53 protein-coding genes and 2 pseudogenes (1 of these 55 cut by a window edge) are annotated in these 56356 nt (G+C 66.5%); 32 read left to right on the top strand and 23 right to left on the bottom strand.

From position 1 onward, the window contains the following. The 11 genes from P1K30_RS20055 to P1K30_RS20005 form a co-directional block, all read left to right on the top strand. Positions 1–651, top strand: the end of a protein-coding gene (locus P1K30_RS20055; protein ID WP_275634562.1) for an ABC transporter substrate-binding protein. 852 nt of this gene lie to the left of the window's left edge; the window shows 651 of its 1503 coding nt (coding positions 853–1503); its start codon lies off the left edge, out of view; the stop codon is at positions 649–651. A 107-nt stretch (positions 652–758) separates the two neighbouring features. Continuing rightward, a complete protein-coding gene (locus P1K30_RS20050; RefSeq protein WP_275634561.1) occupies positions 759–1673 on the top strand; it encodes an ABC transporter permease in 915 nt (304 codons plus the stop codon). 10 nt (positions 1674–1683) lie between these two features. Beyond that, entirely contained in the window at positions 1684–2619 is a 936-nt protein-coding gene (locus tag P1K30_RS20045) for an ABC transporter permease (RefSeq protein WP_275634560.1), read from the top strand. Beyond that, on the top strand, positions 2616–4238 hold the full coding sequence (locus P1K30_RS20040; protein WP_275634559.1) for an ABC transporter ATP-binding protein: 1623 nt from the start codon (positions 2616–2618) through the stop codon (positions 4236–4238). The genes P1K30_RS20045 and P1K30_RS20040 overlap by 4 nt, the downstream gene beginning before the upstream one ends. Further along, positions 4235–5203 carry a 2-hydroxyacid dehydrogenase gene (locus tag P1K30_RS20035; protein ID WP_275634558.1) on the top strand — a complete coding sequence of 323 codons (969 nt, stop codon included), beginning with the start codon at positions 4235–4237 and terminating at the stop codon, positions 5201–5203. Before P1K30_RS20040 ends, P1K30_RS20035 begins: the two co-directional genes overlap by 4 nt. Before the next feature lie 55 nt (positions 5204–5258). Further along, positions 5259–6218, top strand: a complete 960-nt coding sequence (locus P1K30_RS20030) for an NAD(P)-dependent oxidoreductase (protein WP_275634557.1) — start codon at positions 5259–5261, stop codon at positions 6216–6218. After that, positions 6215–7264: an Ldh family oxidoreductase gene (locus tag P1K30_RS20025; RefSeq protein ID WP_275634556.1), complete on the top strand. Its 1050-nt coding sequence runs from the start codon at positions 6215–6217 to the stop codon at positions 7262–7264. Before P1K30_RS20030 ends, P1K30_RS20025 begins: the two co-directional genes overlap by 4 nt. Before the next feature lie 140 nt (positions 7265–7404). Next, complete coding sequence (gene yghU, locus P1K30_RS20020; protein WP_275634555.1) at positions 7405–8271, top strand: glutathione-dependent disulfide-bond oxidoreductase; 867 nt, start codon at positions 7405–7407, stop codon at positions 8269–8271. Between the two features lie 103 nt (positions 8272–8374). Continuing rightward, positions 8375–8737, top strand: coding sequence for a VOC family protein (locus P1K30_RS20015; protein ID WP_275634554.1), 363 nt, complete (start codon positions 8375–8377; stop codon positions 8735–8737). Positions 8738–8797: 60 nt separating this feature from the next. After that, the gene (locus P1K30_RS20010; RefSeq protein WP_275634553.1) at positions 8798–9274 is read left to right on the top strand and encodes a methylated-DNA--[protein]-cysteine S-methyltransferase; all 477 of its coding nucleotides are present in this window, start codon (positions 8798–8800) and stop codon (positions 9272–9274) included. A gap of 78 nt (positions 9275–9352) precedes the next feature. Continuing rightward, entirely contained in the window at positions 9353–10372 is a 1020-nt protein-coding gene (locus P1K30_RS20005) for a Hint domain-containing protein (RefSeq protein WP_275634552.1), read from the top strand. Between the two features lie 35 nt (positions 10373–10407). Here P1K30_RS20005 and P1K30_RS20000 read toward each other — a convergent pair whose 3' ends face one another. The 16 genes and pseudogenes from P1K30_RS20000 to P1K30_RS19925 all read right to left on the bottom strand — a co-directional run bounded on the left by P1K30_RS20000 (position 10408) and on the right by P1K30_RS19925 (position 30630). After that, positions 10408–11100 carry a CDP-alcohol phosphatidyltransferase family protein gene (locus P1K30_RS20000; RefSeq protein WP_275634551.1) on the bottom strand — a complete coding sequence of 231 codons (693 nt, stop codon included), beginning with the start codon at positions 11098–11100 and terminating at the stop codon, positions 10408–10410. Positions 11101–11139: 39 nt separating this feature from the next. After that, a complete protein-coding gene (locus P1K30_RS19995) occupies positions 11140–11682 on the bottom strand; it encodes a GNAT family N-acetyltransferase (protein WP_275634550.1) in 543 nt (180 codons plus the stop codon). Positions 11683–11724: 42 nt separating this feature from the next. Further along, on the bottom strand, positions 11725–12669 hold the full coding sequence (locus P1K30_RS19990) for a tyrosine recombinase XerC (RefSeq protein ID WP_275634549.1): 945 nt from the start codon (positions 12667–12669) through the stop codon (positions 11725–11727). Next, on the bottom strand, positions 12666–13376 hold the full coding sequence (locus P1K30_RS19985) for a DUF484 family protein (protein WP_275634548.1): 711 nt from the start codon (positions 13374–13376) through the stop codon (positions 12666–12668). The genes P1K30_RS19990 and P1K30_RS19985 overlap by 4 nt, the downstream gene beginning before the upstream one ends. 269 nt (positions 13377–13645) lie before the next feature. Further along, positions 13646–14611 carry a glycosyl transferase family protein gene (locus tag P1K30_RS19980; RefSeq protein ID WP_275634547.1) on the bottom strand — a complete coding sequence of 322 codons (966 nt, stop codon included), beginning with the start codon at positions 14609–14611 and terminating at the stop codon, positions 13646–13648. A 19-nt stretch (positions 14612–14630) separates the two neighbouring features. Then, positions 14631–17243: pseudogene (locus tag P1K30_RS19975) on the bottom strand (molybdopterin-dependent oxidoreductase); the annotation flags it as partial. Positions 17244–17458: 215 nt separating this feature from the next. Further along, positions 17459–17785: a nitrite reductase small subunit NirD gene (gene nirD / locus P1K30_RS19970; RefSeq protein WP_275634546.1), complete on the bottom strand. Its 327-nt coding sequence runs from the start codon at positions 17783–17785 to the stop codon at positions 17459–17461. 34 nt (positions 17786–17819) lie between these two features. Next, positions 17820–20249: a nitrite reductase large subunit NirB gene (gene nirB, locus P1K30_RS19965; protein WP_275634545.1), complete on the bottom strand. Its 2430-nt coding sequence runs from the start codon at positions 20247–20249 to the stop codon at positions 17820–17822. 13 nt (positions 20250–20262) lie between these two features. Further along, complete coding sequence (locus P1K30_RS19960) at positions 20263–21204, bottom strand: GAF domain-containing protein (protein ID WP_275634544.1); 942 nt, start codon at positions 21202–21204, stop codon at positions 20263–20265. Then, on the bottom strand, positions 21204–22901 hold the full coding sequence (locus P1K30_RS19955) for an ABC transporter ATP-binding protein (protein ID WP_275634543.1): 1698 nt from the start codon (positions 22899–22901) through the stop codon (positions 21204–21206). The genes P1K30_RS19960 and P1K30_RS19955 overlap by 1 nt, the downstream gene beginning before the upstream one ends. A gap of 20 nt (positions 22902–22921) precedes the next feature. Beyond that, positions 22922–24004, bottom strand: a complete 1083-nt coding sequence (locus P1K30_RS19950; RefSeq protein WP_275634542.1) for an ABC transporter permease — start codon at positions 24002–24004, stop codon at positions 22922–22924. Between the two features lie 174 nt (positions 24005–24178). After that, the gene (locus tag P1K30_RS19945; protein WP_275634541.1) at positions 24179–25546 is read right to left on the bottom strand and encodes a CmpA/NrtA family ABC transporter substrate-binding protein; all 1368 of its coding nucleotides are present in this window, start codon (positions 25544–25546) and stop codon (positions 24179–24181) included. A gap of 273 nt (positions 25547–25819) precedes the next feature. Beyond that, a complete protein-coding gene (locus P1K30_RS19940) occupies positions 25820–26995 on the bottom strand; it encodes a CmpA/NrtA family ABC transporter substrate-binding protein (protein WP_275634540.1) in 1176 nt (391 codons plus the stop codon). Then, the gene (locus P1K30_RS19935; protein WP_275634539.1) at positions 26992–27597 is read right to left on the bottom strand and encodes an ANTAR domain-containing response regulator; all 606 of its coding nucleotides are present in this window, start codon (positions 27595–27597) and stop codon (positions 26992–26994) included. Before P1K30_RS19935 ends, P1K30_RS19940 begins: the two co-directional genes overlap by 4 nt. A gap of 86 nt (positions 27598–27683) precedes the next feature. After that, entirely contained in the window at positions 27684–28724 is a 1041-nt protein-coding gene (locus P1K30_RS19930) for a hypothetical protein (protein ID WP_275634538.1), read from the bottom strand. 73 nt (positions 28725–28797) lie between these two features. After that, positions 28798–30630 carry a feruloyl-CoA synthase gene (locus tag P1K30_RS19925; RefSeq protein ID WP_275634537.1) on the bottom strand — a complete coding sequence of 611 codons (1833 nt, stop codon included), beginning with the start codon at positions 30628–30630 and terminating at the stop codon, positions 28798–28800. Between the two features lie 136 nt (positions 30631–30766). Between P1K30_RS19925 and P1K30_RS19920 the strand changes: the two genes are divergently transcribed. The 7 genes from P1K30_RS19920 (at position 30767) to P1K30_RS19890 (ending at position 37521) form a co-directional block, all read left to right on the top strand. Continuing rightward, positions 30767–31546, top strand: coding sequence for a crotonase/enoyl-CoA hydratase family protein (locus tag P1K30_RS19920; protein WP_275634536.1), 780 nt, complete (start codon positions 30767–30769; stop codon positions 31544–31546). Next, positions 31543–32013, top strand: coding sequence for a MarR family winged helix-turn-helix transcriptional regulator (locus P1K30_RS19915; protein WP_275634535.1), 471 nt, complete (start codon positions 31543–31545; stop codon positions 32011–32013). The genes P1K30_RS19920 and P1K30_RS19915 overlap by 4 nt, the downstream gene beginning before the upstream one ends. A gap of 25 nt (positions 32014–32038) precedes the next feature. Next, positions 32039–32917, top strand: a complete 879-nt coding sequence (locus P1K30_RS19910; protein WP_275634534.1) for an amidohydrolase family protein — start codon at positions 32039–32041, stop codon at positions 32915–32917. A 46-nt stretch (positions 32918–32963) separates the two neighbouring features. Continuing rightward, complete coding sequence (locus P1K30_RS19905; protein WP_275634533.1) at positions 32964–34091, top strand: C4-dicarboxylate TRAP transporter substrate-binding protein; 1128 nt, start codon at positions 32964–32966, stop codon at positions 34089–34091. 66 nt (positions 34092–34157) lie between these two features. Continuing rightward, positions 34158–34661, top strand: a complete 504-nt coding sequence (locus P1K30_RS19900; protein ID WP_275634532.1) for a TRAP transporter small permease — start codon at positions 34158–34160, stop codon at positions 34659–34661. Further along, complete coding sequence (locus P1K30_RS19895; protein ID WP_275634531.1) at positions 34658–35959, top strand: TRAP transporter large permease; 1302 nt, start codon at positions 34658–34660, stop codon at positions 35957–35959. Before P1K30_RS19900 ends, P1K30_RS19895 begins: the two co-directional genes overlap by 4 nt. Next, positions 35956–37521, top strand: coding sequence for an acyl-CoA dehydrogenase family protein (locus P1K30_RS19890; protein WP_275634530.1), 1566 nt, complete (start codon positions 35956–35958; stop codon positions 37519–37521). Before P1K30_RS19895 ends, P1K30_RS19890 begins: the two co-directional genes overlap by 4 nt. A gap of 37 nt (positions 37522–37558) precedes the next feature. Here P1K30_RS19890 and P1K30_RS19885 read toward each other — a convergent pair whose 3' ends face one another. Both P1K30_RS19885 and P1K30_RS19880 read right to left on the bottom strand, forming a co-directional pair. Further along, positions 37559–38812, bottom strand: a complete 1254-nt coding sequence (locus P1K30_RS19885) for a glycosyltransferase family 87 protein (protein WP_275634529.1) — start codon at positions 38810–38812, stop codon at positions 37559–37561. Positions 38813–38921: 109 nt separating this feature from the next. Beyond that, positions 38922–39608 (bottom strand): hypothetical protein, encoded by a 687-nt coding sequence (locus P1K30_RS19880; RefSeq protein WP_275634528.1) that lies wholly within the window; start codon positions 39606–39608, stop codon positions 38922–38924. A 227-nt stretch (positions 39609–39835) separates the two neighbouring features. On the opposite strand from P1K30_RS19880, the pseudogene P1K30_RS19875 reads away from it, so the two are divergent. Continuing rightward, positions 39836–40365 (top strand): annotated as a pseudogene (locus tag P1K30_RS19875) (REP-associated tyrosine transposase). A 455-nt stretch (positions 40366–40820) separates the two neighbouring features. Here P1K30_RS19875 and lepA read toward each other — a convergent pair. Further along, entirely contained in the window at positions 40821–42620 is a 1800-nt protein-coding gene (gene lepA / locus P1K30_RS19870; RefSeq protein WP_275634527.1) for a translation elongation factor 4, read from the bottom strand. Between the two features lie 97 nt (positions 42621–42717). Here lepA and P1K30_RS19865 point away from each other — a divergent pair, with 97 nt between their 5' ends. Beyond that, positions 42718–42867 (top strand): hypothetical protein, encoded by a 150-nt coding sequence (locus P1K30_RS19865; RefSeq protein WP_275634526.1) that lies wholly within the window; start codon positions 42718–42720, stop codon positions 42865–42867. A 109-nt stretch (positions 42868–42976) separates the two neighbouring features. Here P1K30_RS19865 and P1K30_RS19860 read toward each other — a convergent pair whose 3' ends face one another. Then, positions 42977–43513, bottom strand: coding sequence for a glutathione peroxidase (locus P1K30_RS19860; RefSeq protein WP_275634525.1), 537 nt, complete (start codon positions 43511–43513; stop codon positions 42977–42979). A 79-nt stretch (positions 43514–43592) separates the two neighbouring features. Between P1K30_RS19860 and P1K30_RS19855 the strand changes: the two genes are divergently transcribed. The 5 genes from P1K30_RS19855 to P1K30_RS19835 all read left to right on the top strand — a co-directional run bounded on the left by P1K30_RS19855 (position 43593) and on the right by P1K30_RS19835 (position 46030). Further along, positions 43593–43862 (top strand): DksA/TraR family C4-type zinc finger protein, encoded by a 270-nt coding sequence (locus P1K30_RS19855; protein WP_275634524.1) that lies wholly within the window; start codon positions 43593–43595, stop codon positions 43860–43862. Positions 43863–43932: 70 nt separating this feature from the next. Beyond that, entirely contained in the window at positions 43933–44484 is a 552-nt protein-coding gene (locus P1K30_RS19850) for a hypothetical protein (RefSeq protein ID WP_275634523.1), read from the top strand. An 83-nt stretch (positions 44485–44567) separates the two neighbouring features. Further along, positions 44568–44747, top strand: a complete 180-nt coding sequence (locus tag P1K30_RS19845) for a hypothetical protein (protein ID WP_275634522.1) — start codon at positions 44568–44570, stop codon at positions 44745–44747. Positions 44748–44849: 102 nt separating this feature from the next. Continuing rightward, positions 44850–45746, top strand: a complete 897-nt coding sequence (locus P1K30_RS19840; protein ID WP_275634521.1) for an SPFH domain-containing protein — start codon at positions 44850–44852, stop codon at positions 45744–45746. Beyond that, a complete protein-coding gene (locus tag P1K30_RS19835; RefSeq protein WP_275634520.1) occupies positions 45746–46030 on the top strand; it encodes an NfeD family protein in 285 nt (94 codons plus the stop codon). Before P1K30_RS19840 ends, P1K30_RS19835 begins: the two co-directional genes overlap by 1 nt. Before the next feature lie 49 nt (positions 46031–46079). On the opposite strand, the gene P1K30_RS19830 is transcribed toward P1K30_RS19835, so the two are convergent. Further along, entirely contained in the window at positions 46080–46547 is a 468-nt protein-coding gene (locus tag P1K30_RS19830) for a GNAT family N-acetyltransferase (protein WP_275634519.1), read from the bottom strand. 13 nt (positions 46548–46560) lie between these two features. Continuing rightward, positions 46561–48381: a M3 family oligoendopeptidase gene (locus P1K30_RS19825; protein ID WP_275634518.1), complete on the bottom strand. Its 1821-nt coding sequence runs from the start codon at positions 48379–48381 to the stop codon at positions 46561–46563. A gap of 344 nt (positions 48382–48725) precedes the next feature. On the opposite strand from P1K30_RS19825, the gene P1K30_RS19820 reads away from it, so the two are divergent. Together P1K30_RS19820 and map are read left to right on the top strand one after the other, a co-directional pair. Continuing rightward, complete coding sequence (locus tag P1K30_RS19820; protein ID WP_275634517.1) at positions 48726–49754, top strand: aspartate-semialdehyde dehydrogenase; 1029 nt, start codon at positions 48726–48728, stop codon at positions 49752–49754. An 82-nt stretch (positions 49755–49836) separates the two neighbouring features. After that, positions 49837–50583 carry a type I methionyl aminopeptidase gene (gene map, locus P1K30_RS19815; RefSeq protein WP_275634516.1) on the top strand — a complete coding sequence of 249 codons (747 nt, stop codon included), beginning with the start codon at positions 49837–49839 and terminating at the stop codon, positions 50581–50583. Positions 50584–50592: 9 nt separating this feature from the next. Here map and P1K30_RS19810 read toward each other — a convergent pair whose 3' ends face one another. Next, the gene (locus tag P1K30_RS19810) at positions 50593–51468 is read right to left on the bottom strand and encodes a LysR family transcriptional regulator ArgP (protein ID WP_275634515.1); all 876 of its coding nucleotides are present in this window, start codon (positions 51466–51468) and stop codon (positions 50593–50595) included. A gap of 87 nt (positions 51469–51555) precedes the next feature. Here P1K30_RS19810 and P1K30_RS19805 point away from each other — a divergent pair, with 87 nt between their 5' ends. The 5 genes from P1K30_RS19805 (at position 51556) to P1K30_RS19785 (ending at position 56078) form a co-directional block, all read left to right on the top strand. Continuing rightward, positions 51556–52155 carry a LysE/ArgO family amino acid transporter gene (locus tag P1K30_RS19805; RefSeq protein ID WP_379562049.1) on the top strand — a complete coding sequence of 200 codons (600 nt, stop codon included), beginning with the start codon at positions 51556–51558 and terminating at the stop codon, positions 52153–52155. A gap of 54 nt (positions 52156–52209) precedes the next feature. Beyond that, a complete protein-coding gene (locus tag P1K30_RS19800) occupies positions 52210–53121 on the top strand; it encodes a DMT family transporter (protein ID WP_275634514.1) in 912 nt (303 codons plus the stop codon). A gap of 79 nt (positions 53122–53200) precedes the next feature. Beyond that, complete coding sequence (locus P1K30_RS19795) at positions 53201–54613, top strand: YcjX family GTP-binding protein (protein WP_275634513.1); 1413 nt, start codon at positions 53201–53203, stop codon at positions 54611–54613. Next, positions 54610–55068: a GNAT family N-acetyltransferase gene (locus P1K30_RS19790; RefSeq protein WP_275634512.1), complete on the top strand. Its 459-nt coding sequence runs from the start codon at positions 54610–54612 to the stop codon at positions 55066–55068. Before P1K30_RS19795 ends, P1K30_RS19790 begins: the two co-directional genes overlap by 4 nt. Next, positions 55065–56078, top strand: a complete 1014-nt coding sequence (locus P1K30_RS19785) for a YcjF family protein (RefSeq protein ID WP_275634511.1) — start codon at positions 55065–55067, stop codon at positions 56076–56078. The genes P1K30_RS19790 and P1K30_RS19785 overlap by 4 nt, the downstream gene beginning before the upstream one ends. The last annotated feature ends 278 nt before the right edge of the window (positions 56079–56356 follow it).

The raw sequence follows: 56356 nt of genomic DNA, 5'->3' as shown, positions 1-56356 counted from the left end.
GCGTTCATCGGCACCATCCTTGCCGACGGCACCCTTCTTGCGAACGCAGTCGTTCCGCCGTCCACGCTGGGCTACAACGCCGACATGGCGCCGTTTGCCTACGACCCGGACCGTGCCCGCGAGCTGCTTGAAGAAGCTGCCGCCGACGGTGTCCCGACCGACATGGAGATCACCTTCATCGGCCGGAACAACAACTGGGGCAACGTGGTCGAGACCCTCGAAGCCATCGTGGCGATGTGGGAAGAAGTCGGCTTCAACGTCGATCTGCAGATGGTCGAAGTTGCCGAGTGGCTGGAACAGTACTCGCAGCCGTTCCCGGAAGATCGCGGCCCGACCATCGTCGCGGCGATGCACGACAACGCCAACGGCGACCCGGTCTTCTCGATGTACTTCAAGTACGACTCCGAGGGGCTTCAGTCCGGCGTGCGTGATCCCGACCTTGACGCGATGATCGCCGAAGCCACCGGTGCGACCGGCGACGACCGTGCGCAGATGTGGTCCGACGTGATGACCTACATCCACGACGGCAACGCCTACGACGTCCAGCTGTTCCACATGGTTGGCTTCAGCCGGGTGAACGAGCGTCTGAGCTTCGAGCCGACCATCAAGGCGAACAGCGAACTGCAACTGTCGCAGATCTCGTTCAACTAAACAAAAGCCAATAGATGGGGGCGGGCCATGCGTCCGCCCCCACGTTCCCTTCCGGGCCACATGGCCGGACACCACCACTCAGTGGCCGATAACTTGGGGGCCGAGCGATGAAATCCTTCCTCAGAAAACGAGCCGTGGCGAGCGCCTTCTCGCTGATCGGGCTTGTTATTCTCGTCTTCTTCCTCAGCCGGCTGACCGGCGATCCGACGGATCTGTATCTGCCGGTCGACGCCAGCGCCGAGGCACGCGAGAACTTTCGTAACATCCACGGTCTGAACGACCCGCTGCTGGTCCAGTTCGGCAATTATGTCTGGGACCTTCTGCATTTCGACTTCGGTATGTCGATCCGTCGGGCCGAACCCGCCTTGGACGCGGTTCTGCGTGGCTTTGCGTGGACGCTTCAGCTTGCCGTCATCACCATGACGCTTGTCACCGTGATGGCGATCATCGTCGGCAGCCTCGCGGCCTATCGGGTCGGCGGCATCTTCGATCGTCTGGCGACCTTCTTCTCGCTGATCGGCGCCAGCGCGCCGGACTTCTGGATCGCGATCGTCGCGATCGTCGTCTTCTCGGTCGGGCTGGGCTGGGTGCCCACGTCCGGTACAGGCGGATGGGAATACTGGATCCTGCCCATCGCGGTGCTGTTCATCCGGCCCTTCGGCCTGATCCTGCAGGTCGTGCGGGGGTCGATGATCTCGACCCTGTCGTCGGCCTATGTGAAGACGGCGCGGGCCAAGGGCCTGAAGAACCGGCCGATCATCTTCGTCCACGCCCTGCGCAACGCGATGCTGCCGGTGATCACCGTGATCGGCGATCAGGCGGCGGCGCTGCTGAACGGCGCGGTCGTGGTCGAGACGATCTTCGGCTTCCCCGGTGTCGGCAAACTGATGATCGACTCGATCCTTCAGCGTGACTTCGCGGTGATCCTTGCCGCGATCATGGTCACCGCCTTCGCCATCTTCGTAATGAACCTGCTGATCGACATCCTCTACGCGGTGCTTGATCCGCGCATCCGGTACTGAGCGTATGGCCATGACTGATGTGACCCCCAATATCGCCTCGGACCAGCCGGCCATCGCCGATGCGCCGCCGGCTTACATCCAGATCGCCCGGATGCTGTGGCGCGATAAGCTGGCGCTGTGCGCCGCGATCTTCCTGACCATCGTCGTGCTGTGCGCCCTGTTCGGCCCGCTGCTGCTGGAAGACCTTGCCACCAAGCAGAACCTGCGGGGACGCAACGCGCCTCCGTTCGACTTCTCGGCGCACTGGACGATGTGGCTGGGCGGCGACGCGCTGGGCCGGCCGCTGCTCGCCCGGATCATCGTGGCCGCGCAGAACACCATGATGGTCGCCGCCGGCGCCGTGGTCTGCGCCATGATCATCGGCACGGGCCTTGGCCTGATCGCCGGGTATTCGAACAAGGCGGGCAGCCAAGCGATCATGCGGCTGGCTGACGTGATCATGTCCTTCCCGTCGCTTCTGCTGGCCGTGATCGTGCTGTACATGCTGGAACCCGCGGTCGGGAACCTGATCATCGTGCTGGCGATCACCCGCATCCCGATCTACCTGCGGACCTGCCGCGCCGAGGTGCTGGAGATCCGCGAGCGGATGTTCGTACAGGCGGCGCAGGTCATGGGCGCCTCGACCAACCGGATCGTGTTCCGCCACATCCTGCCCGTCGTGTTCCCGACGCTGGTAACCATCGCCACGCTGGACTTCGCCTTCGTGATGCTGGCGGAAAGCTCGCTGTCCTTCCTGGGCATCGGCATCCAGCCGCCGGAAATCACTTGGGGCCTGATGGTTGCGCAAGGGCGGTCCTATCTGACCACCGCGTGGTGGCTGTCGTTCTGGCCGGGCCTTGCCATCGTTCTGACGACGCTGTCGCTGAACCTTCTCAGCAACTGGATGCGCACCGCGCTTGATCCCGTCCAGCGGTGGCGGCTGGAAATCGCAAGGAAGAAGAAATGAGCCATCTTCTGGAAGTTAAGAACCTGACGGTCGACTTTCACACGGCGCAGGGCACGGTGCACGCGGTGCGTGACGTGTCCTGGCACCTCGACCGGGGCGAGACGTTGGCCATCCTTGGCGAAAGCGGCTCGGGCAAGTCGGTGTCCGCCTCGGCGATCATGAACCTGATCGACACGCCCCCGGGCGAGATCGTGTCGGGCGAGATCCTGTTCGAGGGGCGCGACATCCTGAAAATGTCCGATCAAGAGCGGCGCAACCTGAATGGCCAACGTATCGCGATGATCTTTCAGGATCCGCTAAGCCACCTGAACCCGGTCTATACCGTCGGCTTCCAGATCGCCGAGATGATGACCGCCCACGGGACGCCCAAGGCGAAGGCGCGCGAGCGGACGCTCGAACTGCTGAAGCGGGTCGGTATTCCGGATTACGAGAACAAGGTCGACACCTATCCGCACCAGTTCTCGGGCGGGCAGCGTCAGCGCCTTATGATCGCGATGGCGCTGGCGATGAAGCCGGACATCCTGATCGCGGACGAACCCACGACCGCGCTGGACGTGACGGTGCAGGCGCAGATCCTCGAACTGCTGGAGGAATTGCAGGAAGAAACCGGGATGGGTCTTCTGCTGATCACCCACGATCTTGGCGTGGTGGCAGAGGTCGCCGACCGGGTGGTGGTGATGAACAAGGGCGAGATCGTCGAAAGCGGCACCGCCACGCAGGTCTACAAGGCGCCTGTGCATCCCTATACCAAGAAGCTGATCGCCGCCGTTCCGGGCGAGGGCGAGATGGCGCAGCCCGTGGGCGGTGAAGAGCCGATCCTGAAGATCGAGGGGCTGTCCAAAGCCTATGGCGCCTTCACCGCGCTGGACAGCGCCACGCTGACGGTGCTCCCGCGCGAGACGGTGGCGATCGTGGGCGAAAGCGGCTCGGGCAAGTCCACGCTTGCCAAGACCATTCTCCGGCTCGAGGACGCCACGGGCGGCGCCGCCTTCTACGAGGGTCGCGACCTTGTGACGATGGCGCCCGCCGATCTGTTCGACCTGCGCCGCGAGATCCAGATGGTGTTCCAGGACCCGACGCAGTCCCTGAACCCGAGGATGTCGGTGTTCGACATCATTTCGGAAGCCTTCGTCATCCACCCCGAGATCCTCCCGAAGTCGGAGTGGAAGGCGAAGGTCAAGGAGCTTCTGGACCACGTCGGCCTGGACGCCAGCCACATGCACCGCTACCCGCACCAGTTCTCGGGCGGGCAGCGGCAGCGGATCGCCATCGCCCGCGCGCTGGCGCTGGCGCCGCGTCTGATCATTTGCGACGAAGCCGTGTCGGCGCTGGACGTGTCGATTCAGGCTCAGGTGATCCAGCTGTTGAAACGGCTGCAGGAAGAGCTTGGGCTCAGCTATCTGTTCATTGCCCACGACCTGCCGCTGGTGCGCGACTTCGCGCACCGGGTGGTGGTGATGCAGGGCGGGCGGATTGTCGAACAGGGCCCCGTGCGCGAGATCTTCGAGAACCCGAAGGAACAGTACACCAAGGATCTGCTGGCCGCGTCCCCGCATCCCGACCCCGAGGTGCAGGCCGAGCGCCGCAAAGCCCGAATGCAACTGGAGAAGACCGCATGACCAAGCGCGAACTGCTGGTCGTTTACCCGACATTGCCGCCGCAAATGGCGCAGCTGGAAGAAACCTACACGCTGCACCGTTACGACCAGGCCGAGGACAAGGCGGCCTTCATCGCCGAGCACGGGCCGAAGTGCGAGGGCGTGGTGATCAACGGCCATGCCTCGTTCCGGCGCGAGCACCTTCAGAAGATGCCGAACCTGAAAATCGTCGCATGCTCTTCTGCCGGGTTCGAGGACATCGACGTCGACGCGCTGACCGAGGCGGGCGTGCATTTCACCAACACATCGGACGCGCTGTTCGACGACGTGGCGGATTGCGCGCTGATGCTGACGCTGGCGTGCCGGCGTCACCTTGTGGCGGGGCATGACTATGTGAAGACGGGTGCTTGGGGGCGGCAGGGGATGTATCCGCTGACCTCGGCGCTGCGCGGCAAAAAGGCGGGCATTGCCGGTCTTGGCACCATCGGCAAGGCCATCGTCCGCCGGTTCGAACCGCTGGGTCTGGAACTGGGGTATATGGCGCGGTCGAAGAAGGACGTGCCCTATACCTATCACGCCGACATCGTGTCCTTGGCGGAGTGGTCGGACATCCTGATCGTCATCGTGCCCGGCGGGCCCGAGACCGAGGGCATGATCAACGCCGACGTCTGCAAGGCGCTGGGCCCCAAGGGCACGCTGATCAACGTGGCGCGCGGGTCCGTGGTTAACGAGACCGACCTGATCGCCGCGCTGAAGGACGGGTCGCTGGGCGACGCGGGGCTGGACGTTTACCTGAACGAACCGAACCCGAACCCGGAGCTGACCGGCCTGCCGAACGTCACGCTGTACCCGCACCATGCCTCGGGCACGGTCGAGACGCGCGACGCGATGGCGCAGCTGGTGGTGGACAACCTTGCCGCCTGCTTTGCGGGCAAACCGCTGCTGACCCCGGTCAACGACGTCAAGCAAAGCGCGGCAGGCGCATGATCCAAGACATAGGCGGCCGGGGCAGGGCCCTGCCGACAGGAAAGGCGGGCGAAGCATGGCTGTCCTACTGACCACCTCGCCTTCCTTCGCGCGGGCGGGGGACATCGCGGACCGTGCCGAAGCCGCCGGCCATACCATCCTGCGCGTCATCGAAGACGGCCCCGAGATGCAGGCGGCCCTTGCGCGGGCCCAGTATCTTGTCGCCGGGCTTCCCCGCATCGACGGGCCGGTGATGGACGCGGCGCCGAACCTCAAGGCGGTGCTGAAACACGGTGTCGGCGTCGACAGTATCGACATTCCCGCCGCGACGGCGCGCGGCATCGTCGTGACAAGCTGCCCGGGCGCGAACGCGCTGTCGGTGGCGGAACTGGCGATCGGCGCCGTCTTCGCCCTGTCGCGCAACCTGCTGTGGAACCACGACAGCGTCGCCTCTGGCCGGTTCGAGCGCCAGCGCGGGCGCGAGGTGACGGGCGCCACCCTTGGCCTGCTTGGGCTGGGCCAGATCGGCGGGCGCGTGGCGCGGATGGCGCTGGGCGTCGGCATGACCGTGGTCGGGTACGACCCGGACGAGGCCGCAAGCGCCGAGGCGCTGGCGATGGGCGTCGAACTTGCGGACCCGGACGAGGTGATCGCGCGCGCCGACACGCTTAGCCTGCACGTCACCGGGGTCGAGGCGAACCGCGACCTGATCGGCGCGGCCGAGATCGCGCGGATGAAACCGGGCGCGTTCCTTGTGAACTATGCGCGCGGGATTGTGGTGGACGAGGATGCGCTGGCCGCCGCGCTGGTCAGCGGCCAGCTTGCGGGCGCTGCGGTCGATGCCTTCCGGACCGAACCGCCTGACCCGGCCTCGGGGCTGATGCAGGCGCCCAACGTCCTGTACTCGCCGCATACCGGGGCCGACACGCAAGGCGCGGTGATCCGCACCGGAGAAATGGTGCTGGACGACATCGCCGAGATCGAAACCGGCGCCGTTCCGGCACGCGCGCTGAACGGCAAGGAGCTGAACCGATGACCGAACCCCGCTACGATATGGCCGCCCTGACCCGCTGGGCGCAGGACGTGTTCACCGCGGCCGGACTGGGCCGCGCGCAGGCAGAGGCGGTAGGGCGTTACCTTGTCGATGCCGACGCGATGGGACACGACACCCACGGGCTGGGCCTTGCGACGTGGTATCTGGACCTGATCGAGAATGGCACCGTCACCAAGGACGGCACGCCAAAGGTGGTGTCCGACCGCGGCGCGGCGGTCTGCTGGGACGGCCTGCGTCTGCCCGGCGCTTGGCTGACGGACGAGGCGATGACGCTGGCGGTCGAGCGCGCCGCCGAGCATGGCACCTGCACCGTCGCGGTCGGCAACGCGCACCACATCGGCGCCCACGCGGTGTACCTGCAAAAGGCGACCGACGCGGGCATGATGGTCATGCTGGCGTCGTCCGCTCCCTCGGCGGCGACGGTGGCCCCCTTCGGAGGGATCACCCCGGTCTATTCGCCGGACCCGGTGGCCTATGGCATCCCGACCGATGGCGATCCGATCCTGATCGACATCTCGGCGTCGATCACCACCAACAACATGGCCAAGCGGCTGGTGGCCGAGGGCCGCGACTATCCGCATGAGTGGCTGATGGATGCCGAGGGCACCCCCAGCCGCGACCCCAACGTGGTGTTCAACGGCGGAACCGTTCTGCCCACCGGCGGGCTGGATCACGGGCAGAAGGGCTATGGCCTTGCCCTGACCGTCGAAGCCGTCACGCAGGGCTTGTCCGGGATCGGGCGCGCCGACGCGCTGTCGGGGATGAACTGTTCCTTCACCGTGCAGGTGATGGACCCCGAGGCGTTCGGCGGCCGCGAGGCGTTCCTGCGGCAGACCGGCTGGCTGACCGCCGCCTGCCATGCCTCGACCCCGCGTCCGGGCGTGGAACGCGTGCGCCTGCCGGGCGAGGCGGCGCTGAAGCGACGGGCGCAGGCTGAATCCGGCGGGGTGCGGCTGTACCCCGGCATCATGCAGGGCCTCGCCCCCCGGGCCGAGGCGCTGGGCGTGGCGCCGCTGGACGCGATCTGACGATCCGACTGGCGCGCGCGGTCTTGCTGTGCGCGCCGCTGCCGTTTCCTGTGCGTCACCGCAGGCCCCGCCGTCCATTGGGTTTCCGGCTGGCATTGCCTATGTTGCAGGAAACATGACGACAGCAGGGATATTTCCGCATGACCGACACCTACACCCCGCCCAAGGTCTGGACCTGGGACAAGGAGAACGGTGGCACCTTCGCCTCGACCAACCGGCCCATCGCCGGGCCCACCCATGACAAGGAACTGCCGGTCGGAAAGCACCCGATCCAGCTGTATTCGATGGGAACGCCGAACGGTGTGAAGGTCACCGTGATGCTCGAAGAGCTGCTGGCCGCGGGCTACAAGGGCGCCGAATACGACGCGTGGCTGATCCGGATCGGCGACGGCGACCAATTCGGGTCGGGCTTCGTCGACGTGAACCCGAACTCGAAAATCCCGGCGCTGGTCGACACCTCGGAAGATCCGATCGTGAAGGTGTTCGAAAGCGGGTCGATCCTTGTCTACCTTGCCGAGAAGTTCGACGCTTTCCTGCCGAAGGACATCCACAAACGCACCGAAACGATGAACTGGCTGTTCTGGCAGATGGGCAGCGCGCCTTATCTTGGCGGCGGCTTCGGCCATTTCTACGCCTACGCGCCCGAGAAATGGCAGTACCCGATCGACCGTTTCTCGATGGAGGTGAAGCGCCAGCTTGACGTGCTGGACCGCCACCTTGCCGACCGCGAGTGGATGGCTGCGAACGAATACACCATCGCCGACATGGCGATCTGGCCTTGGTACGGCGGGCTGGTGATGGGCTGGCAATACAACGCGGCAGAGTTCCTTGACGTGAAAAGCTACACCAACGTGGTGCGCTGGGCCGAGAAGATCTACGACCGCCCGACCGCCAAGCGGGGCCGCATGGTCAACCGCACGGCAGGCGACCCGTCGACCCAGCTGCCCGAGCGGCACGACGCCTCGGACTTCGAGACGAAGACGGCCGACAAGCTCGGCAAGGCCTGAGAATACCCCCGGTCCGGCGGTTCGCCGCCGGTCCGGCCCCCGGTTTGCGCTGGGGCAGCATTCCGGGTTTGACGGAATCACGCGCCGGGCGCAGCCTGTGCCCATGACCTATAAACCCGAAGGCTACACCGACCTTGCCGCCTATCTGATGGTGCCCGACCCAGAGGCCGTGCTCGCCTTTTGCGAAGCGTGCTTCGGCGCGGAACGTCTGCGCGTCATCCCCGACGGCGACCGCATCATGCACGCCGAATGCCGGATCGGCGACACCGTCCTGATGATGGGCGGGGCAGAGGGCCCCCCGGCGATGGTTCATATCTATGTCGCCGATCCCGACGCGGTGCAGGCGAAGGCGCTGGAGCTGGGCGCGGAAGAGCTGCAGCCGGTGATGGAAAAGGGCGACGGCGACCGGCGCGGCGGCTTCCGCACGCCCTGCGGCACAAGCTGGTACGTCGCGCGGCAGGTCTGATCCGGAACATCCGCAGGAACCGGATTGACCGTGACCGCCCCGGTGCGGATGGATGACGGCATGAAAACCGTTCAACAGCGCGCAGGACTTGCGACCCCGGTCGGCCCCGTCTGGGTCGAGGCCGTGGACGGCGCCATCACCTGCGCGGGCTGGGGAACGGATCGGGACAGCTTGGACGGCCCCGACGCGCCGCTGCTGGCCCAGACCATCGCCGAACTGCGCGCCTATTTCGACGGCCGCCTGACCCGCTTCACCGTACCGTTGAATCCCGGCGTAACCGGCCTGTCGGCCCGCGTGCTGGACGCGATGCTGGCGATCCCGCTTGGCGAGACGCGCACCTACGGCGACCTTGCCCGCGACCTGAACGCCCCGGCGCAGGCGATCGGGCAGGCCTGTGGCGGGAACCCGATCCCGATCCTGATCCCGTGTCACCGCATCCTGTCCTCGACCGGGCTGGGCGGCTATTCCGGCGCGGGCGGGGTCGAGACCAAGGTCGCGCTGCTGAAACTGGAAGGCGCGGCCTCGCTGCTGATCTGAACCCGGCCCGCGCGGATTGACAGGCGGGGTCCGCCCCGCCACCGTGGCTTGGGGTGAAATGGAAAGGCAGGTTCGGCAATGCCGGTGTCCTTCGACTTCCTCGATCTTGCGGCCAGTGCGGTCACCTACTCGGGCTCTGGCGCGCCAAGGGCCGACAATGTCGCCGATGGCGTCACCTTTACCGTCACCGGGTCCATCGCGGGCGGCAGCCAGCTTGTCCGCTTCGGCAACGGTGACTTCCCAGACGCGCCGCTTCTGGTCAGCGACGGCGGCGACGACAACGACGGTTTCGGCCTGTTCTTCGCCCCGACGGCCAGCCCCAGCTTCCACGCAATGACCGGCACAGCCGGCGCGCCGGTGGTCTTCAGCTGGGGCGACGTGACGGGCACATGGGTGGTTCGGATGACCGACACCTTCGGCAGCTTCCTGACCACGACCACGATCACCGCGCTGGACGCCAACGGCGCGCTTAGCTGGAACGACCCGTCACGCCCGGTCGATTATGTCAGCTTCCGCAGCACGGGGCCGGGGCCGGACACCATCGTCTTCAACGGTCTCAGCGGCAACGGCCTGATCTTCGTCTTGTGCTTTTGCGAAGGCACCCGGATCGACACGCCCACCGGCCCCGTCGCCGTCGAGGCGCTGCGCCCCGGCGACCGTGTGCTGACCGCCGACGGTGCGGAAACGCGCGTCCGCTGGCTGGGCCGCCGCAGGGTGGCCCCCCGGACACAGCCCGGCACCGCGCCCGTTCGCATCCGCGCCGGTGCGCTGGGCGGCGGTCTGCCACGGCGCGACCTGCGCCTGTCTCAGGATCACGCGCTGGCGCTGGACGGCTGCCTTGTCACCGCCGGGGCGCTGATCGACGGGTATGGCGTCGTGCGCGAACCGGCGGGTGATGCGTTCACCTACTACCATGTCGAAACGGACCGCCACGAACTGATCCTCGCCGAAGGCGCCGCCGCCGAAACCTATCTTGACCAGCGCGCGGCGGACGGGTTCGACAACGCCGCCGAACGTAAGCCGCGCGTCGTGGCCGAGATGGATCTGCCGCGCGTCAGCGCACCGCGACTTGCCGCAACGGTGCGCCGCGTCGCTTGATTGTGGTTAACGGTCGCCCGGACGGGGCAGGGTGCCTAGCGGCGGGCGGGGACGATCTGCTGCACGATCCCGGCGAACACGAGGTACAGCGAGGTCACGATCAGCCCCCAGTGCGCCCAGCTTTGCGGGTCGAAATTGACCCACGCCGCCCAGCCCGCGAAGAAGGTCCACGCCAAGGCCATCGGCAGCGACACGGACCGCCAGCGGTCGGTCCGGACCGGGTGGATGAATTTCAGCGGCAGGAACATCGCGATCGTCAGCACCACCACGATGAACAGGATCGCCCATTCGCTGGGGTGCAGGCCGAACAGAACGACCACCACCATGTTCCAGCAGCCGGGGAAGCCCGAGAAGGAATTGTCCTTCGTTTTCATGCGGGTATCGGCGAAGTAGACAACACTGGCAAAGGTGATCAGGATGATCGCCAGCCAGCCGGTCCAGCCCGGCAAAAGGTGCGACTTGAACAGCGCATAGGCAGGAATGAACACGTAGGTCAGATAGTCGATGATCAGGTCCATCAGGACACCGTCATAGATCGGCGCGTTCTTCTTCACGTCATAGCGCCGCGCTAGCGGCCCGTCGATCCCGTCGACGGCGAAGGCCACGACCAGCCACAGGTACATCAGGCCCCACTGCTCGTCGACAGCGGCAAGCATCGCCAGCATGGCAAAGACCGCGCCGGTGGCGGTCAGCATATGTACCAGAATGGCCTTGATCCGTAGCGTCATCAGCCCCTCATGTCGTATCGCGCGAGCCAGCGCAAACAGTTATGGCGCGGCGGCGCCGGACGGCGGTTCCGGCCGGTCCCGCCACAGCGTTACCGCCGGTGCGCCGTCGAAGTCGATCTCGCGCGGGTCGGCGAAGCCCAGCTTGCCCGCCACCCGCATCGACGCGGCATGCGCCGGATCGAACAGGGCGAAGGTCCGGGGAAACCGCTTGTCGATCCAGCTTAGCGCGGCGGTCATCGCCTCTACCGCCAGTCCCTGTCCGTGGGCGTGCGAGGCCAGCACCCAGCCCGCCTCGGGGATGCCGGTGACATCCACCGACAGCGCGCGGCGATAGTCGGCGAACCCGACCTCGCCCATGAACCGGCCATCGTCCTTCGCCGCGACCACCCAATAGCCATAGCCCACCATCGCCCAGTGCCCGGCATAGCGCAGGAACCTCTGCCAACTTTGCTCGGCGGTCTGCGGCGTGCCTTGGATGAACCGCACCACCGCCGGGTCGGCCCACATCGCGGCCGACGCGTCGAAATCGTCGGGCCGATGGCCGCGAAGCACAAGGCGAGAGGTTTCAAGAACGGGGATCATCGCGGTGCGGTCTCGGAACGGACAGGCTTAAAACAGGTGGGCTCAGGCCTTGGGATGCGTCTTGTCGTAGACATCCATCAGCCGGGCCTGATCGACGGCGGTATAGGCCTGCGTCGTGGACAGCGAGGCATGCCCCAAAAGCTCTTGGATCGCGCGCAGGTCGCCGCCCGCGGACAACAGGTGCGTGGCAAAGCTGTGTCGCAGCGCGTGGGGCGTGACGGACGCGGGCAGGCCAAGCTGCATCCGCGCCTGCTGCATCGCCTTGCGGATCAGCCGCGCGTTCACCGGCCCGCCCCGCGCGCCCCGGAACAGCGGCGCGTCGGGCTCGACCGGGAAGGGGCAGGCCCGAAGATAGGCATCGACGGCCCGGCGCGCGGCGGGGATCACCGGCACCAGCCGCTCCTTGCCGCCCTTGCCGCGGATGCGCAGCACCTCGGGCAGCGGCGCCTCGGCCCCGGTCAGGCCCAACCCTTCCGAAATCCGCAGGCCGCAGCCGTACAGCAGCGTCACGATCGCAACGTCGCGGGCGGCGACCCAGTCCTTCTGCGCCTGCAATTCGACGGTGTCGATCATATCGCGCGCGGCGTCCGGGGTCAGAGGCCGCGGCAGCCTGCGCTGATACTTCGGCGTGCGCGCCGACAGGATCGCCGTGGCGTCGAAGCCCTCGCGCTCTGCCGCCCAAGCGGTAAAGGTCTTCACCGCCGACAGCGCCCGCGCCAGCGACCGCGCGGCCAGCCCGTCCGCCCGTTCGCGCGCCATCCACGCCCGCATGTCGGACACGGTGACCTCGGCCAGCGCGCCGGTCCCCATCGCGCCGCCGCGATGGTGGGCAAGAAACGCAAGGAACCCGCGCACGTCACGTGCGTAGGCGGTGATCGTGTTGTCCGAGGCGCCGTCCAGCGCCTTCAGCTGCTCCAGCCACCGGGCCAGCGCCTCGCGCAGGGCCGGTGACAGGGCAAGGGTGTCTTCGGTCGCGGTGCCGGTCACGCCAGCCAGCGGCGCATGGCGCGCTCGAACACGCCCGCGAAGAAGGTCAGCAGGTCGGTGCCCTGCGTCGGCTTGAACTGGTGCGGATCTTCCGCCCCCAGCACCAGCATCCCCGGCAGGCGGCCCTTGCCGAAATCCAGCCGCAGGCAGGCCTCGGACCGGATCCAGTCCGACCGCTCGCCATAGATCGTGTCGCTTTCGGGCTGCACCTGCCGCAGCGTGACCTGCCGCACCGGCACGTTGCGGCCTTGGGTCAGGTAGGCTTCGACAAAGCCCGGATCGACCACCAGCAGCGTGTCGCCAAGCCCCCGCGCGGCGGGATCCTCGTTCGCCACCGGCGATTCCAGCACCAGCCGCAGCGCATCCAGCCGCAGGATGTCGGAAATTTCGGTGGTCAGGTTCTTCAGGAAATCGTCGAACCCGGTCGGGTCCAGCATCTTCAGAACCGCGCGGTGGATCATATTGGTCCCCGCAAGGTTCTCGTACGCCGCCGCGATGACGTGGCGGTGGGTTTCTTCCAGCCGCTCCAGCCGCGACTCGAGCCGCTCCATCGCGATGCCGCGAAGGTCCACGATGTTGCCACCCATGATCTTCTCGTTCGCGGCAATCAGCGCGCGCATCAGATCGCGGTCTTCCAGGATGACTTCGGGCTCGGAAATGATCTTGGTCCGCAGATCCCCGGGGATCGCGGCGTTTTCGCTCGACATGCCTGCCTCGTCTCTGCTCCCGGCGCCTTCGTGGGTGCCGGATGGTTTTTCTGGTAAGGATTTTGCCCCCTCGCGGATGCACCCGTCCAGATATTTCCCCGCCGAACCCGGCTTCCGCCGCCGGGGTGGCCGCCGGGACACAGGCGCAAAAGCCCCCGACAGCATCGGCGAACCTGCTTCTTCTCTTTGAAAATACCTCGGGGGAGCCGCGCAGCGGCGGGGGCAGAGCCCCCTTTGCGCAGCCCCGCCAAGGGCCGCGAAAACGTACGTCAGGCCGCCAGCGCCCGGTTCCGCCCGTCCCACAGCGCCCGCGCCGCCCCGTCCGCCCCGGCCACGCCCAGCGTGTCCAGCGCCAGCGCGGCGGTGCCCACGACGATCGCCTCCGAGAACGGGTCGTCCAGCCGCCCTTCCCACAGCGCGACCAGCCGCGCCGGGTCGGTCTCGCCGTCGTTCAGCCGCCGCGTTTCGTCGATCATCTCGGGCCAGCTTTGCTCCCACGCGGTGCCGCCGCGCAGCCCGTAGCCCGCGACGCCCTTCGCCGGGTTCCGCTCGAATTCGCCGCCGCCGCCCTTGATCACCGTCAGCGCGGGCAGGCCCAGTAGCGCACCGGCATCCTGCTGCAACTCGCGATAGGGTGGGTGGAACACGCCCTGCACCGAGGCCGCCGCGCCGCCGGGGTTCAGCACCCGCAGCACCGTGTTGATGCAGGACCGCAGCCCAAGGTGGTCGCGCAGGCGCAAAAGCTCCAGCATCCGCGGCGAGAACGCCTCTAGCGGCATGTAGCCGATGCCGGTGCCGTCCAGCGCCGACACGACCGTCTCTGCCGTTGGCGCGACGGGGATGCCAAGCAGCGGCAGCGCATCGCGAACCGAGGCATGGTCCGACTGGTGCGAGTTCCACCCGTGCATCAGCACCGGGTAGCCGGCCGAGGCGACAAGCCGCGCCGACAGCAGGAACCACGGCAAGCCGCGTGTCCGTCCGGCGGCATAGCTGGGCCAGTCCAGCGCGGGGACGGGCAGGGACGGCAGCGCCGCGCGGGCCGCGTCCGCGAAGCCCGCGATCTCTTCGGGAACCTCGCCCTTCATCCGCATCAGCATCAGCATCGCGCCGACCGCCTCGGGGGCGGCCTCGCCGGTCAGGACCAGCGACAGCGCCTCGAACGCCTCTTGCCGGGTCAGCGACCGGGACCGGCCGGGACCCCGGCCAAGGATGCGGACGTAGGGGGCGATGCTCATCGGGGCTTCATCGGCGGGATCACTCCGCGGCTTTGGGGGGCAGGGCTGCCTTCCGCAGTAGCGTGGCGATTTCCGGCCGGCAAGAGCCGCAGTTCGTCCCCGCCTGAAGCGCGGCGCCGACGGCTTCGACCGTGCACAGGCCCTGCTGTTCGATCGCGGTCAGGATCGTGTTCACCCCGACGTTGAAGCACGAACACAGCACCGGGCCGGGGTCGGGCCGGTCGGCGGGCGCACGTCCCGAGATCGCCCCGGGCGCATCGGTGCCCGGCAGCCCGGCGACATAGTCGCGCATCAGCCCCACGGGTTCTGGTGCGATGAACAGCGCCGCGACCAGCCGGTCGCCTTCGTGGAAGGCCAGCCGGTGAATGCCCCGGCCTGCGTCGCTGACCGCCTGCACCGTGGCGTCGCTGCCGAACAGCTTGCGGGCCCATGCCTCCCAGTCCGCCGGTGCCTCGCGCCCCGCCAGTTCCGCGCGCCAGCCGTTGCGGGTGCGGGCGCGGGCCCAATAGTCGGCGTCGGGCGCCATGTCGCCTGCGCTGACCGCGAAGCCGTACCATGCGGCCTTGAACTTCTTCATCGCCACGACCGAGGCCTTGCTTTCCGGCTGTCCCGACACCGGGTCGGTGACTGCTGCCACCAGCGCGTCGATCCGGGCCGAGGGCGCGGTCTCGCCGGTCCAGTGCATCGGCGCGAAGACCTCGCCCGGGCGGACCTTGTCGGTGACCACGACCCGAAGGATCGCGCGGCCCTGCGTGCTGGTCAGTTCGACCAGATCGGCAGGCGCCAGCCCCAGGTCGGCGGCGTCGTCCGGGTGGATCTCGCAGAACGGTTCCGGCAGGTGGGCGGACAGGCGCGGCGACTTCGCGGTGCGTGTCATCGTGTGCCACTGGTCCCGCACCCGGCCCGTGTTCAGGCGATAGGGGAAGCGGCGTCCGCGTTTCGATTCCGGCGGGCGGTAGTTCAGCGGCAGCATCCGCGCCTTGCCGTCGGGGGTATAGAACTGCCCGTCCGCGAAGAACCGGCCGCCCTGCCGCGTGGCGGTCAGCGGCCAGCGGAACGGTTCCATCGCGTCATAGTCGATGTCGCGCATCCGGGTCGCGGCCGAGATGTCGAAGTCGCGCCCGAAGATCCCGGCCACCTGGCTGAGCCCGGCGTATTCGCGGAAGATCTCGACCGGCGTCGAATAATCGAAGGCCTGCCGCCAGCCCATGCGGCGCCCGACCTCGGCAAGGATGTCCCAGTCGGGTCGTGCCTGTCCCGGCACCGGCAGGATGGCGCGCTGGCGGCTGATGGTGCGGTCCGAGTTGGTGACGGTGCCATCCTTCTCGCCCCACGCGGCGGCGGGCAGCAGCACATGCGCCAGCCGTGCCGTGTCGTTCTGCGCTGTGATGTCGCTGACCACCACGAAATCGCAGCCCTTGATCGCGTCGCGCACCGCATCGGCGTCCGGCATCGACACGGCGGGGTTGGTGTGGATGATCCACAGCGCCTTGATGCGCCCGTCGCCCACGGCGCGGAACATGTCGACGGCCTTCAGACCCGGCGCGGTCGCGATGGTCGGCGCATTCCAGAAATCGCGCACCGCACGGCGGTGGTCGGCATTCTCGATCTCCAGATGGCAGGCCAGCATGTTGGCCAGCCCGCCGACCTCACGCCCGCCCATCGCGTTGGGCTGGCCGGTGACGCTGAACGGTCCCATGCCGGGCTTGCCGATGCGGCCGGTGGCGAGGTGACAGTTCAGGATCGAGTTCACCTTGTCCGCGCCCGACGACGACTGGTTCACGCCTTGGCTGAAGATGGTCACGACCTTCTCGGTCCCGATCCACATGGAATAGAACCGGTCGATCAGCGCCTGCGGCAGCTTGGTGATCTCTGCCGGTCGCGCGGTCGAGGCGGCGGCAAGCGCGTCGTTGAAGCCCTCGACATGGCGCAAGTACGCTTTGTCCAGCGCGCCCATCTGGTGGATGCGCGACAGAAGGCCGTTGAACAGTTCGACGTCGGTGCCGGACTCGATCTGAAGATGGATGTCGGCGCTGTCGCAGGACGCGGTGCGGCGCGGGTCGACCACGGCGATCTTCATGTGCGGGCGCTGTTTTCGCGCCGCGATCACGCGCTGGTAAAGCACTGGGTGGCACCATGCGAGGTTGGATCCGACCAGCACGATCAGGTCCGCCTCCTCGATGTCGTCATAGGTGCCGGGCACGGTGTCGGTGCCGAAGGCGCGTCGCTGGCCGGCGACGGTCGAGGCCATGCACAGCCGCGAGTTGGTGTCGATGTTGCCCGAGCCGATGAAGCCTTTCATCAGCTTGTTGGCGACGTAGTAGTCTTCCGTCAGCAACTGGCCCGAGACGTAGAAAGCGACGCTGTCGGGGCCGTGTTTCGCGATGGTGTCGCTGAACCGGGTGGCGACAAGGTCCAGCGCGCTGTCCCAGTCGGTGTCGGCGCCGTGGACGCGCGGGGCAAGCAGCCGGTCGTCAAGGCCGACCGTTTCGGCCAGCGCAAGACCCTTGGAACACAGACGGCCCCGGTTCGCGGGGTGGTCCGGATCGCCCTTGACGGTGATGCCGCCCTGTCCGTCCGGGGTCAGCAGCACGCCGCAGCCGACGCCGCAGTAGGCGCAGGTGGAGCGGACGGTGGTTTGGGTCGGCGATAGGACCCCCTCCCCCGACCCCTCCCCCTGAAGAGGGGGAGGGGAGCCATGGTCGCTGTCGTTCGTGCCAAGGGTCGAGGCGGGGGAACTCCCTCCCCCTGCAAGGGGGAGGGTCGGGGAGGGGGTCCCCACCCCAGGCGCACCCAAACTCCCTCCCCCTGACAGGGGGAGGGCCGGGGAGGGGGTCCCCCCCGAGCTCACGCCGCGCTCCGCCGGCTCAGCGTTGCGCCATCGACCAGCACGCGCCCGCCGTCCACCTTCACCGGGTAGGTCTCGATCACGTAGCCATCCGTCCCTTCGCCGGTTTCAAGGTCGAACACCGCGTTGTGCAGCGGGCAGGTGACCTTCTGCCCGTGCACGATCCCCTCGGACAGCGGTCCACCCTTGTGCGGGCAGGCGTTGGTCGCGGCGAACACCCGGTCGTCGCCGGTGCGGAACAGGCCGATGCATCCCAACTGCGTCTTCAATACGCGCGCCCCGCGCACGGGAATGTCGTCGAGAGCGCCGATGTCGATCCAGCTCATGTCACGGGGTCCTTTTGCACGATGTTCACGAACGTCATTCCGCTGCCTCCAGCGTCAGATCCGCCATCGGCGCGTACAGCTTGCGCCGGGTGGCGACGTGGTCGGCCCACGGGTCCTTCTGGTAGACCGACTGCGAGACGTCGAACCGCTCGACCAGCGCCGCGCGCGTGGTGGCGTCCGAGACCTGTTCCTTCACCCAGTCCAGCCCGACCTTTTTCAGCCACTTGTAGGGCCGGTCGAGGTACTTGGCGTTCTCGCGGTAAAGCTGGATGAAGGCCACGGTGTAATCGATCGCCTCTTCCTCGGTCCGCACGTCCACCAGACGCTCGGTCTCCTTCACGTCCATCCCGGCCGCGCCGCCGACGCCGATCTGGTACCCGCTGTCGACGCAGATGATGCCCACGTCCTTGCAGGTGGCCTCGGCGCAGTTGCGCGGACAGCCCGACACGGCCAGCTTGACCTTGTGCGGCGTCCACGAGCCCCAGAGCCTCTTTTCGAGCTTTATCCCGAGACCCGTGGAATCCTGGGTGCCGAACCGGCACCAGTCACTGCCCACACAGGTTTTCACCGTCCGAAGACCCTTTGAATAGGCATGGCCCGACACCATGCCCGCGTCGTTCAGGTCCTCCCAGATCGCCGGAAGGTCCTCTTTCTTCACGCCCAGCAGGTCGATCCGCTGGCCGCCCGTCACCTTGACCGCCGCGCCGTACTTGTCGGCGGCGTCGGCGATGGCGCGCAGCTCGTTCGCGTCGGTCATCCCGCCCCACATCCGTGGCATCACGCTATAGGTGCCGTCCTTCTGGATGTTGGCGTGGTTGCGTTCGTTCACGAAGCGCGACTGCGGGTCGTCCTGATAGTCCAGCGGCCAGTCGGCCAGCAGGTAGAAGTTCACCGCCGGGCGGCAGACGTGGCAGCCGTTGACGGTCTTCCACCCCAGTTCCTGCCAGACGGCAGGCTGGGATTTCAGTTCCTTCGACTTGATCAGCCGCCGCACGTCTTCATGGGTCAGATCGCAGCACGAACAGATCGGCTGCACCGTCGGGACCACGAAGGCATCGCCTAGCGTGACCGACAGCACCTGTTCCACAAGACCCGTGCAGGTCCCGCAGGACGCGCTGGCCTTGGTCGTGGCCTTGATCGCGCCAAGGTCGGTTGCGCCGCCTTCGATCGCGGCCACGATGTCGCCTTTGCACACGCCGTTGCAGCCGCAGATCTCCGCCTCAGGCGGCAAGGCTGCAACGGCTGAGAGAGGGTCCGCGGTGGCGCCTCCCTGAAAGGACGGCCCGAAGATCAGCGTGTCGCGCATTTCGGACACGTCCTCGGCGTCGCGGATCAGCCCGAAGAACCAGTTGCTGTCGGCGGTGTCGCCGTAGAACACGGCGCCGATCAGCTTGTCGCCTTCCAGCACCAGCCGCTTGTAGACGCCGCGCGCCGGGTCGCGGAACACGATGTCCTCGCGGCCCTCGCCGTCGGCGAAGTCGCCCGCGCTGAACAGGTCGCAGCCGGTGACCTTCAGCTTGGTCGACAGCTGCTTGACGCGGAAGGTGTCTTCTTCGTCCAGCAGCGTCTTCGCCAGCACCTTCGCCTGATCGTATAGGGGGGCGACAAGGCCGAACAGGTTGCCCTCGAACTCGACGCATTCACCGACGGCGAAGACCGACGGATCGCTGGTGCGCATCTGCGCGTCCACCTTGATCGCGCGGCCCATGTCCAGCCCGCTGTCCTTCGCAAGCTGGACCTGCGGGCGGATACCCACGGCCATCACCACGATGTCGGCCGGAAGGACGGTGCCGTCTTCCAGGAGCACGCGTTCGACCTTGCCGTCGCCTTGGATCTCTTTGGTGGACGCTTTGGTCAGCACGGTGATGCCGCGCTTTTCCAGATCCTTTTGCAACAGATAGCCCGCCGCCTCGTCCAGTTGCCGTTCCATCAGGTGGCCGGACAGGTGCAGCACCGTCACGTCCATGCCGCGCATCCGCAGGGCAGCGGCGGCTTCCAGTCCCAGAAGGCCGCCGCCGATCACCACCGCGCGGCCACCGGGGGTGCCGGAGGCCTCGGTCATCGCGGTGGTGTCCTCGAGATCGCGGAACGCCACCACACCGGGCAGGTCGTGGCCGGGGCAGGGGATGATGAAGGCCGAGGACCCGGTGCCGAAGACCAGCTTGTCGTAGGGCACCTCGCCCTTCTCGCCGACGACGACCTTGCGGTCGCGGTCAACCGAGACGACGCGCTCGCCGAAGCGGCAGGTCACCTTGTTGCCCGCGTACCAATCGTCGTCATGGGTGACGATCTCGGCATAGCTTTTCTCGCCCGACAGCACGGGCGACAGCATGATGCGGTTGTAGTTGCCGCGCGGTTCCGCGTTGAACAGCGTGACCTCGTAGGCGCCGGGGTCCGCTTCGAACAGCTGCTCCAGCAGACGGCCCGAGGCCATGCCGGCGCCGATGACGACCAGTTTCTGCATGTTCCGCACCTCTCTACAGATACCAAGCCACGACGTGGCTCAGTTCGCCGTCCAGATGGATCGGCAGCGCGACCATCGAGTCGTATCCGTTCGCCAGACCGGGCTTGCCGCCCTCGACCAGCGGAACCCCGGTCCCCAGCACGCGGCCGATGGCGCCTTGCCACGCCTTCACGACGCGTTCGTTGCCGGCATTGTCCGGGTCCCACAGCGCGCCTTCGCGGGCGCAGATGCCGTCGATCAGGCGCGCCTCGTTGACCGACCCGTTGCGGGCGGCGCGGGCGTCCCAGATCTCGAACCGGCGGGCGATCGGCGTGCCCTTTGCGGACAGCAGCGTCAGCACGAAGGTCGTCCCGCCCGGCACCGGGATCGGCAGGCCAAGGCCGGTGGTCAGCCCCGCCCTCGCGGCGCTGTCGGCGCGGATAAAGCGGTAGCCCGACCCAAGGTCGCGCATCAGGATCGGCGTTTCCGACGACCAGACGGCGCCGGGAAGACCCTGCCCCCGCGGGAAGTGGGTGTGCTGCGATACCCATTCGAAATGCTTCGCGGCCCCATAGTACCCGTCGTCCAGCATCAGCAGGCCGTCCTGCTCGTGCCAGACCTCGATGGCGCCGGTGCGTTCGTCGTCGTCGCCGCACAGCACCACAAGAACCGCCTTCAGGTCGGCACCGGCGAACACCGGCACGGCGACCGCGCTGGTCAGACCGGCCTCTTTGGCGGCCTCGGTGCGCTTGAAATACGATCCGTCGAAGCCCTTCAGCACGACGGGGCGTTCCTCGGCCCATGCCTTGCCCGGCAGGCCCTCGCCCTTGGCGAAGCTCTCGCGGCGCGAGGCGGCGGCGAACTCTTCCAGCCCGCCATAGTTGCCCTCGGCCAGCTTCAGGCGGTCCCCGTCGGGAACCCAGACCTCGGTGACCTCGATGAAGGTCTTTGCAGAGGTGTCCAGAGCGGTGTCCATCACGCGGCTTCCTTCTTGCTGGTCGTGGCTTCGGTCTTGGCGGTCTCGGTCTTGCCGTGCTTGCCGTGCTCGTATTCCTCGAGGAAGTTCAGCACCTGCTCGCGATAGAGGTAGTAATCGGGGTGCTCGAGCAGCGCCTTGCGGGTGCGCGGGCGGGGCAGGTCGACGTTAACGATCTTGCCGATGGTGGCTTGCGGGCCGTTGGTCATCATCACGACGCGGTCGGCCAGCAGGATCGCCTCGTCCACGTCGTGGGTGACGCAGATCGCGGTGACCTTGGTGCGGGACCAGACTTCCATCAGGACTTCCTGAAGTTCCCAGCGGGTCAGGCTGTCCAGCATCCCGAAGGGTTCGTCCAGCAGCAGCAGCTTCGGCGACAGGGCGAAGGCGCGGGCGATGCCCACACGCTGTTTCATGCCGTTCGAGAGTTCGGCCGCGGGTTTATCCATACTGTCAGCGAGACCGACCCGTTCAAGGTAATACTCAACGACGTCCTGACGTTCGGACTGGGAGGCGCGGGGATAGACACGGTCGACACCGACACTGACGTTCTCCTTCGCGGTAAGCCACGGGAACAGGGACGGCGATTGGAACACCACCGCACGTTCGGGGTCGGCCCCCTCGACGTGGCGCCCGTCCAGACGGATGCCGCCCTTCGAGATCGAGTTCAGGCCGGCGGCCATCGTCAGAACGGTCGACTTGCCGCAGCCGGAATGGCCGATCAGCGAGATGAACTCGCCCTTGTTCATTTTCAGGTTGAAGTCCTCGACCACGGTCAGCGGGCCCTTGGGGGTCGGGTAGACCTTGTGCAACTGGCTGAAGTCGAGGAACCGGTCCTCGACCATGCCTTCCGTGGCCTTCACGACGGCGCTGGGCAGGCCGTGGATCGGGGTCACGCTGGGCAGTTGCCGCGCGCCCTCGACACGGGCCTGAATGCCGACGTCCATCAGATAGGTCGTGATGTCGGCGCGCAGGGTCTTGAAGCCCTCGTGGTGGTTCATCTCGCCCCGGTCGCGCGGACGCGGAATGTCGACCGTGAACTGCTCGCCCAGCGTCCCGTCGGGGTTCAGCGCGATGATCCGGTCGGCCAGCACGATGGCCTCGTCCACGTCGTTGGTGATCAGGACGCAGGTCTTCTTGTCCTGCTCCCAGATGTGCTCGATCTCGTCGGCCAGATTGGCGCGGGTCAGCGCGTCCAGCGCCGACAGCGGCTCGTCCAGCAGCAGCACCTCGGGCGACATCGCCAAGGCGCGGGCCACGTTCACGCGCTGCCGCATCCCGCCCGAAAGCTCGGCGGGACGGCGGGCGGTCGCGTGGGACAGGCCGACCATCTTCACGTAATGGGCGACCTTTTCTTCCTTCTCGGCGTTCGAAAGCTTGGGGAACACGGTGTCCACCGCCAGCCGCACGTTGCCGGCGACGGTCAGCCACGGCATCAGCGAGTAGTTCTGGAAGATCACGCCGCGCTCGCGGCCCGGCCCGTCGATCGGCTTGCCCTTAAAGGTGACGCTGCCGGAGGTGGGCTTTTCCAGCCCGGCCATCAGGTTGACCAGCGTCGTCTTGCCGGTGCCCGAGAAGCCGAGAAGAACAAGGAACTCGCCCTCCCGGACCTCTAGGTCGATGTTGTTCAGCACGGTCGTCTTGTGGACGCCTTCGCCGAAGCTTTTGGTCACGTTGTCGAACTTGAGGATGCTCATGGCCGTTCCTTTCAGACCGCTCAGCGGTTGTTCGAGAAGGTGAAGAGGGACTGCAGCGCGTACATCACGCGATCCAGCAGGAAGCCGATGATGCCGATGGTGAAGACGGCGACCATGATCTTGGCGAGCGAGCTGGAGCTGCCGTTCTGGAACTCGTCCCAGACGAACTTGCCCAGTCCCGGGTTCTGCGCCAGCATCTCGGCCGCGATCAGGACCATCCAGCCAACGCCCAGCGACAGGCGCAGGCCGGTGAAGATCAGGGGCAGCGCCGAGGGCAGAACCAGCTTGGTGATCTTGGTCCAGGTGCCCATCTTCAGGACCTTCGACACGTTGATCAGGTCCTTGTCGATCGACGCCACGCCCAGCGAGGTGTTGATCAGCGTCGGCCACAGCGAACACAGGGTCACGGTGATGGCGGACACAAGGAACGACTTGGCGAACCAGCCGTCGTCGGTGGTGTACAGCGCCGAGACGACCATCGTCACGATCGGCAGCCATGCCAGCGGCGAGACGGGCTTGAAGATCTGGATCAGCGGGTTCAGCGCCGAGTTCGCGGTGACCGACAGGCCCGCCGCGATGCCCAGCGGCACGGCGATGGCGGTGGCGATCAGGAAGCCGAAGAACACGGTCTTGATCGAGGTCCAGATCTGTTCGTAGTAGCTGGGGGCGCCGGTGTAGGCGACGGTCTTGACCTCGTCCGCGCGGCCGGCCTCGATCAGGCGTTCGTTGCGCTGGGCGACCATGTCCTCGAACTTGGCCTTCTTCTCGGCCTTGGCTTGCGCGTCCTCGTGCAGGTTCACTGCCTCGGCCCAGACCTGCGACGGTCCCGGAACGGCGCCAAGCGAGGTCTGCACCTTCGGCGCCAGCGTGCCCCACAGCACAAGGAAACAGGCGATGGCCAGAAGCGGCACGCCCAGCAGGCGCCAGATGTCCTTGGCCTGTGCCCGCGGGTTGTCGCCGGCGGCGGCCTTCAGGATCGGGGTAAGCCACGCCAGGCCCAGGACCTGGAACCATTTGTCGGCTTTGTTGATGCGGGTGAAAAGCCGGGCCTTGCGCGTTTCGCGATCTGCGGCCCCGGCAAAGTTCGGATCGACGGTGGTCATTTCAGCTGTCCTTGCAACGGGTTGGCGGAGGGAGGCCCCCTCCCTGATCCTCCCCCTTCAGGGGGAGGGAAAGTCGCATGTGGCCGATGTCATAAGAGCCACTGGCGGTCTGTCGCTCCCTCCCCCCACCCGGTGGGAGGGCCGGGGAGGGGGGGAGGGCTCAGGAAGTGGGGGTTAGCCCTGCACCTCGTTGCCGACGATCTTCTCTTCGCCCTTCAGGCCGATCGGCAGGCTGTCGAGATAGGCGTTCGGCGTGCGGCCGTCGTAGGCGATGCCGTCGATGATATCCTCGGCGGGCGTGGCTTCTTTGTAGCCGTCGCTGTCCCAGGGGAAGTCTTCCTCGTTGGCGAGACCTTCGTCGACCAGCAGGCGTGCGGCCTCAAGGTAGATGTCCGGGCGGTAGACCGACTTGGCGACCTCATCGTACCATTCGTCGGACTTGTGCTCGGTGATCTGGCCCCAGCGGCGCATCTGGGTCAGGTACCAGACGGCATCCGAGTAGAACGGGTAGGTCGCGTTGTAGCGGAAGAATACGTTGAAGTCGGGGACTTCACGAACGTCGCCCTTCTCGTACTCGAAGGTGCCGGTCATCGAGTTCGCGATGACTTCGGCGTCGGCGCCCACGTATTCCGGCCGCGACAGCATCTCGACCGCTTCCATGCGGTTGGCGTTGTCGTTCTCGTCCAGCCAGATCGCGGCGCGGATCAGCGCCTTGACGATCGCCTTGGTGGTGTTCGGGTTCTCTTCCGCGAAGTCCGCGTTGATGCCGAAGACCTTCTCGGGGTTATTCTTCCACAGTTCGTAGTCGGTGATGACCGGCACGCCGATGCCTTTGAACACGGCCTGCTGGTTCCACGGCTCGCCCACGCAGTAGCCATAGATGGTGCCGGCCTCGAGGGTCGCGGGCATCTGCGGCGGCGGGGTCACCGACAGCAGGACGTCGGCGTTGATCTGGCCGGTGATGTTCTCTTCCGAGTAGTAGCCGGGGTGCAGACCGCCAGCGGCCAGCCAGTAGCGCAGTTCGTAGTTGTGGGTCGAAACCGGGAACACCATGCCCATGTTGAAGGGCTTGCCTTCGGACTTGTACTTCTCGACGACCGGCGCCAGCGCCTCGGCCGAGATCGGGTGGATCGGCTTGCCGTCGGCATCGGCCGGGATGTTCGGCTTCATCTCTTCCCAGACTTCATTCGACACGGTGATGCCGTTGCCGTTCAGGTCCATCGAGAAGGGGGTGATGATGTGGGCTTCGGTGCCGAAGCCGATGGTCGCGGCCAGCGGCTGACCGGCCAGCATGTGCGCGCCGTCAAGCTGGCCGTCGATGACGCCGTCCAGCAGCACTTTCCAGTTGGCCTGCGCTTCGAGGGTGACGAACAGGCCTTCGTCGAGGAAATAGCCCTGTTCGTAAGCCACGGCGAGCGGGGCCATGTCAGTCAGCTTGATGAAGCCGAAGGTCAGTTCGTCCTTTTCCAGTTCCAGCATCTGCGCGTAGGCGCCGGATGCCAGCACGGTCGAGGCCGCAAGCGAGAGGATCAAAGTCTTCATGTCTGGGTCGTCCCTTGACTGCGCCCGGGACACGTTCAGGGTCCGGGGCAAACGAAAAAAGCCGCACGACATCCCCGCCATTGTGATGGCGAGATATCGAGCGGCTGCGCTCAGATCACCCGGTCATTGGGAGAATTTCGTTGGCTGGCCCCGTTGCCTGCCGACACCGATGTGAATGCGGCGATTCGGCGGCGCAATCAATAACGATGGGTTCGCGTCGGCGGTTTGGATTGTTCCAAAGGCGGGCAGGCCAGGTGGCTGCCCGCTTTTGCGTCACTCGAAACGCTTCGGGTCAAAAATCTGGCGGTCGAAGAACTCGTTTCTAAGCAGATGCAGGCTGCCCCCGTCCGACGCGACGGCGGTCCGGTCGGCCAGCCCGCCCTCGATCTTCGACGAGGCGCCGGGCAGATCCGCCTTCGTGTCCTTCATCGCAGTGCGGTAGATGTCGGACCTGAACGTGGCCCGGCCCAGCCGCGCGGCGGTGGCGCGGTCAAGCCCGGTGCGGGCGGCCATCTGGACCGCGATCCATTCCGCCTGACTGCGCCACGGGAAAGTGGCCGCACCGTCGTGGAACACAAGGAAGTCGGGCACCTCGCGCTGGTCCCCGGCGCCGTTGATCGTCAACCTGCCGGTCAGCCCGCGATCAAGGATCTCGGCGTCAAGGTTCAGATATTCGGGCCGGGCAAGGATCTCTGCCGCCAGTCCACGGCTGTCGGGCTGGTCCAGCCAGCGCCCCGCCCGCCAGACCGCGCGGATCAGACGGGCCAGCAGCGCCTGTTCTTCGTCCGCCCAGTCGTTGCGGACGCACAGGATCTTTTCGGGCGCAAAGCTCCAGATCGCCGAGCCGGCCAGCAGCAGCGCGCCGACGCCGTTCTCGACCGCGATGGACCCCCATGGCGCGCCGACACAGAAGGCGTCGATCTCTCCGGCGGCGATGGCGTCGGCCATCAGCGGCGGCGGGACGGTCTTGATTTCGACCCCTTGGGGCGCTGGAAGGCCCAAGGCGTTCAGCCAGTAATACAGCAGTTCCGCGTGCATCGAGAACGGGAAGGGCACACCGATCCGCAACGGGGTCGGCGCCACGGCGATCAGCGCGCGACCGGCCGAGTCGGCGTCCGTCAGGTCAAAACCGTGCCCCGCGTCGCGCAGTCGCTCGGCCAGCGCATTGCTGACGCCAAGGATATTGCCGTTGACGGACGTCACGGACGCCGCCGACAGCGCGGCACCGGCGCCGCCCAGTCCAAGCGCGGTTGCGACGGGGACGGGGGCCAGCATATGCGCCGCCTGCACCCGACCGAACACCAGCATGTCGCGGATCGACGACCACGAGGGCGCCGAGACAAGGTCAAGGTCCAGCCCTTCCTGCGCGGCAAAGCCCATCTCTTGCGCGACGAGCATCGGCGCAGCGTCGAGAAGCGGCATGAAGGCCAGCGACAGCCGCGTTGTCATGACAGAAGGCCCGCCGCGGTCACCAGCGCCTGCGCGACGTCCGCAACCTTGCGGCCCTGATCCATCGCGGTCTTGCGCAGAAGGGCATAGGCCTCTTCCTCGGTCAGGCCCTTGGCCTTCATCAGCATGCCCTTGGCGCGGTCGATCACCTTGCGCTCTTCCAGCGCCCGCTTGGTTTCGGCCAGTTCCATGCGGATGCGCTGGAACATGCGGAACCGGGCGACGGCGGCGTCGAGGATCGGTTTCAGGCGGTCGGGTTTCATCCCGTCCACGACATAGGCGGACACGCCCGCCTCGATCGCGGCGTCGGTCAGCCCCTCGGCGGACTTGTCCACGAACATGGCAACGGGCCGGTCCAGCGGACCAGAGGCCAGCGCCAGTTCTTCCAGCATATCGCGCGAGGGATTCTCGATGTCGATCAGCACGACATCGGGATTGTGCTGCTTGATGTGCCGCGCCAGCCCGGTGACCTCGGCGATGACGTGGATCTCGAAGTCGCCAGCGTCCCGAAGCGAGTCGACGATCAGCATCGCCCGGTCCCGGTCGGTCTCTACAATGACGATGGACAGGCCGCGATCCGCGGCCTTTGGTACGCTACTCATGCGAGTGGATGTAGATCGCGCAGGGCCGCGCCGCAACGCAGCACAGCGTCCGAAGGCCCCGAAAACGCATTCCTGACGGAAAGTGCCTAAGAAATAGCGCCTTCCGCACTGATGATCCGTTCGGCCTTGGGCAGTAAGGGCTCGATGAACTCCAGCACCTCGGCCAGTACGGCGGGATCGGGCGCTTCAAGGTCGATCTCGTTCGACACCGGGGTGATCGAGTCGTGCATCTCTGCCCACGTCATGCCCCAATAGCGCAACGCGACCTCGTCGTTGCCTGCGGCGAAGCGCAGGCGCGCGGCCTCGGCGGTTTCGGGGGTGAAGCCCATGAACTTGTCGGAGTTCCAGCCAAGCTCGAAGTTGGATTTGCGCATCGGTGCCGTCAGGCGGCGCAGCTCGTCCAGGCGCCGTTGCCGTTCACCGGGCCCGCGTTTCTTCAGGCGGCGGTTCAGGCGGGTTCGGTTCGCGAACAGGCGTGCCGCGAAGATGGTCTTCGGTCCCATGCTTTCGTTCGCGCGGGCCACGGGCTGTTCCGCGAAGGGGGTGATGCCCAGCGTCTCGACCAGAACGGACTGGATCGTCTGGTCGCGAGGCGGGAAGGGGAACACGCGCAGTTCGGCGTTCAGCCTTTCAAGCCGGGCGGTCATCCGGTCGTAGTTGAAGATGACGTTGTTCTGCCAGCGGTTCAGATAAGCCTCGAACGGGCCGACGGTGATGAACCGCTTGGCTTCCTGGCAGTAGCGGCTGTTCATGTAGCTGACCTGATCGCGCAGGAACAGGATCAGAACGACGCGGTAGCCAAGGCTTTCAAGGTACGCCATCAGCCGGTTGGCGCGGTTCGTCGCCAGCATCGACCGGGTGAAGTGTTCGGCGCTCAGAAGGACATCCTCGGGGCGGTCGCGGATCTCTGCGCCCAGCCTTTGCCAGATGTCCGGCACGTCCGATTCTGGCAGCCATTCGCGGATCGGGGCGGACAGGTGCTTGTGCTGCGCTTCTTTCCGCATCCGGCCGGTTTCGGGCACGTAGATGCCCGCGTCCTGCATCTGTTTCAGATGCCGGTGCAGCCACTGCTGAAGAAACGTGGTGCCGGTCTTGTGGGTGCCGATATGGATGAACGCCGTTTTCATGCGCGGCACTCAGACCTTGAAAGAGAAGCGACGTCAATAGCGGCCGACAGCAGACTGCCGGCCGCGGCTGGGTTCAGCCCTGACCCGAGAAGATGACGTGGTCGTCGTCGGTGTAGAGGGTCATCGCGAACTCGGCGTGATTGCGCAGAACGGCGCGCTGGTTGACCGAGCCCTTGTCGGTGACTTCGCCCCGGTCAAGGTTCAGCGGATCGGTCATCACGATGACCTGCGGAATCCGCATCGACGATCCGGTCGCCGTCTTGTTGTAGGCGGCCAGCCGCGTCGCGATCTCGCTGCGCAGGGTGGGGTGGTTGAACAGGGTTTCGTCGTCCATCGACGCCCCGCCGTCGACGATCTTCTCGATGGCCGGGCGGAACGGCACCAGCATCGCGCCAAGGCTTTCATGCCCCTCGCCAACGATCACCACGTCGCGCGCCAGCCCGCCAAGCGCGTCCGTCAGCTTGGCGCGCAGGGTGCCGACGGAAACCCAGGTGCCGGTCGCCAGCTTGAAGTTCTCGGCCACACGCCCGTCGAAGAAAAAGCCCTTGGACGGATCGTCCGGGTCGGCGAAACGCAGCGCGTCGCCCATCAGATAGAAGCCTTCCTCGTCGAAATGCTCGGCCGAGGTCTTCGGGTCGCGCCAGTAGCCCGGCGTGATCGACGGGCTTTTGACCCGCGCTTCCCACTTGCCCTCGTTCGGGACCAGCTTCAGCACGACCTCGCGCGAGGGGATGCCGATGTTGCCGGGTTTGTCCTGCGGCTCGGTGCAGAAGAAGGCGAAGGGCGCCGTCTCGGTCGAGCCCAGCCCGGTCGCCAGCAGAACACGCTCGCCCGTGGTTTCGATCGCCAGGCGGTCAAGGTCGGCCCATGTGTGTTCGGCCATCGCCGCGCCGGCGTACATCATCAGCTTGAGGTTCTTGAAGAAGGATTTCCGAAGCTCTTCGTTCTCCTTCATCGCGTGGACCAGCATTTCATAGCCGACGGGGACGTTGAAGTACCAGTTGGGCGAGACGTCCAGAAGGTTGCGGATCGTCAGGTCGATGGCGCCCGGCGCGGGCTTGCCGCCGTCAAGATAGTAGGTGCCGCCGTGGTAGATGCACATGTTGAACACCTTGTTGCCGGCGGCGACGTGGTTCCACGGCGCCCAGTCCAGCAGCACCGGCGGTTCGGAGCGGAAATAGCGGAAGCAGTCGGCCACGATCTCTTGGTTGGAACACAGCATCCGCTGGGTTGTGGTCACAGCCTTCGGATTGCCCGTGGTCCCCGAGGTGAAGACGAACTTTGCCACGGTGTCAGGGCCGGTGGCGGCATTCGCGGCCTCGACGGCGTCCGTGGGCGTGGTGTCCAGCACGTCTTCCCACGACATCGCAAGACCGTCGCCCTCGACCCCAAGGCGGGGAAGGTCCGGCATCACGGCGTCGACGGCGGGGGCGAAGCGTTCCATGTTTTCGGCAAAGACCGCACCGGGTGTGATCTGGTCGCGGACCGACTTCAGTTTTTCATAGCCGTCCGACACCAGCGCATAAGCGGGCGCAATCGCCGCCGACGGGACACCGACATACTGCGCGCCAAGCGCCATCACGGCGTGGGCGATGGAATTGCCAGACAGGATCAGCAGCGGGCGCTCTTCCGACAGGCCGAGGTCCAGCAACACCTGTCCGATGGCGCGGATGTCGGCAAGAAGCTGGGCATAGCTGACGCGGTACCACTGTGTGTCGGGGCCACGCTCGGCCATCCAGATCCGGTCCGGGGCGGTTTCCGCCCAATGCTTGATCCGGTCCGACATGCGGTCAGGGTAGGGGTTCAGTTCCCCTTTCTGCCACACGAGGATGCTGCCATCGTCGCGCTTCTCCCATTCGACTTCGGCGTCCCACAGTTCGACACTGCGCAGGCTTGATTCGGTCATGCGCTCCTCCCTCTTCAGAAATTAGTTTACAGAAAAACATTTTCCACGGATAGTGAAATTGCGGCGACTCGCGTAAAATGTGCCGACGAGTTTCAGTGGTCGGACTGTTGCCGAACTGGGGAGGACGAAGGATCGCATGAAGTACCTGGACTATGAACTGCGCGGCGATGTCGCGCTGATCGGGCTGAATCGCCCCGACAAGCGCAACGCCATCTCGGACGCGTTCATCGAGGAACTCGATACCGTCATCACCCGCGCCAACGGCGAGGCGAAAGCTGGCGTGATCTACGGCCACGGCCCGCATTTCTGCGCCGGTCTCGACCTTGCAGAGCACGTCCAGAAGACCGCGTTCGAGGGTGTCCACGGGTCGCGCCGCTGGCACGAAGTCTTCGGGCGGATCGAACGTGGCAAGCTGCCGTGGTTCTCGGCGCTGCACGGCGCCGTCGTCGGTGGCGGGCTGGAACTTGCGTCGTCCACCCACGTCCGGGTTGCGGACGCCACCGCGTTTTTCGCGCTGCCGGAAGGCCAGCGCGGCATCTATGTCGGCGGCGGCGCCTCAGTGCGGACCGCGCGGCTGATGGGGCAGGCGCGGATGACCGATCTGATGCTGACCGGCCGGTCCGTCGATGCGGACACCGCCGAACGCTGGAACATCGTCCAGTACGTCGTGCTCGAGGGCGAGGCGCTGGAAAAGGCGGTGGAACTGGCAGGCCGTGCCGCGTCGAACGCGGAATTCTCGAACTATGCCATCATCCAGGCACTGCCGCGCATTCAGGACATGTCGGCGGATGACGGGCTGTTCGTGGAAAGCTTCATTGCCTCTTTCGCGGCCACCACGCCCGAGGCCGAAGCACGGCTGCAGGCCTTCCTGCAGAAGAAGGTCGGCAAGGTGGGCCGCCCGGACGAGAAGAAATGAACGTCCAGCCCGTCGGCGCGGTGGACGAGGACACCATCCGCTTCGGCGAGCTTGGCCAGTCGGTCGGCTTCCTGCTGCGCATCGCGCAGCTGCAAAGCTTCGACCTGTTCTTCCAGCGGCTGGCCAGCCAAGGCCTGAAGCCGGGGGAATTCACCGTGCTGTGGGTCGTCGGGCTGAACCCGGGCCTGCGGCAGGGAACGATCGCCGCGCGCCTGCGCATCAAGCCGGCGCACATGACCAAGCTGGTGCACCGCATGGTCGAAGCGGGCTACGTCCAGCGCAACGTGCTTGACCACGACCGGCGCTCGGTGCGCCTGTCGCTGACGGATAAGGGAGAGGCCTTCGTGCAGTCGCACAAACAGGCCTTTCTCGAATTTCATCAGGCGGAACGCCTGAACCTGACGGATGCAGAGTTTGCCACGCTGATGCAGCTTCTGGGCAAACTGACTGGAATTGACGACACCTGACGAAGGTCGGGGAGGAGACAGACAGATGATCAACGCCGATGACCTGATCGCCATCGACATTCACACCCACGCCGAAGAGCCCTGCTGCGGCCATCGCGACGACGGGTACGACGAATTTCAGGCGGGCATGGCGAACTATTTCCGCAACCCCGCCGGCAAGGACGGGATGCTGCCCTCGGTGCAGCAGACGGCGGACTATTTCCGCGAGCGCAAGATCGGCGCGGTGATCTTCCCCGTCGATGCCGAGCGTGAAACCGGGTTTCGCCGCTATTCCAACGAGGACGTCGCCGAGATCTGCGCCGAGAACAGCGACATCCTGATCCCGTTCGCCTCGGTCGATCCGTGGAAGGGCAAGGCCGGCATCCGCGAGATCCGCCGCCTGTGCCGCGACTTTGGCGTCTACGGCTTCAAGTTCCACCCGACGATGCAGGGCTTCTGGCCGAACGAGCGCCAGTTCTACCCGATCTACGAAGCGATCCAGGACGAGGGCAAGATCGCCCTGTTCCACACCGGCCAGACCGGCGTTGGATCGGGGATGCCGGGCGGCATGGGGATGCGGCTGAAATATTCCAACCCGATGGCGATTGACGACGTCGCGGCGGACTTCCCGGACCTGAAGATCATCATGGCCCACCCTGCCTTCCCTTGGCAGGAAGAGGCGCTGGCGGTCTGCCAGCACAAGCCCAACGTCTACATCGACCTCAGCGGTTGGTCGCCGAAGTATTTCCCCGAGATTCTGGTGAAATACGCGAACTCGCTGATCAAGAAGAAGGTCCTGTTCGGCTCGGACTGGCCGGCGATCACGCCGGACCGCTGGCTGTCGGATTTCGAGAATGCGCCCTTCAGGGACGAGGTTCGCCCGCTCATTCTGAAGGACAACGCGCGCCGGTTGCTGAACATCTAGGGCATCACCGGCACTGGGTACGGGCGGATCATCAGGGAGGAGATCCATGCTTAACTTCAAGACACTGACGACCGGTCTGGCGCTTGCCGCCACGCTAGTTGTCGCCGCCGAGGCACGCGACCTGCGCCTTGCTCCGGCCGCTCCGCCGGCGCACCCGGCGAACGGGGTGATGTACACCAACTTCGCCAAGTACCTGCCCGAAGAAAGCGATGGCCGCCTGACCGGCACCATCATCGGCCCCGAGGTTGTAAGCCTTGGCCAGATGAAGGACGCGCTACAAAGCCAGATCGCCGAGGTCGGCAACCTGCTGCCGCTGTACTTCCCCGCCGACTTCCCGAACATGGCGCTGACCGGCGAGCTGTCGCTGATGGGCACCAACAGTCAGGCCACCGCCGCTGCGGTGACCGAGTACATGGTGTTCTGCGAAGAATGCCAGAAAGAGATGCGCGACTTCGGCATCGTGTTCCTCGGCTCGGGCGCGTCGGACCTGTACGAGATCCTGTCGACCAAGCCGGTGAAAACCGCCGAAGACCTGCAGGGCCTGCGCTTGCGGTCGGGCGGTGCGCCGTGGGGCCGCTTTGCCGAACACTTCGGCGCCGTGCCCGCCCAGATGTCGGTGTTCGACCAGTTCGAAGCCGTCAGCCAAGGCGTCATCGACGGCACGATGGCCTCGATCGCGGACCTGATCTCGTTCCGGATGGTCGAGGTGATCGATTACGTCACCTACGTGCCGATGGGCATGTACCAGTCGACGTCGAACTTCGCGACCTCGACCATGACGTGGGATGATCTGTCGCCCGAGGATCGCGCCGCGATGGTCCGCGCCGCGAACCGCGCCAACACCGACTTCACGCACCGCTGGGCCGCCACCATGCCCGCCGAGGCCGAGGAAGCCGCCAAGGAGGCCGGTATCGAGTTCGTCGAGCCCGATCCGTCGCTGGTCGAGGCGATCCAAGAGTTCATCGCGACCGAGCCCGTCACGGCGGCAGAGCTTGCCAGCTCGAACTTCGGCATCGAGGACGGTGAAGAGCGCATCGCGCAGTTCCTTGAACTTGTCGACAAGTGGACCGCGGTGGCCGAAGAGGTCGACAACGATCCGGTGGCGATGGCCGAGAGGATCCAGGCCGAGGTCTGGGACAAGGTCGACTACGCCACTTACGGCACCGCCATGTAAGGCGCATCGTCCGGGCGCCCTTCCGCGCCCGGACAGCCGTCCGGATTCCGTCACCCGAGACCAGCCATGCAAGCCATTCTAAGACTGCGCGACATCGCCCTTTCCGGCCTTGCCCTGATCGGCGCCGTGGCGGTGATCGCCCTGATGCTGCACGTCGTCGCCGATGTCGCGATGCGCAACCTCACCAACACGCCGATCCCGGCGACGTTCGAGATCGTGACCCACTATTACATGGTCGCCTTGGCGTTCATCCCGCTGGCGTGGGTCGAACGCTCGGGCGGGATGGTGCAGGTCGAGATCATGGAAGGACTGATGAGCCCGGGCATGACCAAAGTGTCCGACTGGCTTGTGGCGCTGTTGTCCACGCTGATCTACGCCGCGCTGTTCTGGGTCACGCTGCAGACCGCGCTGAAGAACTTCGACACGGGCACCTTCGTGATGTCGCAGTCCACCCGGCTGGTGACATGGCCCGGCTATTTCATCCTGCCCGCGGGCTTCGGCATCGCGGCGCTGGTGACGGGGCTGCGCCTGATCGCCCCTGACACCGCGAAACCGGAGGCCGCGAAATGAGCGTCGAAACCGGTTTCCTTGGCGTTGGCATCCTGTTCCTGCTGCTGGCCCTGCGGGTGCCCGTGGCGCTGGCGCTGGTCGCGGTGTCCTTCGGCGGCACCGCCAAGATGCTGGGCCTAGCCCCCGCCATCGGCATCCTGTCGAACACGCCGCACAGCTTCGTTGCGAACTGGACCCTCTCGGCGGTGCCGATGTTCCTGCTGATGGGCTTCGTGTCCTATCACGCGGGTCTGACCGCTGGCCTGTTCGAGGCCGCGAAAGCCGTGCTGCGGAAGATCCCCGGCGCGCTGGCGATCTCTTCAATTTTCGCCTGTTCCGGCTTTGCCGCCGTGTGCGGCTCGTCGCTGGCGACCGCCGCCGCGATGGGCCGTATCGCGATCCCCGAAATGGTGAAGTCCGGCTATTCGCCCAGCTTCGCGTCCGGCGCCATCGCGGCGGGCGGCACCATCGGCGCGCTGATCCCGCCGTCGATCCTGATGATCGTCTACGGCGTGTTCGCAGAGACCTCGGTCACCAAGGTCTTCGTCGGCGGCGTGACCATCGGGCTGCTGACCGCCGTGTCCTATTCCATCGTTGTCCTGCTGACCTGCTGGCGCCGCCCCGACATCGCGCCGCCGCGCCCGCTGGACGTGGGCGACGTCGACACGCTGAAGGCGGTGCTGAACATCTGGCCGGTGCTGCTGTTGATGGTGGTGGTGTTCGGTGGCCTGTTCTCGGGCATCTTCACCGCGACCGAGGCCGGGGCCGTCGGCGCGCTGGGGTCGATCGTGATCTCGTTCGCCACGCGGCGGCTGACCTTCGGGATCTTCCGCCAGTCGATGATCGAGACGCTGATGACCGCCGCGTCTTTGTTCATCATCGGCGTCGGTGCCGCGATGTTCACCCGCTTCCTCGGGCTGTCGGGGCTGACCAGCTTCATCTCGTCCGCCGTCAGCGGGTCCGAGATGTCGTATTTCCACCTGATGCTGATCGTCGTGGTCCTGTACCTTGTGCTTGGCATGTTCATGGAACCGTTCGGTGCGCTGCTGGTCACGCTGCCGGTGCTGCTGCCGATTTTCCGCGCCGAAGGGATCGACCTGATCTGGTTCGGCGTGCTGGTGGTCAAGCTGCTGGAGATCGGGATGATCACGCCGCCCGTCGGCCTGAACGTCTTCGTCATCCGCAACGTCGCCAGCGAATACGTATCCGTCCTTCAGATCTTCAAGGGGGTCATCCCCTTCCTCATCGCCGACATCGTGGTGGTCGCGATCTGCATCGCGTTCCCCGCTCTCATTCTTTTCCTGCCGGGATTCCTATGACCTACGCCGACAATGCCGCCGCCATGCTTTCCGCCTTGGCGGTCACCCCCGACTGGCCCCGCGTGGCCGGAGACGTGATCGACACCGAGACGCTGGACGCGATCCTGACCGAGGCCGCGAAGCTGGCCGAAGGGCAGGTGGCGCCGCTGAACCCGATCTCGGACCGGATCGGCGCCACCTTTGCGGATGGCAAGGTGTCGGTGCCGCCCGCTTATCTGCCGGTCTACGACGCGCTGGCGGAAGGCGGCTGGCTGGGCTTGGAACACGACGAGGCGCTGGGCGGCATGGGGATGCCGCTGTCGGTGTTCACCGCCGTGAACCCGCTGTTTGAGCGGGCGTGCCCGTCGTTCATGATGTCGGCGGGCGGGTCGCGCGCGGCGGCTCTTTTGCTGTCGGCATGGGCGGACGACGACCTGAAATCCGACTGGGTCCCGGCGCTGGTCGCCGGTGAACGCTGTGCGACGATCTGTATCTCGGAACCCGAGGCCGGGTCCGACGTCGGCCGCATCCGGACGAAGGCGGTGCAGGACGGTGACGGCTGGCGCGTATCGGGCCAGAAGATCTGGATCTCGTTCGGCGACCACGACATCCGCGACCGCATCGGCCACTGTATGCTGGCCCGCACCGGCGACACGCCCGGCACCCGTGGCCTGTCGCTGTTCTTCGTGGAACGCGGCCCCGGCGTGACCTGCGAGCGGATCGAGGAAAAGCTGGGCCTGCACGGCTCTCCCACCTGTGCGTTGCAGTTCACCGACGCCCCCGCGCGTCTGGTGGGGCAGGAAGGGCGCGGGCTGGCGCAGCTGTTCACCATGATCCGGCACATGCGTCTGACGGTTGCGACGCAGGGGCTGGGCATGTCGCTGGCCGCCTACGATGTGGCGGTCGAACACGCCGAACAGCGTCGGCAGGGCGGCAAGCCCACCGAACCGGCGGTTCCGATCATTTCGCACCCCGACGTGCAGCGGCAGCTAATGGCGATGAAATCGCGGATCGACATCTTCCGGCTTGCGCTGCTGGAGGCGTCGGTGACGGCGGACCTGTCGGACGAGGACGCCGACATGGGCCGTCTAAACGCGTGGCTTCTGCCGCTGATCAAGAACTTCGGCGGCGAGATGGCCTTCGACACCGCCCACGCCGCGATCCAGGTGCTGGGCGGGGCCGGTTTCACCAAGGACTATTCGCCCGAGCAGTACATGCGCGACGCGCGGGTTTTCACCATCTACGAGGGCACCACCGGGATGCAGGCGCAGGACTTCCTGCTGCGGCAGTCGCTGGCCGACGAAGGCGCCGCCGTGGCGCTGTTCCTTGACCGGGCGCGGCAGGAATGCGCGGGGGATGACGCCCGGCTGGCGGTGCTTGACCGGTTCGACGCGCTTGCGACCTCGGTCGCGGGCGACACCGACCGCACGCATCAGTTCGAGATCGCCGACGCCTTCCTGCGCGCGGGCTGGGTCGCGGTGCAGACGTGGCTGTCGAAACGGATCGAGGACACGCCCGAAGCTGCGTTCTTCATGAAGACCGCAGCGGCGCAAATGGAACTGCACATCGCGGCGGCGGGCTAGTCCCCGCCGTCCCGCCACCGCATCCGCCGCCGTCGCGTCACCGCGCATCCCCGCGCCGGTTGGCCGACACCGCGAACACGGCGACCAGCACCACCATCCCCGCGACGCTGATCGGCGTCGTCAGGTTCAGCGGCAGCCAGCCGGGCAGCGCGGCGGCGACCCGGTTCGAATACAGGATGCCGAAGCCAAGGATGATCAGCGCCGCGCGGGCCGGGGGCAGGGCGCCGACAAGGCCGGGCACAAGGAACAGCGGCACAAGGTAGTGGTGCGCCCACGCCAGCGGCCCGCACAGCGTCACCAGCGTTGCCCAAGCCGCCAGCCGGTGCCGCAGCCGCGCGGCCGGTGTCGCGTTCCGCGTTGCGGCCCAGATCGCCGCGCCGCCCGCGCCAAGGACGGCCAGCACCGTCCAAGACAGCCAGCCGGGCTTTTCCAGCAACAGCGCGCCTTCGGTCGAGGCGGGCAGGCGGCGTCCGGCCAGAAGCTCGGTCACCTGAAACAGGGCGGCCCGCAGCGACAGGTTGAGGTCCCAGATCACCAACTGCTCGCTCAGCAGACCCAGTTGGTGCAGGAACGCGCGGTGAAGATCGGGGCCCGCCAGAAAAAGGCTCAGCAGTGCAAGCGCCGCCATCGTCGCCAAGGCAACGGCGGCGGCGCGGAACCGGCGTTCCACCAGAAACACCGCCAGCAATAGCACCGGCGACAGCTTCATCGCCGCCGCGACGCCCAGCGCCAGTCCGGCCGCCGTGTCCCGCCCGGAACATAACCGTTCGAACGCCAGCAGCGTCAGGACGGCCACGGTGATCTGCGGCTGGTTCTGGAACAGCGCGTGCTCGGGGATCACCGAGGTCGCCAACAGCGCCGCCGAGATCATCGCGAATGCCGGGAAGGACAGCGCGGGCCGCATGATGCGAAAGGCCAGAACGGGCGCAAGCACCAGCGCCGCAAGGTGCCACACCAGGATGCCGTTGAAGACCGCCTGCGCGGGCAGCGCCGCCAAGGGCGACATCAGAACGGCCCATAGCGGCGGATAGACATACGGGAACGTCTGGGCGTCCGGGTGGCCCGCTGCCGCCGCCGCGTCTTGCCAGCTTTGCGGCGTATCCTGTCCGAAGAACCGTTCCGGCGATGCGTAGATCTCGGCCGACAGACCTTCGGCGTGGAAATGACCCGCGAAATACAGCGCCGACAGGTCCGACGGCCAATGGCCCCACCACTTCAGCGCGGCCCACACGGCCCACAGCACAAGGATCGAAAGGCCGGCGGCAAGACGGGTGTTGAAGGGTCTGGGCAAGGGCGGGCCTGTTTTCCGCGCAGTCTAGCCTCTGTCGCGGGCCGGGCAAGCGTGGTCTCGCCCCCGGCCCGAGGATCGCGCGCCACCGTTGCATGCGGCGCGCGGCGCTTTACTCCGCCGCGGGCGCGGTTTCCTCGTCCACCTCGACGACCTGCAACGCGACCTCGCCGATCACCGTGTCGCGCAAGGCATCCTTGTGCTTCAGCACGCCGTCGACGACGTAAAGCTTTTCGATGTCGTACAGGTCCGGGCCATAGCCGGGGCCCGCCACGCGGATCATCGACTTGCCCGCGACCGCCGGATTGCCCTTGAGATTGTAGTACTCGGTCCCTTCGGGGATGACCTTGAACATGGTGGGGTCCGAGTTCGCGGCGAGGTTTGTGACGATGTACAGAATCTCGTCATAGTCGGTGATCCGTTCCTTGCGGAAGTGGCACACGCCTTCGAAGCCCCCCAGCGCCACGGCGGTCGCGCCAGCGATGCTAAGCGTCACGGGCGCGGTGACCACGGTCGCGGCGGTTCCCAGCGCGCCCGAGGCGGCGGTCCCCAGCGACGTGCCCGCCGCGGTGGCGGTGCCCATGCCGGAGGACAGCATGCTGATCCCGCTGACCGGGTTGTTCAGCGTGTAGGCGCCGATGGCTTTCACGCTGTTGGTGACGCCGGTCGCCACATCGCTTGCGGTATTCTTGGCGGCGGCCCCGGCCTTGCCGGCCATGATCGAGGGGCGGAAATCGCAGACATCGGCTGCGGCGGAAGTGGCGGCGAGTACGAAGGCCGCCGTGAGAATCGGTTTCATTCTTGGCTCCTGCTCGGGTGTTTTTCCAAACCATAGCAGGCGCCGGGGAAGGCGTGCAGGGGCAGGGCTTCACATCGGCGTAGGGGCGCCGGTGGATGGCGGTGGGGGTGGATTTTGGTGCGCCTGAATGCGCACCCTACGTCGCGGCGGGATTGCACCCGTAGGGTGCGCATTCATGCGCACCGCCATTCACGACCCCTTAACCATGCCGCCGCAGACTGCGGAGCATGCCCAACTATCACCGCCCGCGCATTCCGGGCGCCACGGTTTTCTTCACGGTCAATCTCGCGGACCGCTGCGCTCCGGTGCTGGTGAGGGAGATCGAGGCGCTGCGCCGCGCGGTGCGGACGACGCGGTCCGAGCGGCCATTCACGATCGATGCCTGGGTCGTGCTGCCGGATCACATGCACTGCGTCTGGACCCTGCCGGACGGGGATGCGGACTATGCGACACGGTGGAGCGTGATCAAGGCGCGGTTTTCGCGCGCGGTCCCGCCGGGCCACCGCCGGCCAGCCACCGGGCGCGGCGGGAGCGCGGTGTGTGGCAGCGCCGGTTCTGGGAACACCACATCCGTGACGACGCGGACTTCGCGGCGCACGTGCGGTATTGCTGGATCAACCCGGTGAAACACGGACTGGTCGCGCGGCCGACGGACTGGCCGCACTCGTCGATCCACCGTGATCTACGGGAGGGCCGGGTGGATGCAGAGTATGCGTCGGGTTTGGATGGGGTGGTGCGTCACATAGGGTGCGGATGAGTGAGGTGCGCATAAGGTGCGCATGAATGCGCACCCTACGGCCGCTCGATTGGTTAGTGGGGTATTTGACGGACGTTGCGGTGCATCCGCGTCGCCGCCCGAGTTGCGTGCCCAACGCAACCGTATGGTGCGCATTCATGCGCACCGAGGTTTTCGCTAAAGGTGCGCGTGAACGCGCACCCTACGATGGCTTGATTGGTTGGCGGGATGTTTGACGGACGTTGCGGTGCATCCGCGTCGCCGCCCGAGGTGCGTGCCCAACGCAACCGTATGGTGCGCATTCATGCGCACCGGGGGTTTCGCGAAAGATGCGCATGAACGCGCACCATACATTGGCCCGTTTGGTTGGCGTGGTATTTGCCGGACGTTGCGGTGCATCCGGGTCGCCGCCCGACGTGCGTGCCCAACGCGACCGTATGGTGCGCCTTCACATTAGGTGCGCGTGAACGCGCACCCTACCCATCCATCTTCAGGGCGTTGATGAAGGCTTCCTGCGGGATGTCGACTTTCCCGAACTGGCGCATCTTCTTCTTGCCGGCCTTCTGCTTTTCCAGAAGCTTCTTCTTCCGGGTGGCGTCGCCGCCATAGCACTTGGCCGTCACGTCCTTGCGCAGGGCCGCCAGCGTTTCGCGAGCGATGACCTTGCCGCCGATCGCCGCCTGGATCGGGATCTTGAACATGTGGCGGGGGATCAGTTCCTTCAGCTTCTCGACCATCGCCCGGCCACGCATCTCGGCGCGGTCGCGGTGAACCATGATCGACAGCGCGTCCACCGGTTCGTCGTTCACGAGGATCGACATCTTCACAAGGTTGTCCTGCCGGTAGCCCGTCATCTGGTAGTCGAAGGACGCGTAGCCCTTCGTCACCGACTTCAAACGGTCGTAGAAGTCGAACACCACCTCGTTCAGCGGCAGATCGTAGACCACCATCGCGCGGGTGCCGGCGTAGGTCAGGTCTTCCTGAATGCCACGGCGGTCCTGGCATAGCTTCAAGACATCGCCAAGGTATTCGTCCGGCACAAGGATCGTCGCCTTGATGCGCGGTTCCTCGATGTGGCCGATCTTGGTGACATCCGGCATGTCGGCGGGGTTGTGCAGATCGATCTGCTCTCCGTCCTTCATGTGGATGTGGTAGATCACCGACGGCGCCGTGGTGATCAGGTCGATGTCGTACTCGCGTTCCAGCCGGTCGCGGACCACCTCTAGGTGCAAAAGGCCAAGGAACCCGCAGCGGAAGCCGAACCCAAGCGCGGCCGAGGTTTCCATCTCGTACGAGAAACTGGCGTCATTCAGGGCCAGCTTTTCGATTGCGACGCGCAGGTCCTCGAAATCGGCGGCGTCCACCGGGAACAGGCCGCAGAACACCACCGGCACGGACGGCTTGAAGCCCGGAAGCGGCTTGTCGGTGCCCTTCTTTTCCAGCGTGATGGTGTCGCCGACCTTCGTATCGCGCACCTGCTTGATCGAGCCGGTCCAGATGCCGATCTCGCCCGGGCCCAGTTCCTTGATGTCGACCATCGCGGGCTTCAGCACCGCCAGCTTGTCGACACCATAGACGGCGCCGGTCTGCATCATCTTGATGCGGTCGCCCTTGCGGATCACGCCGTCCATGACGCGGATCAGCACGACGACGCCAAGGTAGGGGTCGTACCACGAATCCACCAGCATCGCCTTCAGCGGCGCATCGCGGTCGCCGGTCGGGGCGGGCAGGCGGTTGACGATGGCTTCCAGCACGTCGGGAATGCCGACGCCGGTCTTGGCGCTGATCTCGACCGCCTCGGAGGCGTCGATGCCGATCACGTCTTCGATCTGTTCCTTGACGCGGTCGGGTTCCGACGCGGGCAGGTCGATCTTGTTCAGCACCGGCACGATCTCGTGGTCGGCGTCGATCGCCTGATAGACGTTCGCCAGCGTCTGCGCCTCGACGCCCTGCGTCGCGTCGACCACCAGCAGCGACCCTTCGACCGCGCGCATCGAACGGCTGACTTCATAGGCGAAGTCGACGTGCCCGGGGGTGTCGATCAGGTTCAGGATATAGGTCTGGCCGTCCTTCGCCGGATACTCGATCCGCACGGTGTTGGCCTTGATGGTGATGCCGCGCTCGCGCTCGATGTCCATCGCGTCAAGCAGCTGGTCCTTCATGTCACGCTCGGACACGGTACCGGTCAGCTGGATCAGCCGGTCTGCAAGCGTGGATTTCCCGTGGTCGATGTGGGCGACGATGGAGAAATTGCGGATATGTGCGAGGTCGGTCATTGCGGTGATATGCGGGGGAACGACGTCGCCGTCAATGGGGCGCGATGGCCTTGCGTCATTGGATGTCCGGGCTAGGTTCATGAACGGGAGAACTGTCATGAACATGGGCGTCTGGATCGCCATAGGAATAGCAATCGGCACCGGGATCGGTGTCGCGATGGGAAGTGTCGGAACTGGTATCGCGCTGGGCGCGGGGACCGGTGCGGCGATCGGAGCTGCGGCGAAGGACTTTCGCGACGAGGACTGACGCCGCAGGCGGCACGGCGCCTTTCGGGCGCGCGTCCGCCCTGGTCGCGGACCTTAAAATGCGCGCCGCCCGGCGACGCGCAGCCTTTCGCAGGCTGGCTGGGTGGTCGTCAGTCGGCTTCCAGCATCGCGTCGATGGCGCCGGTGATCCTGTTCGACAGCGGTCCGGTCATCGAGCCATAGGTCGCGGCCACCTCGCCGTCCGGGGCGATCAGCACCTTGTTGAAGTTCCACGACGGGGCAAAGCCGTGCGTCTCTGCCAGCCAGCGATAGAACGGGTGCGCCTCGTCGCCGCGCACCGACGTGATGGTGGTCATCGGCAGGGTCAGGTCGAACGTCATCGCGCAGAAATCCCGAACCTCGTCATCGGTCGCAAGCTCTTGCTTGAAATCGTCGGACGGCACCGCAAGTATGATCACGCCTGCCGCTTCGTAACGTTCGTGCAGGTCCTGCAGCCCTTCGTATTGCGGGGTGAAGCCACACAGGGACGCGGTATTGACGACCAGAACCGGGTGTCCGGCCCAATCGGCGCTGTCGTAGGTTCCGCCGTCGATACTGTCGAACGAAAAGCTGCCACCGGCCGAAACGGGCGCGGCGGTTAGGGCGGCGGTGCTCGAAACGAGAACGGCTGCAAGGACGTGGCGCATGGGGGACCCTCCTGTGTCATCGCTTTTATGTACGTAGCGCATCGCGGTAGAGTTCAAATTTAGTTGAAGGTCGTGAAACATGGCTGGCGGATGGTCGCGCGACGGCGCGGTGAACGAACAGATCGAGGCGTCGATCTCGGAAGAGCTTGAACGGATGCGCGCGCGCCGTGCGCCGGTCGGAGAGTCTTTGACCGAATGCGCCGAATGCGGCGAGGACATCCCCGAAAAGCGCCGTCTGGCATTGCCGGGTGTAAAACTGTGCATCGACTGCCAGCAAGAGCGGGACGGCGCGTTTCACTCTCGGCCGGGGATCAACCGGCGCGGATCGAAGGACAGCCAGCTGAAGTGAAACGGGCCGGTCGCGCGGCGGCTGACTGGCGCACTGGACGAACCGAGGAAAGGCCGAAGGGACAGGAGGAATGCGACCCAGACCCTACCTTCGGACCCGGCTGACCTGCTGCTGGCTTGTGGTGGCGGCATTCGCATCCTCCACCGCCACCACGGCAGAGGAACTGGGCCGGATCACCGGCTTTCTCGATGGCGAGCCGACAGCGTGGCACACGATCACCATGCAGCAGGGCGGGCGCACGGTGGCGACGGCCAGTGTCGTTCAAGGCGTGCGCCTGACCGAGCTGTATGTTCAGGGCCACCCCGAGGCACGGTTCGGCACCGCCGGTCTGCTTAGCCTCGAAGCCCGTTACACCGGGACCTACGCCCCCGGCGCCACGCCGCTGTCCGTCGACGTGCTGTTCATGCCCGACGGCATGGGCGGCCCGTTCTGGACGTCGCGCGGGGCGGCGCGTGCGCCCGTGCTGGACATCGTGTCGCTGGAGATATGGGGCAACTTCGGACGGCTCGAAGCGGTGTTCGACGCCCAGCTGTGCCTGCGCCCGATCATTTCGGCCGCAACGGATCCGGACACCTGCCGGAAGGTGACCGGCGTGATCGAGACCGAGCTTTCCGCCGAATAGCAGCTGCAGAGCGATTTTCCAGATTGCGCGAACGGGCGCTTGGGTGAAATCATTCCCTGTGCACTGCATTGAAAGCACCGCCCATGACCGATGTCGTCGAGATGCCGGACCTGTCCGTCCCACGGCTGAACGAATGCCCCGACTGGCTGTATCTGCTGCGCGAATTCGACCTGCTTTACCGGCAGGGGACGGCGGGCGGCAGCAAGCTGATCGCCAGCCACCGCCTCCGGGTGCGCAAGGCGCGGATGGAACAGGGCATCTGACACGCGTGTCGCGGGTGGCGGCGTAAGGGCCCGCGACGCGGCGGTTGCCCACCGGCTGTCGCTTGCGGCATAAGACGCTCGGACACATTGGAAAAAGAGATCATGAACGGAAACGATTTTTACGAGGCCGTCGGTGGGGCCGAATCCCTGCCTGTCATTCTTCTGGCCCTGTTCATCATTCTGTGCGTCTGGCTTGGCGTGCGCATCGTGCCGCAGTCGGAAAAGCACGTCGTCGAGCGGTTCGGACGGCTGCGCTCGGTTCTGGGGCCGGGGATCAATTTCGTGATCCCGTTCCTTGATAAGGTGGCGCATAGGGTGTCGATCCTCGAACGCCAGCTTCCCACCGCCAGCCAGGATGCGATCACCGCCGATAACGTGTTGGTCGAGGTGGAAACCAGCGTGTTCTACCGCATCCTCGAACCGGAAAAGACCGTCTACCGCATCCGCGACGTGGACGCGGCCATCGCAACCACAGTGGCGGGGATCGTCCGGGCCGAGATCGGCAAGATGGAGCTCGACGAGGTCCAGTCGAACCGCTCCGCCCTGATCGCAACGATCAAGGCCAGCGTCGAGGACGCAGTCGACAACTGGGGGATCGAGGTGACGCGGGCCGAGATCCTTGACGTGAACCTCGACCAAGCGACGCGCGACGCCATGCTTCAGCAGCTGAACGCCGAACGCGAGCGCCGGGCGCAGGTGACCCGCGCCGAGGGGGCGAAGCGGGCTGTCGAACTGAACGCCGACGCCGAGCTTTATGCCGCGCAGAAGGCCGCCGACGCCCGCCGCGTCCAGGCCGAGGCGGAAGCCTACGCCACCCAGGTCGTGGCCCAGGCCATCGCCGCCCACGGGATCGAGGCGGCGCAATACCAGGTCGCCCTGAAACAGGTCGAGGCGCTTAGCGAACTCGGGCAAGGCGACGGCAAGCAGACGATCGTCCTGCCGGCGCAGGCGGTCGAGGCCTTCGCCGATGCGTTCAATCTGCTGAAGGGGCGCGGCTGATGTGGACCGCTTGGTGGCTATGGATGGCCGGCGCGCTGGTGCTGGCGATCCTCGAGGTGCTCGCGCCGGGCTTCCTGTTCCTCGGCTTCGCCATCGGGGCAGCGGCGATCGGTGCCATGCTGTTCACCGGCGGCCCTGCGGCGGCTTTCCTTACGGGGTCGCTGCCGTGGACGCTGGTGATCTTCGCGGTGCTGTCGGTGATCGCATGGGTGGTGCTGCGCCGCGTGGTCGGGGTCCGCAAGGGTCAGGTCAAGGTTATCGACCGCGACGTGAACGACGATTAAGACCGCCCCTGCGCCGGGCGGGTGATCGCGCCGGCCTGCCGTCGTCGTGTCAGTCCAGCGCCAGCCGCATGATGTGCTGCGGGCCGTATCCTCCGCCAAGATACAAAGCGCCCGTGTCCACGAACCCGCCCTTCTCGTAGACCCGCCGCGCACCGGGATTCTTCACGTTCACCGTCAGATAACACGCCGCCCGGCCGGGGTAGGCGGCGGCAAGGTAGCTCGCCAGCAACCGGCAGGCCGCGGTGGCGTGTCCCTTGCCCTGCGCAGCGTGGTCGATCGAGAACATCCGCAGCCCGAGCGCGTCGTTCGGGGCGAAGTCATACGCGGTGCCGTAGTCGGGCTGGATCGCGAAGAACCCGACGGGCTGCCCGTCAGCCAAGATGACGTGCCCCTCGCGCCCCGCCACGCCAGCCACCTGCGACGGCAGGTCGGCGAACATCGATTGTTCCGGCGGCAGCGTGAAATGCGCCAGCCGCCCGACCTCTGCGTCGGGCAGCCGTTCGATGCGGACGGCCAAAAACGTGCCCCGCTTATTCGAGGGCTTCGAGCTCGTCGATCATGCCAGAGATCATCGACAGCCCCTTGTCCCAGAACTTCGGGTCCGAGGCATCCAGCCCGAACGGCGCCAGAAGCTCCTTGTGGTGCTTAGACCCGCCCGCTTTCAGCATGTCGAAATACTTCTGCTGGAAGCCTTCGTCGCCCTCTTCGTACACCGCGTACAGCGCGTTCACCAACCCGTCGCCGAAGGCATAGGCATAAACGTAGAAGGGCGAGTGCACGAAGTGCGGGATATAGGCCCAGAACGTCTCATAGCCGTCCATGTACTCGAACGCCGGCCCAAGCGACTCCGCCTGCACCGACATCCACAGCGCGTTGATGTCGTCGGGCGTCAGTTCGCCGTGACGGCGCGCCTCGTGCAGCTTGCACTCGAAGTCATAGAACGCGATCTGCCGCACGACGGTGTTGATCATGTCCTCGACCTTGCCCGCCAGCAGCACCTTCTTCTCGGTGTCCGACTTGGCGTTGTCCAGCAGCTTGCGGAAGGTCAGCATCTCGCCGAACACCGACGCGGTCTCGGCCAGCGTCAGCGGCGTCGACGACAGCAGTTCGCCCTGACCGGCGGCCAGAACCTGGTGGACGCCGTGGCCCAGTTCGTGCGCCAGCGTCATCACGTCACGCGGTTTGCCCAGATAGTTCAGCATCACGTAGGGGTGCACGTCGGTGACGGTCGGATGCGCGAAGGCGCCGGGCGCCTTGCCGGGCTTCACGCCCGCGTCGATCCAGCCCTTGCCGAAGAACGGCTCGGCGATCTCGGCCATGTGCGGGTCGAACCCGGCATAGGCCTCCATCACCAGATCCTTCGCTTCGTCCCAGCCCACGGTGCGCTGCACTTCCATCGGCAGCGGCGCGTTGCGGTCCCAGACCTGCATCGTGTCCAGCCCAAGCCACTTGCGCTTCAGCTCGTAATAGCGGTGCGACAGCTTCGGATAGGCCGCGACCACCGCGTTGCGCAGCGCCTCGACGACCTCGGGTTCCACGTCGTTGGCAAGGTGGCGACCGTATTGCGGCGTCGGCATATGGCGCCAGCGGTCCTCGATTTCCTTCTCCTTCGCCAGCGTGTTGTGCACGCGGGCGAACAGCGGAAGGTGCTTGCCGAACACATGTGCCAGCTCGCGCGCGGCGGCTTCGCGCTTGGCGCGGTCGGGCTCGGACAGGAAGTTCAGCGTGCCTTCGATCCCGTATTCCTCGCCGTCGACCTCGAACACCAGACCGGCGATGGTTTCGTCGAACAGCTTGTTCCACGCGGTCGCGCCCACGACGGAACTGTCATGCAGGAACTTCTCCAGCTCGTCCGACAGCTGGTGCGGCCGCATCTTGCGCAGCCGGTCGAAGATCGGCTTGTACCGCGCCAGCTCGGCGTTCTCGGCGAACAGCGCGTCCAGCTTTTCGTCCGGCACGCGGTTCAGCTCCAGCGAGAAGAATACCAGCGGCGTGGAATAGTTGGTGATCCGGTCCTGGCAGTCCGACATGAACTTGGCGCGCTCGGCGTCGGTGGTCTGCTGGTAATACCGCAGACCCGCGTAGGACATGATGCGGCCTGTGACCATGTCGATCTTCTCGTTGCGCAGAACGCAGTCCAGCATCCCTTTCGCATCCAGATCGGCCAGCTTGCCCTCGTAATCCGCGGCGAACGAGGCGCAGGCCTCTTCCAGCCAGTCAAGATCGCGTTTCAGCTCGGGCGCGTCCGGCGAGGCGTAAAGGTCGGTCAGATCCCATTCGGGAAGGTCTCCGAGATCCTTTCCGCCGGCGCTGGCGTTGGCGTCGTGAAGCGGGCGGGGCAGCGGTTTCATGGGAACTCCTTCGGACATGGTACGTCAGCACATATGCAGGCCCGGCCCGGGGATTCAAGCCGCGCGGCACGTCGCCCGCGCGCCGGGACCTCCCGGCGCGGTGCGCTGACGCACGCTCGGGCACACCGCGCCCTGGCTTCTTCTCTTTCAAAGTACCTCGGGGGAGTCGCGCCGTGCGCGACGGGGGCAGCGCCCCCCATGCCGCGGTCGTCCCTCATGCCGCGTCCATGTCGCTGAGGTCCCGGCCGGAGAAGGGGCGGACACCCATAAAACCTCGACAAATGGGTTTCCACGCTAGGTCGGGTGCGATAAGAACCCCCGTCCTTACACACTAGGAGTGAAAAATGGGCTACAAGGTCGTCGTCGCGGGCGCCACGGGCAATGTGGGCCGCGAAATGCTGAACATCCTGGCCGAGCGCCAGTTCCCTGTCGACGAGATCGCCGCACTGGCGAGCCGCAAGTCGCTGGGAACAGAGGTTTCGTTCGGTGACAAGACCCTGAAAACCCAGGATCTCGCCACGTTCGATTTCACCGGCTGGGACATCGCGCTGTTCGCCATCGGGTCGGACGCGACGAAGGAATACGCCCCCAAGGCCGCCAAGGCCGGCTGTGTCGTCATCGATAACTCGTCGCTGTACCGCTACGACCCGGACGTCCCGCTGATCGTTCCGGAATGCAACGCCGACGCGATCCACGGGTATTCCAAGAAGAACATCATCGCGAACCCGAACTGCTCGACCGCGCAGATGGTCGTGGCGCTGAAGCCGCTGCATGACCGTGCGAAGATCAAGCGCGTCGTGGTGTCGACCTACCAGTCGGTTTCCGGCTCGGGCAAGGAAGGCATCGACGAGCTCTGGGATCAGACCAAGGGCATGTATGTGCCCGGCCAAGAGGTCGCGCCGTCCAAGTTCCAGAAGCAGATCGCCTTCAACGTGATCCCGCATATCGACGTGTTCATGGAAGACGGGTCGACCAAGGAAGAATGGAAGATGGTCGTCGAGACCAAGAAGATCATCGACCCCTCGATCAAGGTGTCGGCCACCTGCGTGCGGGTTCCGGTCTTCGTCGGTCACGCCGAGTCGGTGAACATCGAGTTCGAGGAACCGCTGGACGAGGACGAGGCCCGCGAGATCCTGCGCACCGCGCCGGGCTGCCTTGTCGTCGACAAGCGCGAAGACGGTGGTTACGTCACCCCCATTGAATGCGTCGGCGACTTCGCGACCTTCATCAGCCGCATCCGGACGGACTCGACCATCGACAACGGTCTGAACATCTGGGTCGTCTCGGACAACCTGCGCAAGGGCGCCGCCCTGAACGCGGTGCAGATCGCCGAGGTGCTGGGCAACAAGGTGCTGCAGAAGGCCGACGCCTGATCGCGGCCGCAGTCGATACTATTGCGAAAGGGCGGCCGCGTGCCGCCCTTCTTCGTTTCATCTATCGGGAAAGGTTGGGCTCATGACGATCACCCAGCAGGACGAACTGGACGGGCTGAAGGTCATCGGCCGGATCGTGGCGAACACCATGAAGGCGATGGGCGCGGCGCTGGTGCCGGGCATGACCACCCGCGAGCTGGACGACATCGGCCGCGCGATGCTGGACCGCGAAGGCGCCACGTCCGCCCCGGAAACCACCTATGACTTTCCCGGCGCCACCTGCATCAGCGTCAACGAGGAAATCGCCCACGGCATCCCCGGCGACCGGGTGATCGCGGAGGGCGACCTTGTGAACATCGATGTCTCGGCGTCCAAAGACGGCTACTACGCCGACACCGGCGCGACCTTCCGCGTGGGGCCGGTCCCCGCCGTGTTGGACCTTCTGTGCCGCGACGGGCAGCGCGCCATGCAGGTGGGCATCGCTCAGGTCGGCGCGGGCAGGCCGCTGTCGGGGATCGGCACCGCGATCGGACAGTTCGCGGCAGCGCGGGGCTATACGCTGATCCGCAACCTTGCCAGCCACGGCGTGGGCCGGTCGCTGCACGAATACCCCGAGGAAATCCCGACATGGCCCAGCCGCGACCGGCGCCGGATCGGCAAGGGGCTGGTGCTGACGGTCGAACCCTTCCTGTCCACCGGCGGGCACTGGGCTTCGCAGGGCGATGACGGCTGGACGCTGTACAGCGAACCGCCGGCGCCCGCGGTTCAGTACGAACATACGATCGTGGCCACGGATCGCGGCGCGATCATCGTGACCCAGCCGGGCTGACCGCCGGGGTCAGCCGACCAGCCGCGCCTTCGCGGCCCGTCGCACCGACCGCGTCAGCGGCTCCAGCGCCGCCGCGACATGGCGGCTGACCTGCCAGTACAGCGGCGTGTCGTGCGGCAGGTCCGGGATCAGCGGCACCAGCCGCCCCTGTGCGATGTGGTCTGCCGCCAGCGGTTCCGGGTTCATCCCCCACGCCAGCCCCGCCAGCGCGAGATCGACGAAGGCGTGGGTCGATGGCGCCATGTGCGGCCGCAGCGGCACCTCTGCACCGATGGCCTGCCGGACCCAGTCGTGTTGCAGCCGGTCCTTCGCGTCGAAGGCCATCACGGGGGCGGCGGCAAGCGTGTCCGCCGTGACGTCGCCCGCGAACCACCGGGCGTGGAAGGCGGGGGAGCAGGTCGCGATATAGCGCAGGGCGCCAAGGGGATGGGAATTGCAGCCCTGCACCGGGCCGGGCTGTGCGGTGACCGCCGCCGCCACCGCGCCGCGCCGCAGCCAGTCGTGCGAATGCGCCTGATCGTCGATCACAAGGTCATAGACGAAGCCTTCGGCCCCGGCGAGGGCGGCGGGAAACCACGTCGCGAGTGAATCCGCATTGACCGCCAGCCGCAGCGGCGCCGGGGCCAGCGCGGCCAGATCCTCGCCCAGCGTGCGTTCCAACAGCCCGACGGTTTCCGCGTGGCGCTGCAGGCGGTCGCCGGTTTCGGTCGGCGTGCAGGGCGCGCCCCGCAGGACCAGCACCGCGCCCATCCGTTCCTCCAGCGCACGGATGCGCTGCGACACGGCCGATGGCGTGACGCCAAGCTGCGCGGCTGCCGCGTCGAAGCTGCCGGTGCGCAGCACCGCCGACAGCGCGGCGAGGGCGGGGTAATCGAGTTGCGGCATTAGCCAGCCTTAATCAGCATCAGTCAAATGAGTTTGAATGATGCGATGGCGCGGGGCAAGCCGTGCGGCATGGACCACGCCACCTACATCGCCGCCGCCGCCACCGGGTTTGCCACCGGGTTTACCCTGATCCTTGCCATCGGGGCGCAGAACGCCTTCGTCCTGCGGCAGGGCCTCCGGGGCGAGCATGTGCTGGCCGTCTGCCTTGCCTGCGCGCTAAGCGACGCCGCGCTGATCACCCTTGGCGTCGCCGGGTTCGCCGCCGTGCAGGCCGTGCTGCCGGGGATCGAGCCGATCATGCGCTGGGCCGGGGCGGCGTTCCTGCTGGTCTATGGCGCGCTGTCTTTCCGCCGTGCGCTGGGCCCCGCCGAGGCGCTGTCGCCCGCGTCGCAGGGTGGCGGGTCGTTGCGGGCGGCCTTGCTGACCTGCCTCGCGCTGACGTGGCTGAACCCGCATGTCTATCTCGACACCGTCGTCCTGCTTGGGTCGATCTCGGCGGGGTGGGGCGCGGGGCGGCTGGCGTTCGGTCTGGGGGCGGTCGCCGCCTCGTTCACCTTCTTTTTCGCGCTGGGGTACGGCGCGCGCCTGCTGGCGCCGGTTTTCGCCCGTCCGGCCAGTTGGCGGGTACTGGACGCGGTGGTTGGCGTGACCATGTGGGCCATCGCGGCGAAGCTGCTGCTGGGCTGATCGCGCGATGTCGGCCCTTGTCGCGGCGCGCCCGGTGCGGGATAGAGCAAGGGCATGACCGAAGCCGCTTCCCCTCCGAACCGTCCGCTTGCCGGTGTCCTCTGGATGTTGGTCACCGGGGTGCAGTTCGTGGCCGTCACCGCGCTGGTCAAACAGTTCGGTCAGGGCCTTCCGGCGGCAGAGGCCGCGTTCCTACGCTATTCCCTTGGGCTGATCTTCTTCCTTCCGATGCTGCGCGCGGTGTTCGCCGTGGCCCGCGACCGCCCGCTGCTGCGCCTGTTCGGGCTGCGGGGGTTTGTGCACGGGTTGGGCGTGATCCTGTGGTTCTACGCGATGACCCGTATCTCGATCGCCGAGGTCACGGCGCTGAATTACCTGTCGCCGATCTACGTCACCATCGGCGCGGCGCTGTTTCTGGGCGAGAAGCTGGCCTTCCGCCGGATCAGCGCCGTCGTCGTTGCGCTGCTGGGGGCGCTGGTCGTCCTGCGCCCCGGCGTGCGCGAGCTGTCTCCGGGGCATATCGCGATGCTGGGGACGGGTCTGCTGTTCGCCTGTTCCTATCTGGTCGCCAAGACGCTGTCCGGCCGCGCCGCGCCCGGTGTCGTCGTCGCGTGGATGTCGATCTTCGTCACCGCCACGCTGCTGCCCTTCGCGCTGGCCGATTGGGTCTGGCCGACATGGACCCAGCTGGGCGGGATGTTCCTGACCGCCGTTTTCGCCACCGGCGGCCACCTGACGATGACGCTGGCGTTCCGCGCCGCACCGATGGCGGTGACCCAGCCGGTCACCTTCCTACAGCTGATCTGGGCCGTGATCCTTGGCGCGCTGGTGTTCAGCGAACCCCCGGACGGCTGGGTGATCCTTGGCGGCACAATCGTGCTGGGCGCGGTCAGCTTCATCACGTGGCGCGAGGCGGTGCTGAAACGGCGCGAAATCACCCCGGTGTCGGTGGCGACAAAGGTCTGACGACCATCGCGGCGCGCGCGGGACTGGCACCCCGCCCGGTGCCGGCCTATCTATTCCGGGGACGGGCAAGGAGCATCGCTTGGGACTGGGAGACATCGCCGACGGGCTAAGCCGCGGCGTCGAAAGCATCGGCAGCACCGTAAGCGGCGCCTTCTTCGAGCCGGTGATCCGGCTGGGCGTCACCGGGCTAAGCCGCGCGGGCAAGACCGTGTTCATCACCTCGTTGGTCGCGAACCTGCTGGACCGGGCGCGGATGCCGCAGCTGGCCGCCGCCGCCGAGGGGCGCATCCTGACCGCCTATCTGCAACCGCAGCCCGACGACACGGTGCCCCGTTTCGACTTCGAAACGCATCTGGCCGCGTTGACCGCGCCGCAGCCGCGCTGGCCGGAAAGCACCCGCGCCGTCAGCCAGCTGCGTTTGTCCCTGCGCGTGCGCCCCGCCGGGCTGCTGGCCGGGATACAGGGGCCGCGGACGGTGCATCTGGACATCGTGGACTATCCCGGCGAGTGGCTTCTGGACCTTGAACTGCTGGACCTGTCCTATGCGGACTGGGCGGCGAAAGCGTTGCAGCGGGCCGAGGGCCGGTCGCAGGCCGCCGCCTATATGGCGCTGGCGCGCGAGGTCGATGGCGACGCCAAATTCGAGGAACCGCAGGCGCGGACGCTGGCGGACGCCTATGCTGCCTATCTGCAGACCGCGCGCGAGGATGGCTATTCCGACTGCACCCCGGGCCGTTTCCTGCTGCCGGGCGAGATGGCGGGCAGCCCGGCGCTGACCTTCGCGCCGATCCCGAAGCCGCAGGGCCGCAAGCGCGGCAGCCTGTGGCGCGAGATGGAGCGCCGCTATGACGCCTATACCGCGCGGATCGTGAAACCGTTCTTCCGCGACCACTTTTCCCGGATCGACCGCCAGATCGTGCTGGTCGACGCGCTGGGCGCGATCCACGCCGGTCCGGCGGCGCTGGACGACCTGCGCCGCGCGATGACCGATATCCTGTCGGCCTTCCGGCCGGGACGGAACGCGTGGCTGTCGCGGCTGCTGCTGGGCAAGCGGGTCGAGAAGATCCTGTTCGCGGCCACCAAGGCCGACCACCTGCACCACCTGCAGCACCCCCGCCTGACCCACATCATGGAGGCGCTGGTGCGCGACGCGAAGGACCGCGCCGATTTCGCCGGGGCGCAGACCGAAAGCATGGCGATCGCGGCCCTGCGCGCCACGGTGGAGGAAACGCTTAACCACGGCGGCCGGTCGCTGGACTGCGTGCGGGGCACGCTGCTGGACGGGCGGCAGGCGGCGTTCTATCCGGGCGACCTGCCCGAGGATCCGCAGCGCCTGCTGGGCCCCGCCCGCGAGGGGGCCGAGACATGGCTGGACGAGGATTATGCCATCATGAACTTCTCGCCCGCCGCGCTTCGGCTGAAGCCGGGCGAGGGGCCGCCGCACATCCGGCTGGACCGGGCGGCGCAGTTCCTGTTCGGGGACCGCCTGTGACCCCCGCTTTGCGGATCGGGCCCGCCCGTCCGCGGGACGCGGCGCGGCTGGGCCGTATCCTTGGCGACTGGGTGCGCGAAACGCCGTGGATGCCCCGGCTGCATTCCCGTGTCGAGGACCGCGAGCACCTTGCGAACCTGATCGGCCGGTTCGAGGTTCTGGTGGCCCGCACATGGCGCGGCCCGCGCGGGTTCCTCGTGCGCGACGGCGAGAAGGTGCATGCCTTCCACGTCATGACCGCCGCCCGCGGCAAAGGGGTGGGGCGCAGCCTGATGGACACGGCCAAGACCCGTTCGTCCCGGCTTGAGCTTTGGTGCTTTCAGCAGAACACCCGTGCCCTTGCGTTCTACGCCCGCGAAGGCTTTGCCGAGGCCGAGCGCACCGACGGCGCCGGCAATGACGAGAAACTGCCGGATGTTCGGCTGGTGTGGTCCCGAGAGGAGACAGCCCGATGAGCGACCCGAACGGCCCCGTGCTGATCGAGATGGACACGCCCGCGCCGTCGCCCGCCGATGCGCCGCCGGTGCAGGATGCGGGCGATCTGCCCAACGCGGCCGCGATGCAGAAGGTCGCGGCGCTGGCGGCGCGCCGCCCGTCGCGGCTGGCGCGCTGGTTCTGGCGCATCCTGACGGCGCTGATCGGCTTCGTCATTTCGGTGGCCGCCTGGGATTTCGTGAACGGCCTGATCGACCGCAACCCGGTGCTGGGCCTGATCGCGATGGTGCTGATCGGACTGTTCGTGCTGGTGCTGCTGGCGATCGCGATCAAGGAATGGGCGGCCTATGCGCGCCTTGGGCGGCTGGACAGCCTGCACCGCGCGGCGGATGCGGCGCTGACGGGAGCGGACCTTGCGCAGGCGCGCAAGGTGACCGACCGGCTGGTGGCGCATTACGCGGCGCGGCCCGAACTGGACTGGGGCCGCACGCGGCTGGCCGAGCGGCGCGACGACATGTTCGACGCCGACGGGCTGTTGGGACTGGCCGAGGCGGAACTGATGCAGCCGTTGGACATGATGGCCCGGCGCGAGGTCGAGGCCGCGTCGCGGCAGGTGGCGACGGTGACGGCGGTGGTGCCGCTGGCGCTGGCCGACGTGGTCACCGCGCTGACCTCGAACCTGCGGATGATCCGCCGCATCGCCGAGATCTATGGCGGCCGGGCAGGGACGCTGGGCAGCTGGCGGCTGACCCGGTCGGTCCTGACGCACCTTGTGGCAACGGGCGCGGTGGCGGTCGGCGACGATCTGGTCGGATCGGTCGCCGGGGGCAGCGTTGTGGCCAAGGTCTCGCGCCGGTTCGGCGAGGGGATCGTCAACGGTGCGCTGACCGCCCGCGTCGGAATCGCCGCGATGGAGGTCTGCCGCCCGCTGCCGTTCCGCCGCCTGCGCAAGCCGTCGGTGACACGTTTGGTTCAGCGCGCGCTGACGGGTTTGTTCTCGGGTTTTGGAACGTCGGAAAAATCCGAGTGAAAACATTGGCTTCATATACCTGATTATTTCTATCAAGTATCTGAAATTATTGAAAAATCTGCTTGCGGACGGGCGCGGGGCGAATTAATTATTGGGGCAAGTCGCGGGGCCACGCCACGCAACACGGTTGCCAGCAAGGCAGCGCCATTAGCCAGCTTTCCGCCAGCCACCGCGCCCGACCCAGCCAGCTTCCGCCAGCTTCCGCCAGCTTCCGCCAGCTTCCGCCAGCTTCCGCCAGCTTCCGCCAGCTTCCGCCAGCTTCCGCCAGCTTCCGCCAG

The sequence above is a fragment of the Psychromarinibacter halotolerans genome (assembly GCF_029168315.1).
Classification (GTDB): Bacteria; Pseudomonadota; Alphaproteobacteria; order Rhodobacterales; family Rhodobacteraceae; genus Psychromarinibacter; species Psychromarinibacter halotolerans.
The sequence above is the reverse complement of the archived record's forward strand: the minus strand, read 5'-3'. Positions and strand labels throughout refer to the sequence as shown.

What these genes read in the sequence shown, in the direction of transcription:
- P1K30_RS20015 (WP_275634554.1), top strand. Translation starts at nt 8,375, where the DNA reads ATGACCTATAAACCCGAAGGCTACACCGACCTTGCCGCCTATCTGATG.
- P1K30_RS19935 (WP_275634539.1), bottom strand. Translation starts at nt 27,597, where the DNA reads ATGAGTAGCGTACCAAAGGCCGCGGATCGCGGCCTGTCCATCGTCATT.
- P1K30_RS19840 (WP_275634521.1), top strand. Translation starts at nt 44,850, where the DNA reads ATGAACGGAAACGATTTTTACGAGGCCGTCGGTGGGGCCGAATCCCTG.
- P1K30_RS19985 (WP_275634548.1), bottom strand. Translation starts at nt 13,376, where the DNA reads ATGTCGAGCGAAAACGCCGCGATCCCCGGGGATCTGCGGACCAAGATC.
- P1K30_RS19915 (WP_275634535.1), top strand. Translation starts at nt 31,543, where the DNA reads ATGAACGTCCAGCCCGTCGGCGCGGTGGACGAGGACACCATCCGCTTC.
- P1K30_RS19920 (WP_275634536.1), top strand. Translation starts at nt 30,767, where the DNA reads ATGAAGTACCTGGACTATGAACTGCGCGGCGATGTCGCGCTGATCGGG.
- P1K30_RS20005 (WP_275634552.1), top strand. Translation starts at nt 9,353, where the DNA reads ATGCCGGTGTCCTTCGACTTCCTCGATCTTGCGGCCAGTGCGGTCACC.
- P1K30_RS19955 (WP_275634543.1), bottom strand. Translation starts at nt 22,901, where the DNA reads ATGAGCATCCTCAAGTTCGACAACGTGACCAAAAGCTTCGGCGAAGGC.
- P1K30_RS19995 (WP_275634550.1), bottom strand. Translation starts at nt 11,682, where the DNA reads ATGATCCCCGTTCTTGAAACCTCTCGCCTTGTGCTTCGCGGCCATCGG.
- P1K30_RS19930 (WP_275634538.1), bottom strand. Translation starts at nt 28,724, where the DNA reads ATGAAAACGGCGTTCATCCATATCGGCACCCACAAGACCGGCACCACG.
- nirD (WP_275634546.1), bottom strand. Translation starts at nt 17,785, where the DNA reads ATGAGCTGGATCGACATCGGCGCTCTCGACGACATTCCCGTGCGCGGG.
- P1K30_RS19925 (WP_275634537.1), bottom strand. Translation starts at nt 30,630, where the DNA reads ATGACCGAATCAAGCCTGCGCAGTGTCGAACTGTGGGACGCCGAAGTC.
- P1K30_RS20045 (WP_275634560.1), top strand. Translation starts at nt 1,684, where the DNA reads ATGACTGATGTGACCCCCAATATCGCCTCGGACCAGCCGGCCATCGCC.
- P1K30_RS19880 (WP_275634528.1), bottom strand. Translation starts at nt 39,608, where the DNA reads ATGAAACCGATTCTCACGGCGGCCTTCGTACTCGCCGCCACTTCCGCC.
- P1K30_RS19845 (WP_275634522.1), top strand. Translation starts at nt 44,568, where the DNA reads ATGACCGATGTCGTCGAGATGCCGGACCTGTCCGTCCCACGGCTGAAC.
- P1K30_RS20030 (WP_275634557.1), top strand. Translation starts at nt 5,259, where the DNA reads ATGGCTGTCCTACTGACCACCTCGCCTTCCTTCGCGCGGGCGGGGGAC.
- map (WP_275634516.1), top strand. Translation starts at nt 49,837, where the DNA reads ATGACGATCACCCAGCAGGACGAACTGGACGGGCTGAAGGTCATCGGC.
- P1K30_RS19785 (WP_275634511.1), top strand. Translation starts at nt 55,065, where the DNA reads ATGAGCGACCCGAACGGCCCCGTGCTGATCGAGATGGACACGCCCGCG.
- P1K30_RS19865 (WP_275634526.1), top strand. Translation starts at nt 42,718, where the DNA reads ATGAACATGGGCGTCTGGATCGCCATAGGAATAGCAATCGGCACCGGG.
- P1K30_RS20025 (WP_275634556.1), top strand. Translation starts at nt 6,215, where the DNA reads ATGACCGAACCCCGCTACGATATGGCCGCCCTGACCCGCTGGGCGCAG.
- P1K30_RS19860 (WP_275634525.1), bottom strand. Translation starts at nt 43,513, where the DNA reads ATGCGCCACGTCCTTGCAGCCGTTCTCGTTTCGAGCACCGCCGCCCTA.
- P1K30_RS19905 (WP_275634533.1), top strand. Translation starts at nt 32,964, where the DNA reads ATGCTTAACTTCAAGACACTGACGACCGGTCTGGCGCTTGCCGCCACG.
- nirB (WP_275634545.1), bottom strand. Translation starts at nt 20,249, where the DNA reads ATGCAGAAACTGGTCGTCATCGGCGCCGGCATGGCCTCGGGCCGTCTG.
- P1K30_RS20000 (WP_275634551.1), bottom strand. Translation starts at nt 11,100, where the DNA reads ATGACGCTACGGATCAAGGCCATTCTGGTACATATGCTGACCGCCACC.
- P1K30_RS19850 (WP_275634523.1), top strand. Translation starts at nt 43,933, where the DNA reads ATGCGACCCAGACCCTACCTTCGGACCCGGCTGACCTGCTGCTGGCTT.
- P1K30_RS19960 (WP_275634544.1), bottom strand. Translation starts at nt 21,204, where the DNA reads ATGGACACCGCTCTGGACACCTCTGCAAAGACCTTCATCGAGGTCACC.
- lepA (WP_275634527.1), bottom strand. Translation starts at nt 42,620, where the DNA reads ATGACCGACCTCGCACATATCCGCAATTTCTCCATCGTCGCCCACATC.
- P1K30_RS19980 (WP_275634547.1), bottom strand. Translation starts at nt 14,611, where the DNA reads ATGAGCATCGCCCCCTACGTCCGCATCCTTGGCCGGGGTCCCGGCCGG.
- P1K30_RS19810 (WP_275634515.1), bottom strand. Translation starts at nt 51,468, where the DNA reads ATGCCGCAACTCGATTACCCCGCCCTCGCCGCGCTGTCGGCGGTGCTG.
- P1K30_RS19940 (WP_275634540.1), bottom strand. Translation starts at nt 26,995, where the DNA reads ATGACAACGCGGCTGTCGCTGGCCTTCATGCCGCTTCTCGACGCTGCG.
- P1K30_RS19895 (WP_275634531.1), top strand. Translation starts at nt 34,658, where the DNA reads ATGAGCGTCGAAACCGGTTTCCTTGGCGTTGGCATCCTGTTCCTGCTG.
- P1K30_RS19855 (WP_275634524.1), top strand. Translation starts at nt 43,593, where the DNA reads ATGGCTGGCGGATGGTCGCGCGACGGCGCGGTGAACGAACAGATCGAG.
- P1K30_RS19900 (WP_275634532.1), top strand. Translation starts at nt 34,158, where the DNA reads ATGCAAGCCATTCTAAGACTGCGCGACATCGCCCTTTCCGGCCTTGCC.
- P1K30_RS19800 (WP_275634514.1), top strand. Translation starts at nt 52,210, where the DNA reads ATGACCGAAGCCGCTTCCCCTCCGAACCGTCCGCTTGCCGGTGTCCTC.
- P1K30_RS19950 (WP_275634542.1), bottom strand. Translation starts at nt 24,004, where the DNA reads ATGACCACCGTCGATCCGAACTTTGCCGGGGCCGCAGATCGCGAAACG.
- P1K30_RS19820 (WP_275634517.1), top strand. Translation starts at nt 48,726, where the DNA reads ATGGGCTACAAGGTCGTCGTCGCGGGCGCCACGGGCAATGTGGGCCGC.
- P1K30_RS20050 (WP_275634561.1), top strand. Translation starts at nt 759, where the DNA reads ATGAAATCCTTCCTCAGAAAACGAGCCGTGGCGAGCGCCTTCTCGCTG.
- P1K30_RS19910 (WP_275634534.1), top strand. Translation starts at nt 32,039, where the DNA reads ATGATCAACGCCGATGACCTGATCGCCATCGACATTCACACCCACGCC.
- P1K30_RS19825 (WP_275634518.1), bottom strand. Translation starts at nt 48,381, where the DNA reads ATGAAACCGCTGCCCCGCCCGCTTCACGACGCCAACGCCAGCGCCGGC.
- P1K30_RS19945 (WP_275634541.1), bottom strand. Translation starts at nt 25,546, where the DNA reads ATGAAGACTTTGATCCTCTCGCTTGCGGCCTCGACCGTGCTGGCATCC.
- P1K30_RS19890 (WP_275634530.1), top strand. Translation starts at nt 35,956, where the DNA reads ATGACCTACGCCGACAATGCCGCCGCCATGCTTTCCGCCTTGGCGGTC.
- P1K30_RS20010 (WP_275634553.1), top strand. Translation starts at nt 8,798, where the DNA reads ATGAAAACCGTTCAACAGCGCGCAGGACTTGCGACCCCGGTCGGCCCC.
- P1K30_RS19835 (WP_275634520.1), top strand. Translation starts at nt 45,746, where the DNA reads ATGTGGACCGCTTGGTGGCTATGGATGGCCGGCGCGCTGGTGCTGGCG.
- P1K30_RS20040 (WP_275634559.1), top strand. Translation starts at nt 2,616, where the DNA reads ATGAGCCATCTTCTGGAAGTTAAGAACCTGACGGTCGACTTTCACACG.
- P1K30_RS20035 (WP_275634558.1), top strand. Translation starts at nt 4,235, where the DNA reads ATGACCAAGCGCGAACTGCTGGTCGTTTACCCGACATTGCCGCCGCAA.
- yghU (WP_275634555.1), top strand. Translation starts at nt 7,405, where the DNA reads ATGACCGACACCTACACCCCGCCCAAGGTCTGGACCTGGGACAAGGAG.